This is a genomic window from Pseudomonas sp. P106(2024), from assembly GCF_057480815.1.
This window is the reverse complement of sequence record NZ_JBLIYU010000002.1, coordinates 221,708-276,894: the sequence shown is the minus strand read 5'-3', so window position 1 is coordinate 276,894 and position 55,187 is coordinate 221,708. Positions and strand designations below refer to the sequence as shown.

General features: G+C 64.4%; 60 protein-coding genes (2 of these 60 running past the window's edge). 35 read left to right on the top strand and 25 right to left on the bottom strand.

Going from position 1 to position 55,187, the window contains the following annotated elements; genetic code table 11:
• Positions 1-681 carry the 5' portion of an NAD(P)H-quinone oxidoreductase gene (locus AC25M7_RS04870; protein WP_486970840.1) on the bottom strand. 312 nt of this gene lie to the left of the window's left edge, so 681 of the gene's 993 nt are visible here — the first part of the coding sequence; the start codon lies at positions 679-681; the stop codon falls past the left edge of the window.
• 180 nt (positions 682-861) lie between these two features.
• Between AC25M7_RS04870 and AC25M7_RS04865 the strand changes: the two genes are divergently transcribed.
• The 17 genes from AC25M7_RS04865 to AC25M7_RS04785 all read left to right on the top strand — a co-directional run bounded on the left by AC25M7_RS04865 (position 862) and on the right by AC25M7_RS04785 (position 18,158).
• Complete coding sequence (locus AC25M7_RS04865; RefSeq protein WP_062364453.1) at positions 862-1,731, top strand: LysR family transcriptional regulator; 870 nt, start codon at positions 862-864, stop codon at positions 1,729-1,731.
• Positions 1,732-1,855: 124 nt separating this feature from the next.
• Positions 1,856-2,860 (top strand): AraC-like transcriptional regulator QhpR, encoded by a 1,005-nt coding sequence (qhpR, locus tag AC25M7_RS04860; RefSeq protein WP_028689273.1) that lies wholly within the window; start codon positions 1,856-1,858, stop codon positions 2,858-2,860.
• A 90-nt stretch (positions 2,861-2,950) separates the two neighbouring features.
• Complete coding sequence (locus tag AC25M7_RS04855; protein WP_230962654.1) at positions 2,951-4,315, top strand: NAD(P)/FAD-dependent oxidoreductase; 1,365 nt, start codon at positions 2,951-2,953, stop codon at positions 4,313-4,315.
• Between the two features lie 205 nt (positions 4,316-4,520).
• The gene (locus AC25M7_RS04850) at positions 4,521-5,858 is read left to right on the top strand and encodes a DUF1329 domain-containing protein (protein WP_028689275.1); all 1,338 of its coding nucleotides are present in this window, start codon (positions 4,521-4,523) and stop codon (positions 5,856-5,858) included.
• An 18-nt stretch (positions 5,859-5,876) separates the two neighbouring features.
• Complete coding sequence (locus tag AC25M7_RS04845) at positions 5,877-7,703, top strand: DUF1302 domain-containing protein (RefSeq protein ID WP_207852668.1); 1,827 nt, start codon at positions 5,877-5,879, stop codon at positions 7,701-7,703.
• Between the two features lie 44 nt (positions 7,704-7,747).
• Entirely contained in the window at positions 7,748-10,108 is a 2,361-nt protein-coding gene (locus tag AC25M7_RS04840; RefSeq protein WP_486970785.1) for an efflux RND transporter permease subunit, read from the top strand.
• A gap of 28 nt (positions 10,109-10,136) precedes the next feature.
• The gene (locus AC25M7_RS04835) at positions 10,137-11,099 is read left to right on the top strand and encodes a WD40/YVTN/BNR-like repeat-containing protein (protein ID WP_486970784.1); all 963 of its coding nucleotides are present in this window, start codon (positions 10,137-10,139) and stop codon (positions 11,097-11,099) included.
• 37 nt (positions 11,100-11,136) lie between these two features.
• The gene (locus tag AC25M7_RS04830; protein ID WP_232108738.1) at positions 11,137-12,357 is read left to right on the top strand and encodes an amine dehydrogenase large subunit; all 1,221 of its coding nucleotides are present in this window, start codon (positions 11,137-11,139) and stop codon (positions 12,355-12,357) included.
• On the top strand, positions 12,351-12,905 hold the full coding sequence (locus AC25M7_RS04825; protein ID WP_062364443.1) for a MauE/DoxX family redox-associated membrane protein: 555 nt from the start codon (positions 12,351-12,353) through the stop codon (positions 12,903-12,905). Before AC25M7_RS04830 ends, AC25M7_RS04825 begins: the two co-directional genes overlap by 7 nt.
• Complete coding sequence (mauD, locus tag AC25M7_RS04820; protein WP_486970783.1) at positions 12,902-13,498, top strand: methylamine dehydrogenase accessory protein MauD; 597 nt, start codon at positions 12,902-12,904, stop codon at positions 13,496-13,498. The genes AC25M7_RS04825 and mauD overlap by 4 nt, the downstream gene beginning before the upstream one ends.
• On the top strand, positions 13,495-14,019 hold the full coding sequence (locus tag AC25M7_RS04815) for a methylamine dehydrogenase light chain (protein WP_028689280.1): 525 nt from the start codon (positions 13,495-13,497) through the stop codon (positions 14,017-14,019). Before mauD ends, AC25M7_RS04815 begins: the two co-directional genes overlap by 4 nt.
• Positions 14,020-14,022: 3 nt before the next feature.
• Positions 14,023-14,469: a hypothetical protein gene (locus AC25M7_RS04810; protein ID WP_028689281.1), complete on the top strand. Its 447-nt coding sequence runs from the start codon at positions 14,023-14,025 to the stop codon at positions 14,467-14,469.
• On the top strand, positions 14,466-15,071 hold the full coding sequence (locus tag AC25M7_RS04805) for a c-type cytochrome (RefSeq protein WP_028689282.1): 606 nt from the start codon (positions 14,466-14,468) through the stop codon (positions 15,069-15,071). The genes AC25M7_RS04810 and AC25M7_RS04805 overlap by 4 nt, the downstream gene beginning before the upstream one ends.
• Positions 15,072-15,166: 95 nt before the next feature.
• A complete protein-coding gene (locus tag AC25M7_RS04800; RefSeq protein WP_051555628.1) occupies positions 15,167-15,691 on the top strand; it encodes a hypothetical protein in 525 nt (174 codons plus the stop codon).
• Positions 15,688-16,392, top strand: a complete 705-nt coding sequence (locus tag AC25M7_RS04795) for an NAD(P)H-dependent oxidoreductase (protein WP_028689283.1) — start codon at positions 15,688-15,690, stop codon at positions 16,390-16,392. Before AC25M7_RS04800 ends, AC25M7_RS04795 begins: the two co-directional genes overlap by 4 nt.
• A gap of 15 nt (positions 16,393-16,407) precedes the next feature.
• Positions 16,408-17,190 (top strand): enoyl-CoA hydratase/isomerase family protein, encoded by a 783-nt coding sequence (locus tag AC25M7_RS04790; protein ID WP_028689284.1) that lies wholly within the window; start codon positions 16,408-16,410, stop codon positions 17,188-17,190.
• A gap of 146 nt (positions 17,191-17,336) precedes the next feature.
• Positions 17,337-18,158, top strand: coding sequence for a MipA/OmpV family protein (locus tag AC25M7_RS04785; protein ID WP_028689285.1), 822 nt, complete (start codon positions 17,337-17,339; stop codon positions 18,156-18,158).
• A 1-nt stretch (position 18,159) separates the two neighbouring features.
• Here AC25M7_RS04785 and AC25M7_RS04780 read toward each other — a convergent pair whose 3' ends face one another.
• Entirely contained in the window at positions 18,160-18,624 is a 465-nt protein-coding gene (locus AC25M7_RS04780) for a VOC family protein (protein WP_028689286.1), read from the bottom strand.
• 41 nt (positions 18,625-18,665) lie between these two features.
• Positions 18,666-18,848: a DUF2986 domain-containing protein gene (locus AC25M7_RS04775; protein WP_028689287.1), complete on the bottom strand. Its 183-nt coding sequence runs from the start codon at positions 18,846-18,848 to the stop codon at positions 18,666-18,668.
• Positions 18,849-19,001: 153 nt separating this feature from the next.
• On the opposite strand from AC25M7_RS04775, the gene AC25M7_RS04770 reads away from it, so the two are divergent.
• The 8 genes from AC25M7_RS04770 to AC25M7_RS04735 all read left to right on the top strand — a co-directional run bounded on the left by AC25M7_RS04770 (position 19,002) and on the right by AC25M7_RS04735 (position 26,419).
• Complete coding sequence (locus AC25M7_RS04770) at positions 19,002-19,769, top strand: ribonuclease T2 family protein (protein WP_486970782.1); 768 nt, start codon at positions 19,002-19,004, stop codon at positions 19,767-19,769.
• A gap of 22 nt (positions 19,770-19,791) precedes the next feature.
• Positions 19,792-21,483: a phospholipase D-like domain-containing protein gene (locus tag AC25M7_RS04765; protein ID WP_062364435.1), complete on the top strand. Its 1,692-nt coding sequence runs from the start codon at positions 19,792-19,794 to the stop codon at positions 21,481-21,483.
• Positions 21,484-21,707: 224 nt separating this feature from the next.
• Positions 21,708-22,343 carry a lytic polysaccharide monooxygenase auxiliary activity family 9 protein gene (locus AC25M7_RS04760; protein WP_028689290.1) on the top strand — a complete coding sequence of 212 codons (636 nt, stop codon included), beginning with the start codon at positions 21,708-21,710 and terminating at the stop codon, positions 22,341-22,343.
• Between the two features lie 37 nt (positions 22,344-22,380).
• On the top strand, positions 22,381-23,430 hold the full coding sequence (locus tag AC25M7_RS04755; RefSeq protein ID WP_069017789.1) for a chitinase: 1,050 nt from the start codon (positions 22,381-22,383) through the stop codon (positions 23,428-23,430).
• 187 nt (positions 23,431-23,617) lie between these two features.
• Positions 23,618-24,490, top strand: coding sequence for an AlkA N-terminal domain-containing protein (locus AC25M7_RS04750; RefSeq protein ID WP_236179403.1), 873 nt, complete (start codon positions 23,618-23,620; stop codon positions 24,488-24,490).
• Between the two features lie 158 nt (positions 24,491-24,648).
• On the top strand, positions 24,649-25,329 hold the full coding sequence (locus AC25M7_RS04745) for a hypothetical protein (RefSeq protein ID WP_486970781.1): 681 nt from the start codon (positions 24,649-24,651) through the stop codon (positions 25,327-25,329).
• Positions 25,326-25,850: a hypothetical protein gene (locus AC25M7_RS04740; RefSeq protein ID WP_028689292.1), complete on the top strand. Its 525-nt coding sequence runs from the start codon at positions 25,326-25,328 to the stop codon at positions 25,848-25,850. Before AC25M7_RS04745 ends, AC25M7_RS04740 begins: the two co-directional genes overlap by 4 nt.
• Positions 25,847-26,419, top strand: coding sequence for a hypothetical protein (locus AC25M7_RS04735; RefSeq protein ID WP_486970780.1), 573 nt, complete (start codon positions 25,847-25,849; stop codon positions 26,417-26,419). Before AC25M7_RS04740 ends, AC25M7_RS04735 begins: the two co-directional genes overlap by 4 nt.
• Positions 26,420-26,471: 52 nt before the next feature.
• On the opposite strand, the gene AC25M7_RS04730 is transcribed toward AC25M7_RS04735, so the two are convergent.
• The 10 genes from AC25M7_RS04730 to AC25M7_RS04685 all read right to left on the bottom strand — a co-directional run bounded on the left by AC25M7_RS04730 (position 26,472) and on the right by AC25M7_RS04685 (position 33,346).
• The gene (locus AC25M7_RS04730) at positions 26,472-26,879 is read right to left on the bottom strand and encodes an ACT domain-containing protein (RefSeq protein ID WP_247284396.1); all 408 of its coding nucleotides are present in this window, start codon (positions 26,877-26,879) and stop codon (positions 26,472-26,474) included.
• 105 nt (positions 26,880-26,984) lie between these two features.
• Positions 26,985-27,218 (bottom strand): hypothetical protein, encoded by a 234-nt coding sequence (locus AC25M7_RS04725; RefSeq protein WP_088852138.1) that lies wholly within the window; start codon positions 27,216-27,218, stop codon positions 26,985-26,987.
• A gap of 71 nt (positions 27,219-27,289) precedes the next feature.
• Entirely contained in the window at positions 27,290-27,715 is a 426-nt protein-coding gene (locus AC25M7_RS04720) for a GNAT family N-acetyltransferase (protein ID WP_088852137.1), read from the bottom strand.
• A 121-nt stretch (positions 27,716-27,836) separates the two neighbouring features.
• Positions 27,837-28,325 carry a DUF2878 domain-containing protein gene (locus AC25M7_RS04715; protein ID WP_207852656.1) on the bottom strand — a complete coding sequence of 163 codons (489 nt, stop codon included), beginning with the start codon at positions 28,323-28,325 and terminating at the stop codon, positions 27,837-27,839.
• Between the two features lie 3 nt (positions 28,326-28,328).
• Complete coding sequence (locus tag AC25M7_RS04710) at positions 28,329-29,588, bottom strand: SAM-dependent methyltransferase (RefSeq protein WP_241410966.1); 1,260 nt, start codon at positions 29,586-29,588, stop codon at positions 28,329-28,331.
• Positions 29,569-30,372 (bottom strand): DUF1365 domain-containing protein, encoded by an 804-nt coding sequence (locus AC25M7_RS04705; protein WP_062364425.1) that lies wholly within the window; start codon positions 30,370-30,372, stop codon positions 29,569-29,571. The genes AC25M7_RS04710 and AC25M7_RS04705 overlap by 20 nt, the downstream gene beginning before the upstream one ends.
• A complete protein-coding gene (locus AC25M7_RS04700; protein ID WP_486970779.1) occupies positions 30,369-31,616 on the bottom strand; it encodes an NAD(P)/FAD-dependent oxidoreductase in 1,248 nt (415 codons plus the stop codon). Before AC25M7_RS04700 ends, AC25M7_RS04705 begins: the two co-directional genes overlap by 4 nt.
• A 6-nt stretch (positions 31,617-31,622) precedes the next feature.
• The gene (locus tag AC25M7_RS04695) at positions 31,623-32,375 is read right to left on the bottom strand and encodes an SDR family NAD(P)-dependent oxidoreductase (RefSeq protein WP_236179406.1); all 753 of its coding nucleotides are present in this window, start codon (positions 32,373-32,375) and stop codon (positions 31,623-31,625) included.
• Complete coding sequence (locus AC25M7_RS04690; RefSeq protein WP_062364418.1) at positions 32,372-32,794, bottom strand: nuclear transport factor 2 family protein; 423 nt, start codon at positions 32,792-32,794, stop codon at positions 32,372-32,374. Before AC25M7_RS04690 ends, AC25M7_RS04695 begins: the two co-directional genes overlap by 4 nt.
• 105 nt (positions 32,795-32,899) lie before the next feature.
• Entirely contained in the window at positions 32,900-33,346 is a 447-nt protein-coding gene (locus AC25M7_RS04685) for a PAS sensor domain-containing protein (RefSeq protein ID WP_028689300.1), read from the bottom strand.
• A gap of 153 nt (positions 33,347-33,499) precedes the next feature.
• Here AC25M7_RS04685 and AC25M7_RS04680 point away from each other — a divergent pair, with 153 nt between their 5' ends.
• Complete coding sequence (locus AC25M7_RS04680) at positions 33,500-34,387, top strand: MerR family transcriptional regulator (protein ID WP_062364415.1); 888 nt, start codon at positions 33,500-33,502, stop codon at positions 34,385-34,387.
• Between the two features lie 7 nt (positions 34,388-34,394).
• Here the strand turns inward: AC25M7_RS04680 and AC25M7_RS04675 are convergent, their stop codons facing one another.
• The 4 genes from AC25M7_RS04675 to AC25M7_RS04660 all read right to left on the bottom strand — a co-directional run bounded on the left by AC25M7_RS04675 (position 34,395) and on the right by AC25M7_RS04660 (position 37,322).
• On the bottom strand, positions 34,395-35,324 hold the full coding sequence (locus AC25M7_RS04675; RefSeq protein WP_028689302.1) for a malate dehydrogenase: 930 nt from the start codon (positions 35,322-35,324) through the stop codon (positions 34,395-34,397).
• Between the two features lie 141 nt (positions 35,325-35,465).
• Positions 35,466-36,161 (bottom strand): anti-sigma factor, encoded by a 696-nt coding sequence (locus AC25M7_RS04670; RefSeq protein WP_197866049.1) that lies wholly within the window; start codon positions 36,159-36,161, stop codon positions 35,466-35,468.
• Positions 36,158-36,688 (bottom strand): sigma-70 family RNA polymerase sigma factor, encoded by a 531-nt coding sequence (locus AC25M7_RS04665; RefSeq protein WP_028689304.1) that lies wholly within the window; start codon positions 36,686-36,688, stop codon positions 36,158-36,160. The genes AC25M7_RS04670 and AC25M7_RS04665 overlap by 4 nt, the downstream gene beginning before the upstream one ends.
• A 100-nt stretch (positions 36,689-36,788) precedes the next feature.
• Positions 36,789-37,322, bottom strand: coding sequence for a DUF3455 domain-containing protein (locus tag AC25M7_RS04660; protein ID WP_028689305.1), 534 nt, complete (start codon positions 37,320-37,322; stop codon positions 36,789-36,791).
• 290 nt (positions 37,323-37,612) lie between these two features.
• Between AC25M7_RS04660 and AC25M7_RS04655 the strand changes: the two genes are divergently transcribed.
• Complete coding sequence (locus AC25M7_RS04655; protein ID WP_028689306.1) at positions 37,613-39,514, top strand: potassium transporter Kup; 1,902 nt, start codon at positions 37,613-37,615, stop codon at positions 39,512-39,514.
• A 74-nt stretch (positions 39,515-39,588) separates the two neighbouring features.
• Here AC25M7_RS04655 and chrA read toward each other — a convergent pair whose 3' ends face one another.
• Positions 39,589-40,959 carry a chromate efflux transporter gene (chrA, locus tag AC25M7_RS04650; RefSeq protein ID WP_197866050.1) on the bottom strand — a complete coding sequence of 457 codons (1,371 nt, stop codon included), beginning with the start codon at positions 40,957-40,959 and terminating at the stop codon, positions 39,589-39,591.
• A 1-nt stretch (position 40,960) separates the two neighbouring features.
• Between chrA and AC25M7_RS04645 the strand changes: the two genes are divergently transcribed.
• From AC25M7_RS04645 to AC25M7_RS04630, 4 genes are all read left to right on the top strand, one after another.
• Positions 40,961-41,128 (top strand): hypothetical protein, encoded by a 168-nt coding sequence (locus AC25M7_RS04645; RefSeq protein WP_155952661.1) that lies wholly within the window; start codon positions 40,961-40,963, stop codon positions 41,126-41,128.
• A 157-nt stretch (positions 41,129-41,285) separates the two neighbouring features.
• Complete coding sequence (locus AC25M7_RS04640) at positions 41,286-42,269, top strand: DUF1852 domain-containing protein (protein ID WP_486970778.1); 984 nt, start codon at positions 41,286-41,288, stop codon at positions 42,267-42,269.
• 27 nt (positions 42,270-42,296) lie between these two features.
• Entirely contained in the window at positions 42,297-43,325 is a 1,029-nt protein-coding gene (locus tag AC25M7_RS04635; protein ID WP_486970777.1) for a methionine synthase, read from the top strand.
• Positions 43,326-43,411: 86 nt separating this feature from the next.
• Positions 43,412-43,921, top strand: coding sequence for a flavin reductase family protein (locus AC25M7_RS04630; RefSeq protein ID WP_062364400.1), 510 nt, complete (start codon positions 43,412-43,414; stop codon positions 43,919-43,921).
• 116 nt (positions 43,922-44,037) lie between these two features.
• On the opposite strand, the gene AC25M7_RS04625 is transcribed toward AC25M7_RS04630, so the two are convergent.
• The 3 genes from AC25M7_RS04625 to AC25M7_RS04615 all read right to left on the bottom strand — a co-directional run bounded on the left by AC25M7_RS04625 (position 44,038) and on the right by AC25M7_RS04615 (position 44,958).
• Positions 44,038-44,169: a hypothetical protein gene (locus AC25M7_RS04625; protein WP_486970839.1), complete on the bottom strand. Its 132-nt coding sequence runs from the start codon at positions 44,167-44,169 to the stop codon at positions 44,038-44,040.
• A gap of 61 nt (positions 44,170-44,230) precedes the next feature.
• Entirely contained in the window at positions 44,231-44,701 is a 471-nt protein-coding gene (locus AC25M7_RS04620) for a CbtA family protein (RefSeq protein ID WP_345894094.1), read from the bottom strand.
• Positions 44,702-44,775: 74 nt separating this feature from the next.
• Positions 44,776-44,958, bottom strand: a complete 183-nt coding sequence (locus AC25M7_RS04615) for a hypothetical protein (RefSeq protein ID WP_241411109.1) — start codon at positions 44,956-44,958, stop codon at positions 44,776-44,778.
• A 328-nt stretch (positions 44,959-45,286) separates the two neighbouring features.
• On the opposite strand from AC25M7_RS04615, the gene atzF reads away from it, so the two are divergent.
• From atzF to AC25M7_RS04595, 4 genes are all read left to right on the top strand, one after another.
• Positions 45,287-47,101 (top strand): allophanate hydrolase, encoded by a 1,815-nt coding sequence (gene atzF, locus AC25M7_RS04610; protein WP_207852640.1) that lies wholly within the window; start codon positions 45,287-45,289, stop codon positions 47,099-47,101.
• 10 nt (positions 47,102-47,111) lie between these two features.
• Positions 47,112-50,735 (top strand): urea carboxylase, encoded by a 3,624-nt coding sequence (uca, locus tag AC25M7_RS04605; RefSeq protein ID WP_486970776.1) that lies wholly within the window; start codon positions 47,112-47,114, stop codon positions 50,733-50,735.
• Positions 50,736-50,744: 9 nt separating this feature from the next.
• On the top strand, positions 50,745-51,494 hold the full coding sequence (locus tag AC25M7_RS04600) for a GntR family transcriptional regulator (RefSeq protein WP_207852636.1): 750 nt from the start codon (positions 50,745-50,747) through the stop codon (positions 51,492-51,494).
• A 219-nt stretch (positions 51,495-51,713) separates the two neighbouring features.
• Complete coding sequence (locus AC25M7_RS04595) at positions 51,714-52,316, top strand: class I SAM-dependent methyltransferase (RefSeq protein ID WP_207852634.1); 603 nt, start codon at positions 51,714-51,716, stop codon at positions 52,314-52,316.
• Between the two features lie 27 nt (positions 52,317-52,343).
• Here the strand turns inward: AC25M7_RS04595 and AC25M7_RS04590 are convergent, their stop codons facing one another.
• The 4 genes from AC25M7_RS04590 to cydB form a co-directional block, all read right to left on the bottom strand.
• Positions 52,344-54,395, bottom strand: coding sequence for a TonB-dependent receptor (locus tag AC25M7_RS04590; RefSeq protein WP_486970775.1), 2,052 nt, complete (start codon positions 54,393-54,395; stop codon positions 52,344-52,346).
• A 75-nt stretch (positions 54,396-54,470) separates the two neighbouring features.
• On the bottom strand, positions 54,471-54,878 hold the full coding sequence (locus tag AC25M7_RS04585) for a DUF2946 family protein (RefSeq protein WP_241410979.1): 408 nt from the start codon (positions 54,876-54,878) through the stop codon (positions 54,471-54,473).
• 101 nt (positions 54,879-54,979) lie between these two features.
• Positions 54,980-55,120, bottom strand: coding sequence for a DUF2474 domain-containing protein (locus AC25M7_RS04580; protein WP_486970774.1), 141 nt, complete (start codon positions 55,118-55,120; stop codon positions 54,980-54,982).
• Between the two features lie 12 nt (positions 55,121-55,132).
• Positions 55,133-55,187, bottom strand: the 3' end of a protein-coding gene (cydB, locus tag AC25M7_RS04575; protein WP_486970773.1) for a cytochrome d ubiquinol oxidase subunit II. 953 nt of this gene lie beyond the right edge of the window; 55 of the gene's 1,008 nt are visible here — the last part of the coding sequence; its start codon lies beyond the right edge, outside the window — the gene reads right to left on this strand; the stop codon is at positions 55,133-55,135.

Genomic DNA, 55,187 nt, shown 5'->3' with positions numbered 1-55,187 from the left:
CTTGAAATTGCGGGCCACATAGTCGCCGGCGATGATGTCGACGATCACGTCGACGCCCTTGCCGTCGGTGTGCAGCATGACCTGTTCGACAAAATCCTCGCGGGTGTAGTCGATGGCCACGTCGGCGCCCAGCTCGAGGCTGGCGGCCTGTTGCCCTGCGCCGTTGACCGTGGTGAAGATCTTCGCCGCGCCCAGGGCGCGGGCCAACTGTGTGGCGGTGGTGCCGATGCCGGACGCGCCGCCGTGGATCAGCACGCTTTCACCGGCTTTGAAGCCGCCGCGCTGGAACAGGTTGACCCAGACGGTCATGAAGGTTTCCGGCAAGGCCGCGCCCTCGACCATCGACAGGTTGTCCGGCAGGTGCGCGGTGGTGCGCTCGTCGGCCACGGCGTACTCGGCATAGCCGCCGCCCTGGACCAGGGCGATCACCGCGTCGCCCACGGCAAAATGGCAGACCTGTTCGCCGAGGGCCACGACCCTGCCGGCGATCTCCAGCCCCGGAATGTCCGGCGCGCCGGCGGGCGGATCGTAAAGACCCTTGCGCTGCAGCAGGTCGGGGCCGTTGACGCCGGCGGCATGGACCTGGATCAGCACCTCGCGGGGGCCTGGTCGAGGCGTGGCGTGGGTGGCGGCCTGGAGGACCTCGGGGCCTCCAGGCCGGGTGATGTCGATGGCGGTCATGTGAGTGGGGATGTGACGCATGAAGACCTCTGTCATTCTGAGGAAAGGCCGCTTTGGCCCGGTGCGTAACAGGGTATGAAACCCGCGTCGTGCGGTCGCGCGGCGATTTTGCGACGCACCTTTGCAGATTTTCTTCAGGCGCCGCGATGCCTGCGGGCCGACAAGTAATGGAGTGAGCCAATGAACTGGGATGACGCCCGCATGCTGCTGGCCTTGAGCCGCGAACTGACCCTGCGCCGCGCCGCCCGGGTACTGCGCGTCGACCAGGCCACCGTGGGTCGGCGGGTGGCGGCGCTGGAGGCGGACCTTGGCGCGACCCTGTTCCTGCGCACCCCCGCCGGCTACCAGCTCACCGCCACCGGCGAAGTGGCCGTGGAAATGGCGCAGAAGATGGAGCAGGCCGCCCTGGAACTGGCCCGCCGCACCCGGGGCAGCGACAACGAACAGGCCGGCGAGGTGCGCATTGCCACCACCGACTCCCTGGCCCTGGAATTCGTCATCCCGGCATTGCGCCGCTTGCACGAGGAACACCCCGAGGTGCGCATCGTGCTCAGTGGCAGCTCGGAGATCGTCAACCTGTCGCAACGCGAAACCGATATCGCCATCCGCAACCAGCGCCCGGACAACCCCGACCTGGTGCTGCGCAAGCTGGCCAGCTGGCAGATGGGCCTGTTCGCCTCGGCGGACTACCTGGCGCGTCGCGGTGTGCCGCAGGAGGGCAGTTTCGCCGGCCACGACCTGGTGGTGTACGAGCCGTACTGGCGTGACCGCGGCGCACCGACCCTGGTGGACGTGCCCATGGGCGAGGGCCGGGTGGTGATGGCGGCCAATGCCAGCATGATGCTGCGCCGGGGCATCGCCGAGGGCTTGGGCCTGGGCGAGATTCCCGTGGCGCTCGGGCAGCGTGACGGCCTGCGACGGGTCTGGCCGCAGCGTACGCGCAGCCAGCCTTACGAGGTGTGGATGGTCACTCACCAGGACCTGCGCCACACGGCCAGGGTGAGGGCGGTGATCGATCACCTGGTGCGGGCGTTTGCCCCACCTCAGTAACAATCGGTTACAGTCGCTGTGAGCGACCACACGCCCCCTGTAGGCGCGGACTCATCGGCGATGCGCCGCCCGGTGGCGCCTTTTCCTGATCCTGGCACTCTAAAAACGACCTGCGAAGAACAACATGAAATCAGTGCGCACCGTCCTCTCGGAAAACTTCTTCCGCCGTTTCAGGACCACCTTCGCCCCGCACCTGGAAGCCCTAGGCATCGACCTGCCGCTGCTGGAACGCGCCGATATCGAAATCCCTGGCGACCAGTATGTCGCCCTGTGGGAAGCGGCCGGCACCTGCAATCCGGCCGTCGGCCTGACCCTGGGCAGCCAGACCGAGGCCGACGATATCGGTGCCCTGGGCCACGCCTTGCATTGCGCGCCCAGCGTGGAAAAGGCGCTGATGACCCTGCACACCTATATCGTGGTGTTCGCCCAGGAGTCGTCCATCGACTACAGCTGCGAGGGCCGCCAGCTGCGCATCACCTACCAGGTCACCGACAGCACCGTGGTCAACCGCCGCCAGGACGCCGAGTTCGCCATCGCCACGATCCTGCGCCAGTTGCAACTGATCACCGCCAGCCCGGTACGGCCGCTGCGGGTGGACTTCGAGCACTCGCGCCCGGCGGACGTGTCGATGCACAAGCAGTTGTTCATGTGCCCGTTGTTCTTCAGCCAGCCGACCAACCGCATCACGCTGCCCGCCGAGGTCCTGCAACTGCCGGTGGCGCGAGGCAATGAGCGCCTGTTCATGGCCCTGGAGCCGTACCTGCAGCAGGCGCGTGAGCAGCGCAGCATCAGCGACGAATTGCTGCCCCAGGTCACCCGCATGATCGCGCTGGGCATGGCCAGTGGCGTGCCGTCACTGGATGAGGTCAGCGAGTGCATGGGGCTGAGCCGGCGTACCCTGCAACGTCGGCTCAAGGACCAGGGCATCGAGTTCTCTGTGCTGGTGGAGGAGGTGCGCCGTGACCTGGCGCTGGGCTACCTGAATCATTCCGACTACTCGATGACGCAGATTTCTCTGCTGCTCGGCTATGCCGAATCCGGCTCTTTCACCCGGGCGTTCCGGCGCTGGACCGGGCAATCGCCGCAGCAGTTCCGCCAGGCCGGGCGCGGGCCTGGCACGGGGTGCTGAAAATCTGGCGTCCGTGGTCAATCACGTTGCCGCGCCACCCGATAGGCTCGGAGGGACCGCATGTCTGTGTGCGAAACCCGAGAGTCCAGCATGAACGACAACAACAACGACGCTGTGCATGAACATCGCTCCTTCTGGCAACACGACTACGGCGCCTACGCGCCCAATACGCGCCTGACCGAAGACCTCAAGGTCGATGTGGCGGTGATTGGTGGAGGTTTTACCGGGCTCAACACTGCCTGGCAGTTCAAGCGCGACAACCCCGGTGCCCGGGTGGTGGTGCTGGAGGCGGCCTTGATCGGCTTCGGCGCCAGCGGGCGCAATGCCGGTTTCAGCACCAAGCTGTTCGGGCTGGAGCCGGAACTGGTGGTGCTGCGCTGGGGACGGCAGAAGATGATCGACGCCCACCACTACCTTGAAAAGGCCGTGGCCTATACCCGTGAGGTGATCGACAGCCACGGCATCGATTCTGATTACCGCCATGCCGGGCTGGTGCGGGTCAGCTATTCGCCGCAGCAGGTAGCGCGCCTGGGCAAGACCCTGGAGCTGTACGACTCGCTGGGGCTGGCGGCGGACATGCGCTGGCAGGACAGCGACGCGCTGCGTCAGCAGTACGCTTCGCCTCGGTTGTTGGGCGGCATTCGCGAAGCCGAGACCGGCTACCTCGACCCTTGCAAGCACGTGCGCGGGCTCAAGGGCCTGGCAGCTTGCGCAGGGGTGCGTATCCATGAGGCGACACCGGTGCTCGATATCGACAACCGCGGCGTCGGTATCGTGTTACGCACGCCCGTGGCCAAGGTGACCGCCGACAAGCTGGTGATCGCCACCAATGCCTACTCACGGCAGGTACCCGGTTCTCGTGTGCTGGAGCGCCGCCAGTTCCCGCTGTGGACTTACCAGGTGGTCACCGAGCCGTTGGGCGACGCGCTATGGCAGCGTCTGGGCTGGCAGGGCAGGGAGGCCTTCGGCGACAACCGGCAGATGCTGCACTATTTTCGCCCGACCGCGGACGGGCGCATCGTCATGGGCGGTGGTGATGTGCGGGCCTACACCGGCAGCGCCATGCACGAACAGCCCTCGCCGGCCACCTGGGCCCATTGCGAGACACACCTCAAGTGGATCTACCCGCAGTTACGCGACGTACGCATCGCCTATCGCTGGGGCGGGCCGGTGTCGGTCAACGCCGACATGGTCCCTGAGATCAGCTTTGTCGGCGATGAACGCATGATTTATGCCGGGGGGTGCTTCGGCCACGGCGTGGCGCTGAGCCACCTGAACGGGCGCACCATTGCCGACCTGCTGCAGGGGCGACGCAGCGAGCTGAGCGACTTCTGGATCGTCAACCGAAAGGCCATCCCGATGCCGGGCAACACCCTGTCGTGCTGGGCCGGGCGCACGGCGCGTCAGGCGCTGCGAGCCTGGGACTGGTGGGAGGAGCGCGGGCTCAAGGCCTGACACGCAGAGGGTACTTGCCTGCTGGCACCGGATGACAAACACCCTGGCGCATGCGGCCAAGCCGCTGGCCACCGCCATTGAATACTGTCTGTCACGCAGAGCCGGAAACGCATGTTGGGCCGTCTTTTGGCGGCCCCTTTTTCCGCGCCCTTGCCCGTTACGAACTGCCTTTCGATAACCACAACAATCCCGCAAGGAAAAGTTCATGAAACCACGCCCCCTGTCCCTGTTGGGCGGCGCGCTGTTGGCGCTGCTCGGAACCACCACTTCGCTCACGGCCCTTGCCGACCTTACCCCTACGGGGGCCGAAAGGGCCGGCAATGCCGATGGCAGCATTCCCGCATGGACCGGCGGCCTGACCGAGGCGCCGGCCGGCTGGTCGCCGGGCCATGGCGACCCCTATGCCGGCGACAAGCGCCTGTACTCGATCGATGCCAGCAATGTGGCCCAGTACCAGGGGCAGTTGCCGGAAGGCCAGGTGGCGTTGATCAAGGCCTACCCGGGCTATCGCCTGGACGTGTACCCCACCCATCGCAGCTGCGCCATCCCCGCCGAGGTGGCCAAGCGTACCCAGGACTTTGCCGGCCAAGCCCGCATCGGCGCTGATGGCTGGCGCCTGGAGCAGGCCGCCGGGGCCGCGGTGCCGTTCCCGCAACCGAAAAGCGGCATCGAGGTGCTGTGGAACTACAAGCTGCGCTACATGGCCAAGGGCCGCAAAGCGCAGATCTCGTTCCTGCGCCGCGAGGCGGCCGGCGGGCTCACCGAGGTGCGGCAGTGGGCCAGCGAGTACTACCCCTACAACGACCCGGCGGTCAAAACGCCCGAGGACACCGGCGATATCGAAGCCAAGCTGCTCTACGACATCCAGTCGCCGTCCTCGCGCGCCGGCGAGATGTACCTGGTGCACGCGCGCCTGGACCAGCCGCAGAACGCCTGGATCTACTTCCCCGGGCAACGCCGCGTGCGCCAGGCGCCGACCTTCGCCTACGACAATCCGATCGCCGGCTCCGACAACCTGTACTTCGTCGACCAGATCAACATGTTCACCGGCGCCCTGGACCGCTACGACTTCAAGCTGCTGGGCAAGCGCGAAGTGGTGGTGCCGTACAACTCCTACCGTCTGGTGGACAAGGCCAATACCTACGACAAGCTGATCGGCGAGCAGTACCTGGACCGTGACGCGCAGCGCTACGAAAAGCATCGGGTGTGGGTGGTGGAGGCCACGGTCAAGGCCGACAAGCGCCATTCGTTCGCCAAGCGCGTGTTCTATTTCGACGAGGACAGCTGGAGCCTGCTGCACGTGGACATGTACGACGCCAGGGGCAACCTGTGGCGGGTGCAGGAGGGCAGCCTGTGGGCCGCACCCGAGATCCAGGCCTGCACCAGCTTCGAGTACGTCAGCTACGACCTGATCGCCCGGCGTTATATCGCCGACGGCTTCACCCAGCAGGGCGCGGCCCTGGACCTCACCGCCGGCCTGCAGGGCCGGGTCAGTGACAAGTTGTTCAACGCGGGCGAACTGCGCCGTCGCGGCGAGCGCTGAGCCTCGGGAGACCACAGCATGAACAGACTCCCTTCGCGGGCATGGGCGAAGGCCGCACCGTGCCCGGCGCTGGCCTTGGCTGCCCTCGGGCTGCTCGGCGCGCAACCTTGCCAGGCCGTGACATTCGGTAGCGAGCACGGGATCTCGGGCAGCGTCGACTCGACCCTGTCCTACGGTTTCGCCAGCCGCCTGCAATCGCCCGACTGCCATTTGCTGGGCAATGACAATGGCGGTTGCAACACCGCCACCCATAACGAGCTGGGCCGTTATTACAACCTGGAGCGCGGCAATGGCTACGCCAACGCCGACATCAACTACAGCAACGCCGACGACGGCAACCTCAACTACCACAAACACGACGTGTTCTCCCAGGTGCTCAAGGGTACCCATGAACTGAGCCTGCGTTTCGGCGAGGGCTGGAGTGCCCTGGGGCGGGTGGCCTGGGCGGGGGACTTCAAAATGGACGACACCCGTCGCACCGACCTGGAGGGGCCGGCCAGGCGCGACGCGACCCAGCGCTTCGACCTGCTCGACCTGTGGCTGGCGAAAAGCTTCGACCTCGGCGATATGCCGGCCAAGGTCAAGGTCGGCAACCAGGTGATCAGCTGGGGCGCGGAGCTGTTCGTCAGCGGCGGCATCAACCAGATCAACGCCCTGAGCCTGCCCAAGTACCACACCCCGGGCACGCAGTTGAAGGAAGTGTTCATCCCCGCGCCGATGGCCTCGTTCAGCCTGGGACTGACTGACGCCCTGAACCTGGAGGGCTACTACCAGTTCAAGTGGAACGGCTATGACGTCGACCCGGTGGGCACCTATTTCTCCAGCGCCGACATCGCGGGCGAAGGGCGTCGGGCGATCTACTACCCGACGGGTTTCGTCGAAGGCCTGCAACCCGGCACCTGCGCCGGAAGCCCGACCGGCCGCTGCGGCGACCCGCTGACCAGCGGCCTGAGCCACGAGCAACTGGTGGCCAGCGGCCTGGCAGTACCCTATGGCGGCGAACGCAAGCCCGGTAACGGCGGCCAGTACGGCTTGGCCCTGCGCTGGATGGCGGAGTCGATCAACACCGAGTTCGGCCTGTTCTACCAGCGCTACCACGACAAACTGCCGTTCATCGGCTACACGGCGCGCAGCAACCCGGACGCCTTGGTGGTAGACGATTACTTCATCAACTACGGCGAGGACAAGGACCTGTTCGGCGTGTCGATGAGCACCCTGGTGGGGCCGGTGGCCGTGGCCGGCGAGCTGTCGTTCCGGCCCCACGACAGTGTGGCGATCGACCCGACGGTAGCCTTCGGGCAGGGCCTGACCGGCAGCTACAATCGCTACAGCGTGTTCGACACCGGGGTGAGCAAGGGCTTCGTCGAGCAACGCAAGTGGCAGGCTGACGTCAACGCCACCTATACCTTCTCGGGCAACGACCCGCTGGGCTTCATCCCCAACGCCCTGGGCGCCTCGGACGGCTTCCTGCTGGCGGAGGTGGCGGTCACGCGCTATCCGGGGTTGGACACCTCGGGCCGGGTGCCTTACGTGCTTCCCGACTATTCGCTGCCGGACCGTACCTCGTGGGGCTACGTCACCGAGTTCGGGCTCAACTACCCGAACCTGTTCGGCAGCGGCGTCACCGTCACCCCGCAACTGGACTTCAGCCATGACGTCAAGGGCACCACGCCCAACGCCATGCCCTTCGTCGAGGGGCGCAGGTCGCTGACCGCCTCCTTGCTGTTCAACCACCGCGACCGCTGGAAAGGCGGCCTGCAGTGGGTGCGCTACTGGGGCGGGGGCGACAACAACCTGATGGCCGACCGCGACTTCGTCAGCGGCAACATCTCCTACTCCTTCTGATCCGGCCGCCACGCGCTTGCGAGCGCGTGGTGGGGAGGCTATTCATGCTGGCTAATCTGGTCTCGGCGCTCGAGCGCCTGGTCTTTCGCCACCGCCTGGCGACCCTCGGCCTGCTGGCCGTGGTCACCCTGGTGATGGGCCTGTTTGCCGCGCGTCTGGAGATGACGGCGGGCTTCGACAAACAGCTGCCGCAGCAGCACCCCTATATCAAGACGTTCAACCAGTACCGCGACGTGCTGTTCGGCGCCAACCGCGTCATCGTGGTGCTGCGGGCGCGCCATGGCGATATCTGGAACACGGCGGCGCTGACACGCTTGCACGACCTGACCCAGACGCTGTTCTTCCTGCCGGGCATCGACCGGCGCAGCGTCACTTCGCTGTGGACGCCGAACACCCGCGCGGTGCAGATCACCGAGGAGGGCATGAAGGCCGAGGACGTGGTCGGCGGTGATGTCACCGTCGGCAACCTCGATGCCCGGGCCATTGCCGCCATTCGTGAGCGCACCCTGGCCGGCGGCTTCGTCGGCACCCTGGTGGCCAATGACCAGCGTGGGGCCATGGTGGTGGCGGAGCTGGCCGACCCGGACCCGGTGACGGGCAAACGTCTCGATTACCTGGCCTTCAGTCGTCAGTTGGAGGAGCAGGTACGGGCGCGATACGCCGACGCCGCCTTCGACGTGCAGATCATCGGCTTCGCCAAGCAGATGGGCGATATCGGCGCCGGCGCCCGCAGCGTGGTCGAGTTCTTCGCCCTGGCTTTTGTGCTCACGGCATTGGCGGTCTACTGGTACATCCGCTCCTGGCGCCTGACGGCGCTGGCGCTGGTGTGTTCGCTGGTGTCGGTGGTGTGGCAGTTCGGCACCCTGACGCTGTTGGGCTTCGGCCTCGATCCGCTGGCGATCCTGGTGCCGTTCCTGGTGTTTGCCATCGGCGTGTCCCACGGCGTACAGCAGGTCAATTTCATCGCCAAGGAGGTCTGTGCCGGTGCCGATGGCATGACCGCCGCCAGGCGCAGTTTCGTCGGCCTGATGATTCCCGGCACCCTGGCCCTGATCACCGCCTTCGTCGGCTTTGCGACGTTGGTGCTGGTGCCGATCCCGATGATTCGCGAACTGGCCATTACCGCGTCGGTAGGGGTGGCCTACAAGATCGTCACCAACCTGGTGATGCTGCCGGTACTGGCCAGCTACTGCCGTTTCGACGGACGCTACGTGGCCAAGGTCGAGCGCCTGCGTGCGCGCCGCGAAGGATTGATGACCGGCCTTGGGCGCATCGCCGAGCCGCGCAACGCGCTGCGGGTGACCATGCTGGGCGTTGGCCTGATGGCACTGGCGGTGTGGCAGAGCCAGGGCCGGCACATTGGCCATGTGCTGCCGGGGGCGCCCGAACTGCACGCCGACTCGCGCTACAACCAGGATGTGGAGCAGGTGGTCAGCCATTTCGCCCTGGGCCTGGACCTGTTCACCGTGGCCGTGCAGACCCCGGCGGGCGGTTGCTACCGGCATGACGTGATGGCCTATGTCGACCGCCTGACCTGGTACCTGGGCACCTTGCCCGGCGTGCTGTCGGCGCAAGCGCTGCCGGCCATGGCCAAGCTGGCGGCCTCGGGGGTCAATGAAGGCAACCCGAAATGGGCGGCACTGCCGGTCGACGAGCTGTCCCTGGGCGAAACCGTGCGCCAGGTGCCCGAAGCGCTGCGCCTGTTCGATGCCGACTGCACCGTGCTGCCGGTCAACCTGTACCTGGCCGACCACAAGGCCAGCACCCTCAAGCAGATAACCGCGGCCGTCGAGCAGTACCGCGAGCGCCATGTGCTGCCTGGGGTGAGCGTGCGCCTGGCCAGCGGCAACGCCGGGGTGCAGGCCGCCACCAACGCGGTGGTGGAGGGCTCGGAGCTGCCGATGATGCTCTACGTGTACCTGACCATCGTGCTGCTGGTGGGGCTGGTATACCGCGACTGGCGGGCGATGCTTGCCTGCTGCCTGCCGCTGACCCTGGCGACCTTCCTCGGCTACTGGTTCATGAAGGCCCTCGACATCGGCCTGATCGTGGCCACCTTGCCGGTGATGGTGCTGGCCGTGGGCGTCGGGGTGGATTACGCCTTCTACATCTACAACCGCCTGCAACTGCACCTGGCAGCAGGAAGCGACATCGTCGCCGCCTTCCAGCAGGCCTTGCGCGAAGTGGGCGTGGCCACGGTGTTCACCGCGCTGACGCTGTCGGTGGGGGTGGCCACCTGGTCGTTCTCGGCGTTGAAATTCCAGGCCGACATGGGTCTGCTGCTGACCTTCATGTTCATGGCCAACATGCTCATGGCGGTGACCTTGCTGCCGGCGCTGGCCGTGGTCCTGGAAAGACTGGTTCCGCGACGGGGGCCGGTCCGCGCGCCCCTGATCGCCCATTGAGAAGGGCTGAAGGATGAGGACTGTTCAGGTGTTGCCCTGGTTGCTGGGGGTGATATGGGCAGGGCAGGTCGCTGCGGCGCCGGCCATTGCCCTGAGCGATGTACGCCACGCGCCCCTGGTGGCGGTGGCGCGGGCCGGGGAAGGGCTGGTCGCGGTGGGCGACCACGGCGTGGTGGCGTTGTCCGCCGATGGCCAGCAATGGCGCCAGGCGCGCAGCGTGCCGGTGGATGGTTTGCTGACCGCCGTGAGCTTCGTCGATGAGCGACAAGGCTGGGCGGTGGGGCATGGTGGGGTGCTGCTGCACAGCCTCGACGGCGGTCAGCACTGGACCCTGCAACAGCGCCTGGAGGGCAAACCCGTGCTGCTGTCGGTGCTGTTCACCGATGCCCACCACGGCATGCTTGTCGGTGCCTACGGTTATGCGGCGCGCACGGTCGATGGCGGCGTCAGCTGGCTGCCGATGCAAATCGGCGAGGAGGGCGACGACTTCCACCTCAATCAGGTGTTCCAGGCCGCTGACGGCAGTCTGTTCATCGTCGGCGAGGCCGGCCACGGCTACCGCTCCTCTGACCAGGGCGCGTCCTGGCAGGCGCTGGACACCGGTGTCAGTGGCTCGCTGTGGACCGGCACCGGCCTGCACGATGGTCGCGTGCTGCTGGCGGGGATGAGTGGGCGGGTGCTGCTGGGCGACAGCCAGGGGCGCCACTGGCGCCTGCTCGACAGTGGCAGCCGCGAGGCGATCAGCGCCGTGACGCAACTGGATGACGGGCGGGTGGCGCTGGTGGGTAATTCGGGCCTGGTGGCGATCTCCGACTCGCAGGTGGCGCATTTTACCAGCGCACAACGTGAAGACCGCTCGAACCTGGCCGCCCTGGCTGCGCAATCCGGTCACCTGCTGTTGTTCGGCGCCACTGGCGTGATCGATGGCGTGGCACCGGATGCCAAGGCAGCTGTCACCGCGCGCCAAGCCTCTGAAAATGCCCCTCGATAGACTCAAGCCCAGGCCAATCGCCTGTTGCGGAGCCCCTATGTTCAAGCGTTCCTTGCGTCATCTGCTGTGTGGTCTGTCGTTGTTCGCCGGCACCGCCTCGGCACTGGCCGAATTCGTGCCGGAGCAGGCCCGTGTCGAAGTGCTGGGCGATCATCGCGAGCAGCACTGGTTCTGGATCTGGGGCAGCAATGCGCCCAACATGGTCGATGGCCGCGCCTACCTGTTCGACGACCAGGGCCGCAACCTCGGCCAGCTGAGCACCGGCATCTGGTCCAACGGCCTGCAGCTGGCGCACAGCCGCGACGAGCTGTATGCCACCGAGATCTACTTCAGCCGTGGCGTGCGCGGCCAGCGCAGCGATGTGGTCACGGTGTACGACGCCAGGACCCTCAGCCCCAAGCGTGAGATCGCGATCCCGGCCAAGCGCATGACCGCGCTGATCTCCACGGGCCTCAGCGTGCTTTCCGATGACGAGCGCTTCCTGCTGGTGCTCAATTTCACCCCGGCGCAGTCGATCTCGGTGGTCGATCTGGAAAACCGCCGCTTCGTCACCGAGGTGCCGATCCCCGGCTGCGCCTCTATCTACCCGGCCGGCCCTCGCGATTTCTACGCCATCTGCGGCAATGGCGGGTTCTTCCACCTGCGCTTGGATGATCAGGGGCAGGTGGCGCTGCAAGAGCGCACCGCGCCAGCGTTCGATCCATTGCAGGACCTGCTGCTGACCACGGGCGTGCGCGATGGCGGCACGTGGTACTTCGTCTCCCAGCACAACCGCGCCTATGCCCTGGACATGAGCGCCGAGGGTGTGCGCCCGCGCAAGCAGTGGTCGTTGCTCAGTGACCAGGAGCGCGCCGATGGCTGGGGCATTGCCGGCAACCATGGTGTGGCCTTGCATCGGCAGAGCGGGCGGCTGTTCGTATTGATGCACAAGGACAAACCGGAGAACTACCAGAAGCCCGGCACCGAGGTGTGGGTGTTCGATGTGGCCACGCAGCAGCGTGTGGCGCGCCTGTCGCTCAAGGAGCAGAGCACCGCCATCGGCGTCAGCCAGGGCGCGCAACCACGGCTGTACAGCCTGGACTGGGTGGTGCCGATGCCGAGCCTGTTCACCCTGTGGGTCTACCTGACAGAAGGCGAGGCCGGACTGACCCCGTTGCTGCGTCAGGGTGTGAACCTGTACGACGCTGACAGCGGCGAGCACCTGCGCAGTGTCGGTGACATTCCCCTGGGTTTCCTCAATGTGGTGATGCCATGGTGAGCGTCGAACTGCTGCATGACCCCTTGGTGCATGTCGCCAGCGTCGGCGGGCTGGCCCTGCTGCTCGGCGCCGCCGCGCTACACAAGCTGCACGATCCCCGGGCGTTTGCCGAGGTGCTGCAACGCTATGCGCGCGTGTTGGGCCGCTGGTGCGCGGCGCCGGTGTGGGCGCACCTGTTGCCGGTGCTGGACGTGTTGGCCGCCGCCGGCTTGTTGCTGAGCCTGTGGTGGCCGTTGGCGACGCTGCCCGCTGTGGTGATGCTGGTGCTGTATGCCGGCGTGCTGGCGGCGGCCGTGGGAGAGGGTGCATCCCTGGAAGACTGCGGCTGCCACTTCGGCGGCCGTCGCCAGCCGCCGTCCCGGGCGCTGGTCTGGCGCAACCTGCTGCTGGCGCTGGTCGCCGGCAACCTCTTGGTACCGATGAACGAACGCGCGCTGAGCTGGCTCGACGGCTGCACCCTGGTGTTCGCCTTCGTCTGTGTCGCCGCCCTGTACCTGCTGGCCAACCAGCTGATCTCCAACCGTGCACTTGTGAGGCAACGGCCATGACCTATGCACTGATCATTTCCAGCCTGTTGTCCTGGGCGATCATCCTGATGCTGATCCTTGCCGTGTGGGCGCTGGCGCGCCAGGTCGGGCTGCTGCATGAGCGCATTCAGCCGGTGGGGGCGCTGTCCCTGGGCAAGGCGATAAAGGCCGGTGACACGGCGCCCGTGTTCACCCTGCCGAGCCTGAACGGGGGCTCGGTCAACCTGGGCGGCGCAAGCGGGCAGGGCACTTTGCTGTTCTTCCTGTCCGAGACGTGCCCGGTGTGCAAGACGCTGCTGCCGGTGCTCGATGCGTTGCGCCGCCAGGAACGCCTGAGGGTCGTGCTGGCCAGCGATGGCGAAGCGGATGAGCACCTGGCCTTCATCGCCGCCCACAGCTTGCAGGCGTTCCCCTACCTGCTGTCGCGGGAAGTGGGCCTGGCCTACCAGATCAGCAAGCTGCCCTACGCTGTGCTGATCGATGAGCACGGCCGCGTCGCCAGCCATGGCCTGATCAACACCCGCGAGCACCTGGAAAGCCTGCTGGAAGCGCGGCGCCTGGGGCATGCCACCGTCCAGGCGTACAACGCCGCGCAACAGGGGATGCAGCCATGACGATCCGTTGGTTCGACGAGGCCACCCAACTGCTGACCCGCCGTGTCGCCCGCGGCACTTCGCGCCGCGGCTTTCTTGGCGGCCTGGGCACCTTGCTGGTCGGCACCGGGGCGACCACCCTGCTGCCGGTGTTTCGCGGCGGCGCCTTTGCCCAGTCCAGCGCTGGTCTGCAGGAGTCGGGTGATCCGAACAGTTGCGAGTATTGGCGTCACTGCGCCATCGACGGTTTCCTTTGCGGCTGCTGCGGCGGCACGTCCAGCAGTTGCCCTCCGGGCACCGTGCGCTCGGACATCACCTGGATCGGCACCTGCCGCAACCCCACCGACGGCAAGGACTACGTCATCTCGTACAACGACTGCTGCGGCAAGAGCAACTGCGGCCGTTGCGTGTGCCAGCGTGACCAGGGCGACACGCCGCTGTACCGCCCGCAGAGCTCCAACGACCTCAACTGGTGCTCCGGCAGCCAGGCGGACATGCCGTACCACTGCTCGCTGTCGGTGGTGATCGGGGTCAAGGAGTAGGGCATGGCCGTGCGCCGGATAGGGCTGCTGACGCTGGCGGTGCTGTTGCTCGCCGGCAATGCCCGGGCCACCGAGCCCCGTCAGTTCGACTACATGCTCAACTGCCAGGGCTGCCACCTGCCCGACGGCAGCGGCAACCCGGCGCGCAACGTGCCGGCGTTTCCCGGGCAACTAGGCAAGTTCCTCGGGGTGCCGGGGGGGCGCGAGTACCTGGTGCAGGTGCCGGGTTCGGCTTTGTCGGGGTTGTCGGACGAAGCCCTGGCCGGCGTCCTCAACTGGATGCTGGCGCGTTTCGACGCCCGTCATCTGCCCGCTGATTTCAACCCCTACACCGGTGCCGAGGTGCGGCAGTGGCGCGGGGCGGTGCCCGCCGACGTCGAGACCACGCGCAATCGCCTGCTGCAACGCATCGCTGAACAAGAACGACGATCAGGGAACCCCGACCGATGAAACAAAGCCTTTACGCTGGCCTGCTGGCCATGACCGCGGCCTTCGCCGCCCACGCCGAAGCGCCACCGACCCAGGCCACCACCTGTGTGGCCTGTCACGGTGCCCAGGGCCAGGGCAACCCCGCCCTGGGCGCGCCGCGGCTGGCCGGGCAGCAGGCCGAATACCTGCTCACCCAGCTGCGCGACTTCAAGGCAGGCCGCCGTGGCTATGCCGCCGCAGACACCCATGGCGCACAGATGCGCGCCATCGCCACGACCATAGGCGATGGCGACCAGGAACCGCTGGCGCGCTACTTCGCAGGGCTTGGCGGTACTTCCAGCACTGTGCCAGCTGCGTCCGCTAGTCAGGGGCAAGCGCTTTACCAGGGTACCTGCGGCGCTTGTCACGGCCCTCAGGCAGAGGGCTTCGCGCACTTGAAAACGCCCAATCTGCGCGTGCTTGACCGGGTCTATCTGGAGCGTCAGCTGACGGCGTTCAGCGATGGGACCCGAGGGGGCGAGCAGCATGGCAGCGAGCTGGCGATCTGGATGCGCGGCATTGCCTTGCAACTGCATGACGATGATCAGCGGCGGGTATTGCTCGACTACATCGCCAGCCCTTGAATCGGGGCTGCTGCGCAGCTCATTCACGGCATAAGGCCGCTACTACAGGAATCGTGAAGGCCCACTGTCCCTCTCCAACGGAAATACCTCCTACCATGCCATCACCCAAGTTTCTCAAGGGCTTTCGCCACGAACTGGCCAACCGCGCCTTCGCCCTGGCGGCGGTCCGGCGCATGGCTTCGCGCTTGCAAGGCCAGCCGTCCCATCCATTCTGGAAGACCTATGCCGACCTCGAACGCTTCAATCAACCGCGTTACCAGGCCGCCGCCGACCGCTGGGGGCTGGATACCACGCCCGGCGTACTGACACGGCTCAAGGCCTGGCTGCTGTCCTCGGTCCCGCGGCCCCTGCAAGGCCTGATGCTGCGCATCGTCCACCACGAGACCGTGAAGTACATGGCCTGGCTGCAGGGCCTGCGCCAGATTGGCCCCGCTGATGCGCAGCGTTTCCTAGACTACATGATCGAGCAGGAGCAACTGCAGCTGGACATGATGCGCATGGCGCTCAATGGGCGCTACCGCGATGTGGTACGCCAGGCCGACACCTTCTTCCTCAAATACAACGGTGTGCGGCTGCTGGCCGAACACCCCTTGCCACCTGCCACCGCGGAGCTGCCATGAACGTCCTGATCGTCCATGCCCACAACGAACCCCAGTCCTTCAACAGTGCCATGGCCCGCCTGGCCGTGGAGGTTCTCGAGGGCCAGGGCCACAGCGTTCAGCTGTCGGATCTCTATGCCATGGACTTCAACCCGGTCGCCAGCGCCGATGACTTCCGTCAGCGCGCCAATGCCGACTACCTGGTCTATGCCCTGGAGCAGCGCCATGCGGTCAACAACGGCACCCTGGCCGCGGACATCGCCGCGGAGCTGGACAAGATCCGCTGGGCCGACCTGATCATCCTCAACTTCCCCATCTACTGGTTCAGCATGCCGGCCATCCTCAAGGGCTGGATCGACCGGGTGTTCGTCTCAGGCTACTGCTATGGCGGCACGCGCATCTACGACCGTGGCGGGCTCAAGGGCAAGCGGGCGATGCTCAGCTTCTCACTGGGTGGGCAGAGCCACATGTTCGGGCCGGATGCGGTGCATGGCGAACTTGACGCGATGCTGCGTCCGATCCAGCGCGGGGTGCTGGGCTATGTCGGGTTGTCGGTGTTGCCGCCGTTCGTGGCGTTCCATGTGCCCTACATCAGCAAGCAGGCGCGCCAGCAGTACCTGGCGCAGTACCGCGAGCATCTGCTGACGCTCGATGAGCGGGCGCCGCTGGTGTTCCCGTCGCTGGATGATTTCGATGCCACCTTGCACCCAAGGGTCCTGTGAAGGGGAGCGATGCTCATGCCTGTTCATGTCGAGCGTTGCGAAGGCATCGCGTTTCTCACCCTGGATCAGCCGCAGCGACGCAACAGCTTCGACCTGTCCATGGCCGTCGCCCTGCGCGATGCCGTGCGCGGCCTGGCGCTGGCGCCGCCGAAGGTGGTGCTGCTGCGCAGCCGGGGCGAGCACTTCTCGGTCGGCGGTGACGTCCATCACTTCCAGCAGTTACTGCAACGTTCGCCCGACGCCCGTAGCGCAGGTGTCGCGCAGTTGGTCGGCGCGGTGAACGAGGCGGTGCTCGGGCTCACAGACCTGCCATGCCCGGTGCTGGGTCTGCTCAATGGCGCCGTGGCCGGCTTCGGCCTGTCCCTGGCGCTGGGCTGCGACCTGCTGGTGGCCGCCGAGGACGCCCGGCTGGTCTACGCCTACGGTGCCATCGGCATCACCCCGGACGGCGGCGGCAGTTGGCACCTGCCGCGCCACCTCGGGCTGCACCGCGCCCTGGCCCTGGCGTTGCTGAACACGCCCTTGTCGGCCCAGCAGGCCCAGGCGCTCGGGTTGGTGGTCGAGGTGGTGCCCGCCGACGCCTTGCCGGCCACCGGCCTGGCGCTGGCCAGGCGCCTTGCCGGCGCCGCCGCCGCTGCGCAGACGGGGGCCAAGCGGTTGCTGCGTGCAGGCCTGGAGGGCGATCTGGCCAGTGCGCTGGACCGGGAGCGAGGTGTGTTCGTGAGTCTTTGCGCCAGCGATGACTTTGCCGAGGGGGTGGAGGCCTTTTGTGAGCGCCGTCCGGCGTCCTTCGGCTAAAAAATTCAGCCATCTTCACGGGATCTTGATAGTCGCTCGAAGGAACGTTGACAGACCCTCGCTAGAGTGCGCGCCAGTTGAAATGCGCCGGGCAATCCCGGTGCGTTTCCCGTGGTGTCGAAAACCTTATCCAGCGAGTCATGATCATGTTCGAAACAACGTCCATCAGGAAGATACTGGGCACTTCGCTTGCCCTCAACGCGGCGCTTGCCTGCAGCCAGGCTAGTGCCCAGGAAAAGACTGCGCCGGACATCATCTGGGGCGACGAGGCCCAGGTCAGCGCAGGCTTCGCCCTGCATGCCGCGCCGCGCTACATGGGCGCGAAGGGCAGCCAGGGCCACCTGCTGCCATCGGTGACCGTCCAGCGCGGCATCTTCTTCGCCGACAGCCTCAAGGGCGTGGGCGTGCAGCACCAGTTCGACAACGGCTTCAGTGCCAGCCTCTCGGTTGGCTACGACTTCGGCCGTGCCGACGGTGACAGCAAGTACCGCAATGGCTCGGACGATTTGAAAGGCATGGGCGAGGTAGGCGGTGCGACGGTGGTCGACATCAATCTGGCCCAGCAGGTCCTGCCCTGGCTGGCGATCACCGCCGATGCCGAGCTGCGTACCGGTGGCTACAAGCGCGGCAACCGCTATCAGTTCGGCCTGCTGAGCACGCTGCACCACAACGACGCCGACACGGTGACCCTGGGCGTCAACGCCCATGCGGGGCAGGCTCGGTACAACCAGGCCTACTTCGGCGTCACCGGCCAGCAAAGCGACAACACCGATTTCGATCGATTCAAGGCCGACCAGGGCATCTATGCCTACTCAGGCGAGTTGTCGTGGATGCACCGGTTCGACCCGCACTGGTCGACCATCGCCAGCGTGAATGTGACGCACTATACCGACCAGGTCCGCCACAGCCCGATCATCCGCCAGGACACGCCGGTCACCTCGACCGTCGGCGTTCAGTACGCGTTCTGATTCAGGCCAGCGGCAGGAACGCCTCTTCGATGAACGCTTCGAGCGCCTGCGCCTCGATGATCTCGATCGAGAAATGCCCGAAACGCTTCGGCAGCCAGATGATGCGGGCACCGGCAGGCGACTGCAGGTGTTCGCGCGCCAGCGGCTTGCCGTTCTCGTCCTCGGGCTGGATGCCGTTGGCCGTCAGTTGGTCATAGGCCTGTTCGATGTCCGGCGTGGAGTAGCAATGGCGGTAGATCATCCCTTCGCCGTGAGTATCGAGCAGGTCCTTGAGGTTGCCCGCCAGCGGCTGCACCAGCATGAAACGCTCCTGACCGATCCGGGCGATGGCGTAGTGCACATGCAGGCCGCCGCGCTCCCAGACGAGCGTGCGCGAGATCTCGGCGCCCAGCACCTGGGCGTAGTAGGTACAAGCGGCCTGCAGATCGGCGACCAGCACATCCACGTGGCTGAATGTCAGGTCCATCGCATCGCTCGCTTTCTCGGCAGGTGTTGTCATCATCAGGCTCAGTGCTGGGTGGGGGAGGCGCTGTCTGCGTTGGCCTGCTCGGCGCCCAGGCTGGCTTCGGCTGCCAGTTTCAGCCGGTCGGCCTTGGAAATGTAGGTGTTGCGGTTTTTCGGCGCCAGCTTGGCGCTGGCCTTCTTGGCGTGGGCTTTCAACAGCTGGTTGATCTTTTTACGACGGTTCATGTTTTTTCGCTTCATTGGCGCCTTGTGGTACGGCAGGACGAACGATACAACAAAGCACCACTGACGAATCGTCATATTCGCGCTACACCATCACCTGACGGGGTTGAACGAGCGACAGGCACGGAGCCTGTCGCACCCGACAAGGAGGTCATCATGCAAGGAACACCACGGCATTGCGCCTGGATGAGAACGCTGTTCTGGGGCTGGCTGGCCGTTGCCTCGCCGATTTTCGCCGAGGAAATCTGCGCGTTGCCCGACGTCGTCGAGCCCGCCCCGGTGCGCCCGGTGGACTATGTCAACAAGGACCTGCCCACCGACTACCTGGCGCTGGTGCTGTCCTGGTCGCCGGAACACTGCGAGACCCAGCGCAACAAGCCCAAGGCGCAACGGGACAAGCATGCCTTCCAGTGCTTCTCCGGCAACCGTTTCGAATGGGTGGTGCATGGACTGTGGCCGCAGAACCGCTATGCCAAGTCCAACCAGGACCATCCTCGCAACTGCCAGAGCGTCGGCTCGCTGCCGGCGCCACTGGTCAGGCAGCACCTGTGCATGATGCCGGGGCCGGACCTGATGCAGAACGAATGGCAGGCCCATGGTACCTGTGGCTGGTCGTCCGCCGAGCGCTACTTCGCCGATATCCAACGGGTGTACGACACGCTGCGCCGTCCCGATACCCAGGCCATGCTCGGCCGCAACCCTGGTCCCAATCAACTGCTGGACGCCAAGGTCAGCGATATCAAGCAGGCTTTCCTGGCCCGCAACCCCGCGCTGCCGTCGCAGAGCCTGCGAGTCTCGGTAGGCTCGGGCAACCGGCTGAAGGAACTCTGGGTGTGCCTGGACAAGCAGCTTGCCCCGATCTCCTGCCCGAGCGGCGGGACCCCTGACAGTCAATCGATCAAGGTCAGGACGCCGTTCCAGTAACCGGCCTGCAAGGAGTGCACCCATGCGAGCATCCGCCACTGGCGACTATCTGCGGGTACGGGCTATCGCCGGCACCCATGTCGTGTTCCTGGCCTGGGACTTCGTGACGCCGCCGAGCCTCGAGGCTCTGGTCGGCGAACAGAACCTGCTGGGCTTTGCCGTGCACCGTCGGTACTTCGACGCGGCCGGCAAGGTGCGGACCCAGTACTACCTGCGCGGCCTCAAGCGTTTCGCCGACAAGGACAAGGGGCTGCCACCGGGCACGCTGGTGCCCACCAGCGAGCATCCGATCCAGAGTTTCCTGTGGGCCGACTACACCGTCGCCGCCGATGGGGATTACGAGTACAGGGTGCTGCCGGTGTTTGGCGAACCCAAGAACCTGCGCATCGACGAAGCCCGGAGCGTCGCGGTGCGCGTGCGCTGTGAACCCACGCTGGCGCCGGCCGGCGAGGGCTTGGGACACGATATCCACTTCAACCGCGGCGTGATCGGCTCCCAGGCTTATGCCAGGGAGTTCGACAACGTTGCTCCCGACCCCGATGCGCCGGCATCAAAACCGATGAAATGGCTTTCGCGGGGCTTGTACGAAGCCCTGCTCGACTTCATCGGGCGTGGCGGCGCTAAGGGCATGGGCTTGCGCGCGGCGTTCTACGAGTTCCAGTACCTGCCAGTTGCCCAGGCCCTGCGCGAGGCCGCCCGCGAAGGCGACGTGCAGGTCGTCTTCGATGCGTACAGCAAGTACAAGGCGAACAACCTGGCCACCATCGAGCAGGCTGGCCTGCAGGCCTGGGTTCATCCGCGCACGGTCAGCGAAGGCATCCGCCACAACAAGTTCATCGTGCTGCTCAAGGACGGCCAGCCGGTCAGCGTCTGGACCGGTTCGACCAATATTTCAGCTGGCGGGATCTTCGGCCACTCGAACGTTGGCCATGTCGTCCACGACCCCATCATCGCCCGGCAATACCTGGACTACTGGACGCGGCTGCAACAGAACATGACCCCGGCCAGGCTGCTCGGGCCCAACGCCCAGGCCAGCCCATTGCCCACCTTGCCACTGCAGCCGGGCACCTACCCGCTGTTCAGCCCCCGCGAGCGCAAGGAAACGCCCCAGGCGCAAAAGACCTTGCAGTGGTACGCGGACCTGGCCGGCAATGCCCGGCAACTGGTGTGCTTCACCGCCGCGTTCGAAATCGCCCCGGAATTCCAGAAGGTGCTCCAGGCCCAGAACGACGTGCTGCGCTACGTGATCAAGGACGATCCGCTCAGGAAGACCGAAGACATTGGCACCGACGGTGACGTGATCTTCGCCGCCGGCAGCTACCTGGGCGAGGACAACCCGCTGGCCAACGCGCTCAAGGAGCGTGACAACCCGCTCAACAGCAACGACTTCGTCCATACCAAGTACCTGTTGGTCGACCCCCTGGGCGAGCAGCCCACCGTGGTGACCGGGTCGGCGAACTTCAGCGCCGCCTCCCAGGAAAAGAACGACGAGAACATGCTGGTGATCCACGGCGATACCCGGGTGGCGGATATCTACTTCGGTGAGTTCATGCGCCTGTTCGACCACCACTACGCGCGCTACCTGGCGGCGAAGTACCAGGCCCGGCCGGGGAGCACCGGCAACTACCTCAAACCCCAGGTCGGGCAATGGTTGCCTGCACACCTGGATCCGTCTAACTACCGGTCGAAGCGGCGCCGCTATCTGGTCGGCTGACAGTCCCCTCAGGCCATGCGCCGCCTGGGCATGTAGGTGATTTGCTCCATGATGGGTAGGAGAAACATAGCGATACTGTATGAATGTCCAGTATTTATTGGGGCTCCTCCCAACGGCCGGCTTCTGTGCGCAAAATCGCGCCGTGGACAATAAATCCAGCTCCGTTAGTTTGAAGGCCTCTCCTTCGGAAAGGGAGAGTTCTCAAATCAAATGGAGCTATGAACATGAACCAACCACAAAACCAGAACCCACTCCGCCATGGCCGCGTCACTTCCCCGGCTTCCCGCGGCGCCGTCGCCATCGACCTCGGTGTGCTGAGCGGCTGGCAGGTCGACGAAATGGAAGGCGGCAAGAACTTCCCGGCCCTGGCGGCCGGTCCGTTCCCCGCACCGTTCCAATCGGACAACCCAAGCGTCGCCCCGCCCGCCGACGGCTATATCCTCAGCGGCGGCAAGACCGACGCCCGTGACTGCGTCAACTTCACCGACGAGGAGATGAGCAAGAAGCTCAACCGCGCCTTCACCTGGCCGCTGGTGAACGTCGACCCCGGGCAGCTGTTCAAGGTGACCTGGCGCTACACCGCGCCGCACACCACCCGTGGCTACCGCTGGCTGATTACCAAGGACGGTTGGGATCCGAAACAGCGCATCACCCGTGCGCAGCTGGAGGACAAACCGTTCGCCGAGGACTTCTACCCGCAGGTGCCGTACTACAGCCATGCCGGGGAGCTGAAGGCCAAGGTCGACCACGAAGTGAAGCTGCCGGCCAACAAGAAGGGCCGTCATGTGATCGTCCTGATGTGGATCGTCGCCAACACCGGCAACGCCTTCTACCAGGCCTTCGACGTCGACTTCAAGTAAGTCCGCGGATCTTCCACACGTTCTAAAGGATTGGAACATGTCAAAGATTGACTTTACCCAACTGAAGGCCGCGCGGGACGATGCCGCCTCGCGCATGCCCAGCCTCGAGGGCAAGAAGATCCTCATGGGCTACTGGCACAACTGGCCGGCAGGCCCGGCGGACGGCTACCAGCGCGGGCAGTTCGCCAACATGAGCCTGGAGGAGGTGCCGCGCGACTACAACGTGGTGGCCGTGGCGTTCATGAAGGGCAGCGGCATCCCGACCTTCAAGCCTTACAACCTGTCCGATGCCGAGTTCCGCCGCCAGGTCGGCGTGCTCAACAGCCAGGGCAGGGCGGTGCTGATGTCGTTGGGCGGTGCCGATGCGCACATCGCGCTGAACCCGGGCCACGAACAGCCGCTGGCCAATGAAATCATCCGCCTGGTGGAAACCTACGGTTTCGACGGGCTGGACATCGATCTTGAACAGAGCGCGATCGACTTCGCCGCCAACAAGACCGTCCTGCCCGCCGCGCTGAAGCTGGTGAAGGATCACTATGCCGCCGAGGGCAAGCATTTCATCATCAGCATGGCACCGGAGTTCCCGTACCTGACCAGCGCCGGGCGCTACGTCGACTACCTCAAGGCACTGGAGGGGTACTACGACTTCATCGCCCCGCAGTTCTACAACCAGGGTGGCGACGGGCTGTGGGTACAGGAGGCCAACAACGGCAAGGGCGCCTGGATCGCCCAGAACAACGATGCGCTCAAAGAGGACTTCCTCTTCTACCTGACCGAAAGCCTGGTCAGCGGCACCCGCGGCTTCACCCGGATCCCGGCCGACAAGTTCGTCATCGGCCTGCCGGCCAACGTCGATGCCGCCGCCACCGGCTACGTGGTCAACCCGACGGCGCTGACCAACGCGTTCAAGCGTCTGTACGCCAAGGGCGTGTCGATCAAAGGCCTGATGACCTGGTCGGTCAACTGGGACAACGGGGTCAACAAGGACCACGTGCCCTACAACCAGGAATTCAGCCGACGCTACGGGCCGCTGATCAACGGCACCAAGGCACCTGCTCGCACCCGCAAGGCACCGACGGGCGCCTGATCGAACTCGCATCGGGCAGACGTGCCTGATGCCCGGCAGTCGAGGCCTGCCGAGGTGAACGATCGATAAGAATCCGATGCCGCAAGGCATCGGATTTTTTGTTGTCTGCAGGATAGGGGCAACCCTGTGAGCCCTATGTCCGAAAATAGCGCGCCTCGAACGCGTCCAGGACACTAGAATGTCGCTCATGACCAACCTCTGTCTGGGCTGGTGCCCACCCTATGACATCGAAGCGATGCTGGGCTTCCTGCGCCTGCGCGCCATCCCGGGCCTGGAGTGGGTCGAGGGCCGGCAGTACGCGCGCACCCTGCGCCTTGTGCAGGACTCGCAGGCGTGCAGCGGCTGGCTGAGCGTGAGCCTTGATGACGAGCGCGCCCAGGCGCAGGTGACGATCAGTGACAGCCTTGCCAGCGTGCTGCCCATGCTGATCAACCGCGTGCGAACCGCGTTCGATCTGGATGCCGACCCGGTGGCGATCCACCGCGTGTTGCAGGCCAGTTTTCCGACCAGCGAAGGCATGCGTGTGCCCGGTACGCTGGATGGCTTCGAACTGGCGGTGCGCGCCGTGCTCGGCCAGCAAATCACCGTGGTCGCCGCACGCACGCTGGGCGCGCGCCTGGTCACCGCCTTTGGCGAGCCCATCCAGACTCCAGTCGCAGCGCTGGACCGACTGTTCCCCACACCGGCCACCCTGGCGGCGGCCAGTGGTGACGCCCTTGGCCGACTGGGCATCACGCGCCAGCGCCAGGCGGCGCTCAAGGCCCTGGCCGAGGCCGTGGGGGAGGGGCGCCTGGTGCTGAGCCCCGGCGTCGATGTCGCGGCCACCTGCGCCCAGTTGCGTGCCTTGCCCGGCATCGGCGACTGGACGGCCCAGTACATCGCCTTGCGCGCGTTGCGCTGGCCCGATGCGTTTCCGGCGGGAGACGTGGCACTGCAGAAAGCTCTGGGTGTGAACAGTGCCAGCGCCGCTACGCAGGCCGCGCAGGGCTGGCGCCCCTGGCGGGGTTATGCGGTGCTGCGCGCCTGGCAAGGGCTGGCGGGCGAGGCGCGTGCAAACTGACAGGCAGCACCCTTGGATCGCGGTGTGGCAAATAGCTATAACTGCCACTCGCCTGATGACCCGCTGCGCTATATCATCGCGCCCCCACAGCCGGCAGCAGTCACCCCTCGACCTACCGTCGGCAACCGATGGAACGCGATCCCCTTCAAGGACTTTTCATGCCTGGATTTCTCCGTGCATTCGCACGTCTGTTACCCCTTGCCCTGTTGACGGGCTGCGCCGCCAAGTCTCCGGTCCTCGTCACTGCGCCCCTGCTACCGGCCGCAGGCGATCCGGTCGCGTACCTGGTCGGCAGTATCGGTCCGCTAGGTCGCGACAGTGCCTACACCAACCAGCGGATCCTGTTGCGCAAGCGCGGCTCGCAATACGGCGCGGCGGCCTGGTGGGGCCATGCCGAGGTGGAACATACCCCGAAGGACATCGAAGAGGTACGCGGCAACGACAAGAACGCGCTCCCTGGCGAGGCCAGCGTCTTCGTCATGCCGCTCAAGCCCGGCGACTACGAATTCTACGATTTCCAGTTCTTCTGGACGGGCTTCAACGGCGCCTACAGCACCCTCCAGGCGCGGGAGCAATTCCTGGTGCCCATGCACCTGGAGGCGGGCAAGGCGTATTACATCGGCGAGTTCCGCTCGCGCTGCCTTGAAACTTCGGCCTGCATGTTCTTCCATGGCGACCAGCAGCCAAGGGATGAAGTGATTGCGCGGCGTCAGAATCCTGGTTTGCCGACCTTGCAGGCGTTGAATCTGAACATGGCGCCGGCGTTTCCTTTCGTGACGACGCTGCCCGTGGCCGGCTCGGCGGATGATAAGCCAGGCAACCAGGAGTCCAAGCAATGAAAAAGTCCCTGCTTCTCACCGCAGGTCTGTTGCTGGGCGGCTGCGCCGGCACCCAGACCCTCCCCGACCCGCAGATCAGGGACGGCCTGGATTACCTGCCGCCGATCACGGTGATGGTCGATTCGCTCGAGCACAGTTACGAATTGCGCAACTACCTGCGAGAAAGCGGAGTATTCAGCAGCGTCGAAAGCGGCAGCGCCGCAGAAGGGCAGACTCAGGTGATGGTCAAGCTGGATGCCCAGCGCAAGGTCGCGCCCATGCCGTTGCTGTTCCTCAGTGCCGCCACCTTGTTCCTGCTGCCGTTGCAGAGCGACATGGACACCAAGGCCGACTTCACCGTGATGCGTGATGGCAAGGTGCTAAATCGCTACCACTATGAAAACTACATGGCCAAGTACGCTTGGCTGCTCGATCTCGGTATTCCCGAGCGCCAGGAAAACATCCGCCGCGTCGCCCGCGCCTTCGCCCGTGACATGCAGGCCGCGAGCCTGGCGGGCAATGCGCCGCAGGCGCAGCGATGAATCGCCTGTGCACGTTGGGGCTGGCCGCTGCGGGACTGCTGGCGCTGGGCGGCTGCAACCCATCGATGAAGCCGCTGGGCTACCACGCTGAAAAACCCTATGTGCCGATGAGCCTGGTGGTGATGCCGGACGGTTACACGCGCTTCGACATCCAGGAGCGCAACGAGCTGACCGCGGCGGTCAGGTCGTCCGGTGCGTTTTCCTTCGTCGACCATGGGGTGCCCCGCAAAGGCTATGGCCTGGTCATCACTCAGCCACCGGGCAAAGGGGCAGGGGTGCTGGTGGCGCTCAACGCGTTGACGTTGCTGACCTTCCCGATGCCCTACAGCTATGTGCACAACCTCACCGGCCAAGTCTACAAGGATGGTCAACTGCTGCGCACCTTCAGCTACAAGCGCGAGGGCCTGAACGTGGCCGCCTGGTACGTGCCGCCGCCGATCACCGAGAACCAGCGGCAGATGCTCACCGAGCTGATGTCGGACCTGGAGGCCAGCGCGCTGATTCCCCATGTAGGTGACGAGGGGCAGGAGGCGGTGAGCGCTGGGTTGGGGCTGTCCGGCGCAGAGTGAATCTGCCCTGGTTGGAACGGGGCACCGCGTTGGTTCTGGCAGCGCCAATCGCTCAGGCTTGGTTGGCGCTGCTTGAAAGTGCCCTCAATACGGCCATGGCGCTCTGGGCCTCATCCACACCGACAAAGATGTGGTCATGGTAATAGGCCGCCACCACGTTGCAACTGATGCCGGCCTTGCCCAGCGCGGTGGCGAACGCGGCGGTCAGGCCCACGGCTTCGAGGGAGGAGTGGACGGTCAGGGTGATCCAGGCGCACACGTAGGTGTAGGGCAGTTGCATCGCGTCCGCGACCTTTCGCTCCAGGATGACCGTCCAGCCTTCGCGCTCCCTGAAGCTGCTGACAATGTTCAGGTCTTGTAGTTGTGAGGCGTCGGTGACCGTGGCAAAGACATACTCACCGTCATTGAGTACGGGTTTCATGGACTGGAGGAGTTTTTCAATCGAGGTTTCGCCATGCATCGTGTGGGCTCCTGGGGTGGTGAGCCGGCAGTCTAGAGGGTTAACCAGGGACGATTGAAATTAGCATTGCACGCAGGGCATTAGGACAATCGATGAGCCGGGTGCTTATCGACCCAGGCGTAATTTTTCCAGTGCCTCCAGGGCGGCCCGCAGTTCAGCGGATGACTGCGGCTTGTGCAGGTCGATGCCGGTTTCGCGCTCCAGCTGCTGGATAAGATCATCGCGCTTCATGTCGAACTTCTGCGCCACCAGCAGGGCGCATGAACGCGCGTGCGAGGCACGATGCGAGAAGGGCTGGTTTTCATCCAGTAGTTTTCTTCTGTGGGAGTTGAAGGACATTGTCTTGCCTGACTATCAATGGCCCATGCCGTCGTCAATAGAATGGGGGAAAACATAGGGCGCAGACTTCTTCAATCGATGTGTTTGCGAAGGAAAAAACGCTTGTGGCCTGGAGGGAAATCGTCGAGATGCCCGAACTCGGTGAACCCATGTCGCTTGTAGAACTCAGGGGCCTGGAAATCGAACGTGTCGAGCCAGAGGCCGACACAGCCCCTCTCACGCGCGACATCCTCCGCCATGCGGATCAGGCGTGAGCCAGTGCCTTGACCTCTGGTCTGTTCAGGTATGGCGAGCAATTCGATAAAGAACCAGCGATAAAAAATCTCCCCATGAAGCCCGCCGATGATCTCGTCGGTAACCTCGTCACGCACCAGCAGAGCGATGCTCTCCGGCTTAGGATCGCCTGCACGGGAAGTGTTGTGAGCCCGCAAGGGCTTGAGGATGGCTGCGCGTTCTTCTTCTCCCGGCCCGACCATCATGTCTATTCGAATCGCCATTGCTAGTCCTTTAGGTCACGACGTTGGGGAATAAACCTTGGTATCCATCCTGTTGCGGATGGAGTACCGGCTGACACTCTACCGCAATGGACGGGTAAATGGTTCATGGTCCTGTGGCCGCTCAGCGCCACGTTGCCAGGCGTACCAGCGAGGGCAACAGCAGCGCCCAGATCGGCGCCAGCAGCAGGGCGGTGGTGACGGTGCCCAACGGCAGGTCGACCTGCGCCAGCCGGGCGCCGGCCAGGTAGGCCAGTGGTCCGCCCAACGCGCCGAACAGCGCCCCGCGCCAGAACGGCCAGCCGGCCCAGGCCAGGCTGTGGCGCAGGCCGCTGGCCAGCACCAGCCACAGCATCGCCAGCCACATGGGTAGAGGACGGCTGTCGAAAGCGAACACGCCAAGCGCGCCGAGCAGGCTATCCAGCAGGCAACCGGCCAGCGTTACGCGCAGTAGCGCCCGGGATTCGCCAGCGCGATCCCGGCACAGGAATACATGCGCCACCATGACCGGCGGCACCACCAGCAACAACCAGGGCCATCGCGCCCCGAGCACGCACAGCCACCAGCCGGCCTGAAGCCACAGGGCATTGGCGATCAGCCAGCCACGGCGCATGGGTCAGTGCCCAGGCAACGGGGCGCGCCGAGCCAGGGGGCCGGCCCACAGCAACTGGGCGACGCCGATGGCGCGTTCCTCGAATCCGCCCTGGCAGTAGCACAAGTAGTACTCCCACAGTCGCTGGAACATGTCGTCGTAGCCGAGCGCCGCCAGCTCACCACGTGCCTGGCGCAGGTTGTCGCGCCAATGACGCAGGGTGCGTGCATAGTCCAGGCCGAAGTCCTCCAGGTGCACGAGGTTCAGCCCTGTCTGGCGGCTGGCGGTGTCGAGCAGCACGCTCAGCGACGGCAGGGCGCCGCCGGGGAAGATGTAGCGCTGGATGAAGTCCACCGAGCGCCGGGCCTGGGCATAGCGCTGGTCGCGGATGGTGATGGCCTGCAGGAGCATCAGCCCGTCAGGTTTGAGCAGCGCGGCGCACTGGCGAAAGTACACGGGCAGGAAACGGTGGCCAACGGCTTCGATCATCTCGATCGAGACCAGTTTGTCGAAAGTTCCCTGCAGGTCGCGATAGTCCTGGCGCAACACCGTTACACGGTGTTCCAGCCCCAATGCCTGGACGCGCTGGAGGGTGAACGCATACTGGGCTTCGGAGAGCGTCGTGGTGGTGACCCGGCAACCGTGTCGGGTCGCGGCGTGGATCGCCAGGCTGCCCCAGCCGCTGCCGATCTCCAGCAGGTGATCCTGCGCACCCAGTTCGAGCTTGCGGCAGATCTGCTCCAGCTTGTTCAACTGGGCGTGCTCCAGGGGTTGCTCGGGGTGTTCGAAGCGGGCCGCCGAGTACATCATGGTCGGGTCGAGCAGGTGTTCGAACAGGACGTTGCCCAGGTCGTAGTGGGCCAGGATATTGCGTTTGGCGCCGCGCCGGGTGTTGCGGTTCAGGCGATGCAGCAGGCGCAGCAGGGGGCGACCCAGGCGTGCCAGGCCACCTTCCAGGGCGTCCAGCACCTCCAGGTTGGCCACGAACAGGCGGGTCACGGCCGCCAGGTCCGGGCTGTGCCAGTAGCCGTGGATGTAGGCTTCGCCGGCACCGATCGAACCGTTGCCGGCCACCAGGTTCCAGGCCGCGCCTTCAAGGATCTCCACTTCGGCCAGCAACGGGCTGCCGGCGTCGCCGAAGCTCCATTGCTGTCCCCGCTCGCGCAGTCGCAGGTGGCCGTGGCGCAGCTTGCCCAGTTGCGCCAGCACCGCGCTGCGGGCCAGCCCACCCAACAGGGGGGTGAGGCCTGCGGATTTGCTGACGCTAAGGGTGGGGTTCGACATGATCGGGCTCCTCGCAGCGGTGGCCAAGCGCCAGGGCGCCCTGGCTGGCGGTGTGGTCGTGAATGGGGATGCGCTTGAGCAACAGGCGCAGGGCTTGCCAATAGATGGCCGAGACGGTGCGCAGGCTCATCCAGGGGAAGGACAGCAGGTATCGGTGCAGCGCGGCGCGGCCCAGCGGCTGGCGCCGCACGGCGAGGTCGGCTTCGAAGACTTTCTGACCGTCTCGCCAGTTCTCCATGTGTACGTGAATCCGTTGCGCATCCAGATGGAAACGCAGGTGGTAGTCCATGGCCATTGGCAGGAAGGGCGAGACGTGGAAGGCCTTGGCCATGACGAATGGCTGGTCTAGACCGTCCCGCACCGGCAGTACATAGTGGAAGCGCTCGCGCCATGGCGTATTGCGCACTTCCAGCAGGATCGCCGCCAGTTGTTCGTTACGGTCATGGCAGAAGTACAGGCTCACCGGGTTGAACGACAGTCCCCAACTGCGCAGTTGGGTCAGCAGACGCACCGGGCCCTCGGGAATCTGGCCGGTGGCTTGGCCGACCACCCGGCGGGCGGCCTGGGCCAGCGGCTCGCCGGTGCCGGTCAGCGCCGGCAGGTAGTCGGTCTCGCGCCAGCTCAACGGGGCCAATCGCCCGTGGCCTATCCAGCGCGACAGGCCCAGCAGCCAGGCCTGCTCGTCAAGGTCCAGGTAGAACATACCGATCCGGTAGCGGAAGGCATGCGGGCGGGGCCCCAGGCGCCGATGGCTGACCCAGCCCGGGCACAGGCTGCTGTTCACAGTTGCTCTCCGAAGTGTTCGGCGACCTTGAGCGCACTCACCACGCCGTCCTCGTGAAAGCCGTTGCCCCAGTAGGCGCCGCAGTAGTAGCTGTGGCGCTGGCCCTGCAGTTCGGCCTGGCGGGCCTGTGCGGCGGTGGCGGCGAGGCTGTACTGGGGGTGGGCGTACTGGTTACGGGCGATGATCTGCGTCGGGTCTACCTGAGCGGTCTGGTTGAGGCTGACACAGAAGGTCACCGGGGCCTGGATGCCCTGCAGTATGTTCATGTTGTAGGTCAGCGCTGCCGGAGCCTGTTCGGGGCCGCCCAGGCGGTAGTTCCAGCTGGCCCAGGCCTTGCGCCGGCGCGGCAGCAGGCGGGTGTCGGTGTGCAGCAGCACGTCGTTGCTGGCGTAGGTGATGGCCCCGAGCACCGCGCGCTCCTGGGCGCTGGGCGCCTCCAGCAAGGCCAGGGCCTGGTCGCTGTGGCAGGCGAACACCACGTTGTCGAAGCGCTCGCTACCGGCCTTGCTGAACAGGGTGACACCGCCTTCGTCGCGGCTCACCCGGTCGACCTTGCACGCCAGGCGGATGCGCTCGGCGAACGGCCGGCACAGCGGTGCGACATAGCTGTGCGAACCACCTTCGACGACCCGCCACTGCGGACGTCGGTTCACCGACAGCAGTCCATGGTTGCGGCAAAAGCGCACGAAGAACTGCAAGGGAAAACCGAGCATGTCCGCCCGTGACATCGACCAGATCGCCGAGCCCATCGGCACGATGTAGTGCTCGACGAAGCGCCGGCCATAGCCCTGTGCCTGGAGATAGCCGCCCAAGGTGGTGGAAGGGTCTATTCGCCCGCGGTCCAGGTCGGCCAGGGCCTGGCGGTTGAAACGCAGGATGTCGCGCAGCATGCCCCAGAACCCCGGCGACACCAGGTTGCGCCGTTGCGCGAACAGGGTGTCGAGGTCGTGGCCGTTGTATTCGAGGCCACTGCTCGGGTCATGCACCGAGAAGCTCATCTGGGTCGGTCGCGAGGCAACGCCGAGCTGGTCGAGCAGGCGGATGAAGTTCGGGTAGGTCCAGTCGTTGAACACGATGAAACCGGTATCCACCGCATGGCGCTCGCCGTGCCAGGGCACTTCGACGGTATGGGTGTGGCCACCGATCCAGTCGTCGGCCTCGAACACCGTGACTTCGTGGCGGCGCGACAGCAGGTGGGCGCAGGTCAGGCCGGCGATGCCGCTGCCTATGATCGCGATACGCATGTTGGGCTATTCCTGTGGCCGTCTTGCCAGGCGTCGACCCAGCGCCAGGCGCCAACGCGGCGGCAGCGCGCCGAGCAGGCGCAGGGCCAAGGTGAACGCAGCGGGGAAGTTGATTTCCAGTGGCCGCCCGGGCAGGCGCCGGGCGATATGGCGGGCGGCGCGTTGCGCCGTCCAGCGCTGGGGCATGGGGAAGTCGTTACGCCGGGTCAGAGGCGTGTCGACGAAGCCGGGGCTGATCAGGGTGACATCGATGCCTTCGTTGGCCAGGTCGAGACGCAGCGATTCGACCAGGTAACGCACGGCGGCCTTGGACGCGCCATAGGCACCGGCGCGGGGCAGGGCTAGCCAGGCCACCGAGCTGCCCATCACCACCACATGCGGGCGTTCGCCACGGCGCAGCAAGGGCAGGGCGGCGGCCAGGCAATGGCACAGGCCCAGCAGGTTGATGCGCATCACACGTTCGACCAGGTCAGGGTCGAATCGACCTGGCTCCAGATATTCGCAGGTCCCGGCGTTGAGGATGACCCCGTCCAGCGCGCCCCAGGTCTGCTGCAGTTCGTCGGCGATCAATGCCAGCCGTTCACGGTCTTCGATGTCGCCAAGAGCCACCAGTGCCTGCTCGGGAAAGCGTGCGACCAGGGGCGCCAGGCGTTCGGCGCAGCGGCCGCCCAAGGCCACCCGGTGCCCTTGTTCCAGCAATTGCACAGCCAATGCGGCGCCGATGCCACTGCTGGCGCCGGTCAGCCAGTAGCGGCTCATGCCAGCCGGCCCTTGAGCCAGCGAATGGCGCCGCCCATGACCGGGACATGTTCATACAGCAGCGCGCCAGCGTCGAAGTAATCCTGGTGAACCTGTACCCGCTGCTGCCATTGCAGGTGGCTGCAGCCTTGCAGACTGATGGCACGGCCACTGGCGAGGCGCGGATGTCTAAAGTGCAGGGTCCAGCGCAGGTAGCCCTGTCCGGGCCGGACCTCGTCGGCGCCGGTGAAGGCATAGCGGATATCGTGGACGTTGGCGTAGAGCTGGGCGAAGTACGCCTGCAGTGCCGGCAGGCCATCGATCTGGTGCAGCGGGTCGCGAAAGCGGATGTCTTCGCTGTACAGGTTTTCCAGCGAATCAAGATTGCCTGCCTGCAAGCGGGCAAAGTGATGGGCGAACTGCAGCAGGTAGTCTGACATACGCGGCTCCGGGCAATCCTGTACAACGATGGCAAGTTGTACAGGTATGACTGAAGCCTAGGACTAAAATTGTACAAATACAACTATCTTGTACAGCTTTTTCAATCAGCGTCCCGTCGCCTCCAGCGCCTGGCGCAGGCGCGCAACCTCCGCCTCCAGTTCACGTACTTTCTCCTCGGCGGCCACCTGGGCGGTGACATCGCGCTGGATACCGATGTAGTAGGTCAACTGGTCGGCTTCATTGCGTACCGGGGTGATCGACAGCTCGTTCCAGAACGGGCTGCCATCCTTGCGGTAGTTGCGCAGCACCTGGCGGCATGGGCGACCGGCGCGGATCGCCTGCGCGATGGCGGCGACGCTCGGCTGGTCATGGTCGGCGCCCTGGAGAAACCGGCAGTCCTGGTAGAGGATATCGTCCGTGGTATAGCCGGTGAGCCGTTCAAACGCCGGGTTGACATAGATAAGAATGCTGTCGTTGCCCTCCTGCTCGGCGACGACGATGCCATCGTTGGACTGTTCGACCATCAGTTGCAGGAGTTTCGCGTTGATCATGGAGCTCACCTGTCGGAACGTGGATGCAAATGCGCAGCGTAGCTACCGTGCGAGAGCCTCGGGCGCGTTTGCCGACCATGATGACCCAAGCAGGCTCGCCGCAACAGGTGCCCATGGGTTTAGAATGTGCTCACATCCATTTGAACCCTGGCCATGACCGACACCCCTTCCTTCGACTTGCTGCCCATGCGCGACGTGGTCAGCCTGACCGGCATCAACCCCGTGACATTGCGGGCCTGGGAGCGCCGCCATGGCCTGATCAGCCCACAGCGCACCGAAGGCGGCCACCGGCTCTACACGGCCCGGGATGTCCAGCGCATTCGCGACATCCTGCGCTGGACCGGCAACGGCGTGCCCATCAGCAAGGTCGGCGGGCTGCTCGCCGGCCAGCCAGAGGCGCACCCCGCGCAGGACGATGCCCTCCACGACTGGCGGCTGGCCGTTGTTCGGGCCACCAAGGCATTCGACGCGCAGGCGCTGGAAGGCATTCATGGGCAGCTGTTCACGCTGCTACCCAAGGCCACGGTGATGCATGAGGTGTTCATGCCGGTGTGGCGTGAGCTGGCCGAGGGCGAGTCTTTCGGCGAGCGCAGCCAGTGGCTGTTCCTGGACACCTTCCTGCGCGCCCGGCTGCTACTGCGCCTGCATATGAACCAGGCCGAAGCGCCACGGGTGCTGCTGGCCGGCGCCGAGGGCCTGGCCGACCTGCAGTTGCTGTGTGCCGGCCTGCTGCTGAGCGATCGACGGCAACGCATTGAAGTGCTGGGGTGTGGCCAGCCGCTTGAGGAGCTGGCGTTGGTGTGCGGAGCAATCCAGCCCGCGGTGCTGGTGGTCGCGGTGCAGGGGCCGGTAAGCGCGGCCTTGGCGAAACGGCTGCGTTCGTTGCAGATGGAGATCCCTTGCCCGCTGGCCTTGGTGGGGGAGGGGTTGGGAGCTTCGCAGGGGGTGTTGCAGGGGATTCCGATGTGTCTGCTGGATGAGCGCGATCCGCAGGCGCCCGGCGTGCTCGATGCTCTGCTCAGGGGCGCCCTGGACCTGTAACGGCTACCTACAGCGCTTTCATCTGTGCAATATCCCGCGCCACTTGATCCGCAGAGCGGTCGAACATCGCCTGCTCCTGCGCATCCAGCGGCAGTTCGATCACCTGCGTGATACCTGCGTCCGAGAGCACGCAGGGAACCCCCATGGCAATATCCGTGCGCCCGTACTCGCCCTCGAGAATCGCGACCGCCGGCAGGATGCGGCTGCGCCCGTTGGCAATCGCATCCACCATTTGCGCAATCGCCACGCCCGGCGCATCGCAGGCGCTGCCGACCTTCTTCAGGGCAAGGATCTCGCCGCCACCTTTGCGGGTACGCTCAACGATCTGCTCGATCTGCTCACTGGACAGCAAGTGCGCCAGCGGCACCGCACCGACCGTGCAATAGCGCATCAACGGTACCATGCTGTCGCCGTGCCCGCCCAGGACCAGCGCCGTGATATCCCGTGCCGAAAACCCGGTCTGCTCGGCAATGAAACACTTCATGCGCGCGGTATCCAGCACCCCAGCCTGGCCGAACACCTTGTTGCGGCTCAGGCCACTGAGGCTCCAGGCCCGATAGGTAAGCACGTCGACCGGGTTCGACACCACCAGCACCGTCGCGCTCGGCGCATGCTGTTTCACATCGCGCATGATGCCATCGAGTATCGGCAGGTTGGTGGCCAGGACATCCTGGCGCGACTGGCCAGGCTTGCGCGGCACGCCCGCAGTGATCACCACCAGGTCGCAACCCTGCAGCAACCGGGCATCCGACCCGCCGTGCACCTTGGTATCAGAGCCTGACTCCACCGCCGCCTGCCAGACATCCAGCGCCTTGCCCTGCGCCAGCTCGCCCTGGACGTCGATCAGCGCCAGTTCACGGCAGAGGGCTTCCCGGGCGATGACCTGGGCCGCTGCCTCACCGACGATACCGGCACCCACGATTGATAGTTTGTTCATCTCGCACCTCCTCGCGGCTTGCGTCATCAGTGACACGCTCGCCTGTACAGGGAAGTATTGACCGCCCTTGGTAAAGGGCTACACATTAGTCACTGCCAGCCAGCTGGACGCCAATTCCCATCACCTTGAAAGGCCTGCCCCTCAGAGCACTTTGACCGCCCGTCCGATGAACTGCACAGGCCCGGTCGGAAGTCCGCTGGCAGAGCCACCCACATTCTCCAGGGTCAGCTCGAACAACTGGTTGGGCTCAACCGCAGGCAGGCGCTCCAGCGGCACGGTGACCTGCTCCCCGGGCTTGATCAGCCCGAGCGAGATGGGTGCTGGCCATTGTTCACCCTTGGTCCAGAACTGCAGGACCTTATCTCCGGGGACCTCGGACTTGCCCAAGGGAATCAACTGGACCTTGTCAGTTCCACGGGCCTGGACTACCCAGCCAGGTGCCTGGGTGGCGGGTGCCACCAGCACGACCATATAGGTGGTGGCAGGCGACTGAACCGTCAGCAGTGCAACACCCAGCAACAAGCTGGCTGCAAGGCTGGCAGCGGCCAGCCCTTGCCACAGCCCCAGGCGTCGCCACCATGTGGGCTGGGCAGGGCAGTCGCCCAGGCTACGGTTGATCCGTTGCCACAGTCTGGGACTGGGCGGCAGGGGCGCGGCCAGCGCGTTCAACCCCAGCAGCCGCTGCTCCCAGGCGTCCACGGCGTCACGCAGTGCACGGTCGCTATCCAGGCGCCTGAGCACGCTATCCTGCTGCTCGGCCGACAACGTGCCCAGCACATACTCGCCGGCCAGTTGCTCGAGATCATCGGTGCTTTTGCTACCCGGCTCGTTGTTCATCCCATGCACTCCCGCAGCGCCTTGAGGCTGCGTTTTATCCACGACTTGACCGTGCCCAGCGGGGTGTCGAGCAAGCGGGCGATCTCGGCATGGCTGCAGCCGTCGACGTAGGCATGCAGGATGCAGCGGCGCGGCGCGGTGTCGAGCTGGTCGAGGCAGCGGTCAATCCTCGGCGAATCGGCTTGCATGATCATGTCTTCGTGATAAGGCGCGATATCGGCATCGTCGAGCACGACCTCACGGCGGGTATCGCGCACGAAGTTCAAGGCCAGGTGCCGGGTCAGGCTGTACACCCAGCCACGCGCCGAGCCACGTGCCGGATCGAAGCTGTCCGCGCGGGTCCAGATGCGGATGAAGGCGTCATGGACGATGTCCTCGGCGGTGGCGTGGTCGCGGGCGATGCGCCGGGCCACGCCGAGCAGCCGGGCACCCTCCTGGTCGTAAAGCGCCTGCAGGGCGCCGCGATCGCCCCTGGCACAGGCCTGGAGACAGCGCTCGTAGTCGAATGGCGTCGTGGGCAGGTTCAAGGTCGGGCCGATCCTCATGCTATCGGGAGCCCCGGCCGGTCGGCCGGGGACTGTCGATGAGCGTAGCTCAAGGTTGCTGGCGCGCCTTGCGCACAGGCCCTCAGTTGGCGGCCCAGAAGATGTAGTCGGCCTGGTACTTGACGATCTGCTTCTCGCCCTTGTTCTGCGCCGTGCAGGCGGTCTGCGGGGCGACACCGCCACGGGTGGCCAGGCGCTGGACGAAGCTGACGCCGCTCATGGCGCCCTTGCCCTCGGCGGGATTGGCCTTGACCAGCTGGTACGGCAGGTCACCCTTGGCCGCCGGGGCGATGGCCAGCTGCGTGCCGGTGATCTTCGAGCCGTCCTTGGCCTGCCAGGTGGCGGGCGGGCCGAAGTAGTCGCCCACGGCCTTGCCGGTCCGGTCCTTGAGCACGGCCTTCGGGCCGACGAAGGTCCATTCGGTTTGGCCAGGGGCATCGGGCTTGTCGCGGCATTCGTAGGTGATCTCGCCGACACCGACGGTTTCCAGCGCTACCTTGTGGCCGTCCGGCACCTTGACGGCATCGGGGACCCCAGTCTGGGCGTGGGCGGTCGACAGCAGCATGGCCAGGGCGAGGCCGCAGGCGGGCAGGAACGAAACGTGTGCGATGTTCATCGAGCGATCTCCTGGTAGGGACATGGCAGGGCATTCAGGTGTTGCCCTGAGGTGAGTACCCACCAGCACGCGATTTGGATGCACCCAGACGAAAAAAAGAGCCTTGGCCGACAGCGCGCAAGGTGGCCAGCGCTCTTCCTCCGAGGTCGAGCGTTCATCGGGCAATGGCGTTTTTTTACGCTTTCTTTATGCCGGCCTTTGCAGGTTGAGAAGATACTGGCGCGGCTTTTTCTGTCCCCCGCCTGCCTGCCCGCATTCAGTGTTTACGCAATACTGACGAGACGTTACCTGTGAGCCAATCCGCAATCGTTGAAAACCCGTCCCACGCCAACAAGAGCACAGGCGTCGGCCTGCTGGTCGCCGCCGTCGGGGTCGTCTATGGCGACATCGGCACCAGTCCCCTGTACACACTCAAGGAGGTGTTCTCCGGCCATTTCGGCGTGCAGGCCAACCTAGAGGGAGTGCTGGGCATCCTGTCGCTGGTGTTCTGGTCGCTGATCTGGGTGGTGTCGGTGAAATACGTCCTGTTCATCCTGCGCGCCAGCAACCAGGGCGAGGGCGGGATCATGGCGCTGACCGCGCTGGCCAGGCGGGCGGCACGTCCTTATCCGCGGCTGAGCAAGGTGCTGGTGCTGCTGGGGCTGTTCGGCGCAGCGCTGTTCTACGGCGACAGCATGATCACCCCGGCGATCTCCGTGCTGTCGGCGGTGGAAGGCCTGCAACTGGGCATCGATGGCATCGAGCACTGGGTAGTGCCCCTGGCGGTGGTGGTCCTGGTCGGGCTGTTCATCATCCAGAAGCACGGCACGGCGCGCATCGGCATACTGTTCGGGCCGGTGATGGTGCTGTGGTTCGTGGTGCTGGGGGCGCTCGGCATCCATGGCATCGTGCAGCGGCCCGAGGTGCTGCAGGCGCTGAACCCGTCCTGGGCGGCGCACTTCTTCGTGGCTCATCCGGGCATCGGCGTGGCGATCCTGGGCGCCGTGGTGCTGGCCTTGACCGGTGCCGAGGCGCTCTACGCCGACATGGGACACTTCGGCCGCAAGCCGATTTCCCGCGCCTGGTTCATCCTGGTGTTGCCGGGTCTGGTGCTGAACTATTTCGGCCAGGGCGCGCTGATCCTCGACAACCCGGCGGCGGTGCGCAACCCGTTCTACCTGCTGGCCCCGGAGTGGGCGCTGCTGCCGATGGTCGCGCTGGCCACCCTGGCCACCATCATTGCCTCACAGGCGGTGATCTCCGGCGCTTTCTCGCTGACCCGCCAGGCCATCCAGCTGGGCTATGTGCCGCGCATGTTCATCCAGCACACCTCCAGCGAAGAGCAGGGCCAGATCTATATTGGCATGGTCAACTGGGCGCTGATGGTCGGCGTGGTGTTGCTGGTGGTCGGTTTCGAGTCGTCCAGCGCCCTGGCGGCAGCCTACGGCGTCGCGGTGACCGGCACCATGCTGATCACCACGCTGCTGGCCTCGGCGGTGGTGCTGTTGCTATGGAAGGCCCCGCGCTGGCTGGCCATCCCCTTGCTGCTGGGCTTCCTGCTGGTGGACGGCCTGTACTTCGCCGCCAACGCGCCGAAGATCCTGCAGGGCGGCGCCTTCCCGGTGATCGCCGGCCTGGCGCTGTTCGTGCTGATGACCACCTGGAAGCGCGGGCGCAGCATCATCGTCGAACGCCTGGATGAAACCGCCTTGCCGCTGCCCTTGTTCATCGCCAGTGTGCAGGCGCAGCCGCCTCATCGCGTGCAGGGCACGGCGGTGTTCCTCACCGCCCGCTCCGATGCGGTGCCTCACGCGCTGTTGCACAACCTGCTGCACAACCAGGTGCTGCACGAGCAGGTGGTGCTGCTGACGGTGGTGTCGGAGGATTCGCCGCGGGTGACGCAGGACAAGCGCTTCGAGGTCGAGGCGTTCGGCCAGGGCTTCTTCAGGGTCAACCTGCACTTCGGCTTCATGGAGGAGCCTGACGTGCCCCTGGCGCTCAGCCATAGCAGCACGGCCGAGCTGGACTTCAGCCCCATGCGCACCACCTACTTCCTGAGCCGGGAAACCGTGGTGCCGACCAAGCGGATCGGCATGGCCAAGTGGCGCGAGCACTTGTTCGCCTTCTTGTTGAAGAACGCCAACAGCAACTTGCGGTATTTCAAGCTGCCGCTGAACAGGGTGATCGAGCTGGGGACCCAGGTCGAGATGTAAAGGGGGGCTCAAGGGGGCGGTGGTCCGCGATGACTGCGAGGGGGCGAACGCTTCCTCCCGAGCGATAGCATGAATCAAGCCCGCAGCAGATGAACAGCCAGCCCGGCCACGGCGCAGGCAAACAGCACCTGAATCACCCCCCGCTTGAAGCGGAACAAGGCGACTGCCGCAGCAAACGCGATCACCGCTGAGGGCCAGTCGAATGCCCCACTGAAACCCTTTGGCCAAAGCACGTGGTAGCCAAAGAACAGGGCCAGGTTCAGGATCACGCCCACGACCGCTGCGGTGATGCCGGTCAGTGGTGCGGTGAACTTCATCTCGTTGTGCGTCGACTCCACCAACGGGCCACCGGCGAGGATGAAGAGGAATGATGGCAGGAACGTGAACCAGGTGACCAGGCTCGCCGCGACCGCACCGGCGAGAAACGGGTGCTCGGTACCGAACATGGGATGCACGTAGCCCCCAACGAAACCGACAAAGGCGACCACCATGATCAGTGGTCCCGGCGTCGTTTCTCCCAAGGCGAGGCCATCGATCATCTGGGTCGGCGTCAGCCAGCCGTAGTGTCCGACAGCGCCCTGGTAGACATAGGGCAGCACCGCGTAGGCACCACCAAAGGTCAGCAGTGCGGCCTTGGTGAAGAACCAGCCCATCTGTGGCAGGGTTGCGCCCCAGCCAAACGACAGCGTCAGCAGCCCCATGGGCAGGACCCAGAGTGCGGCACCGACCACAAGCAGGCGCAACAGGTGGCCCCAACGGAATCGGGCGTGCGTGGGAGCCGGGGTGTCGTCATCGATCAGTGCCGGGCCATGGTTATGCTTTGCGGTTCCGTGACCGCCACCGATCACGAACTGGGCTGGGGCAAGGCGGCCTCCCACATAACCGATGATCGCGGCCATCAGCACGATCAGCGGGAACGGCACGTTGAGGGCGAAGATGGCAACGAACGAGGCTCCGGCCATGGCCCATAACCAGCCATGCTTCAACGCGCGCGAACCGATCCGGTGGGCTGCGTGGACGACGATTGCCGTGACCGCCGGCTTGATGCCATAGAAGATCCCTGCCACTACCGGGACCTCACCGAAGGCGATATAGACCCAGGACAGACCGATCAGGATGAACAGTGAAGGCAATACGAACAACGCGCCGGCAATCACCCCGCCCCAGGAGCGGTGCATGAGCCAGCCGATGTAGGTGGCCAGCTGCTGAGCCTCAGGGCCGGGCAACAACATGCAGTAATTCAGCGCATGCAAGAACCGCTTCTCGCTGATCCAGCGCCGGCGCTCGACCAGCTCCTGATGCATGATCGAGATCTGCCCGGCGGGCCCGCCGAAACTGATGAATCCCAACTTGAGCCAGAACAGGAAGGCTTCATACAAACTGACCGGCTGCCGGGTGTCTTGCGAAGGTGGCTGTGTGCTCACAGCGGAGGGAGTATCAACCATTTTGAGCTTCCTCACTTGCGAACGCCGCCAGCAGGCCATCGAAAATGTCCTCGGCTACCGTTTTCAGTTGATCGTCATCGCCGACATTTTCTCTCAAGCCCGCGAGCATACGCGTTTTCAGAGGCCGCATTCCAGCGCGGGCAGCGTCGATCGTGAGCAGGTGTCTTAGAACGATTATGAGGAAAACTAAAGATCAGCTTAAAATAAATGAGCTTTCCTCAAGGTGTTCATCTGCTGACAATCCCCCCATTGAATTTTTCCTTCGAAGCCGGGCAAGCCGGAAGACTTTTCAGGATCTACTTCGGGAATGAGGGTACCGGGTCACAATGAATAAAGAATTTACCTTCGCGATTAGTAGTATTCGTTTCGACGAAGACTATCGACCTGCGGACAACACGCGCATCACCACCAACTTTGCCAACCTGGCCAGGGGCGAGAGCCGTCAGCAAAACCTGCGTAACACGCTGGCGATGATCGACAATCGCTTCAATGCCCTAGCGCATTGGGACAACCCCAAGGGTGACCGTTATTCGGTAGAGCTCGATATCGTTTCCGTCGAGATGAAGATCGCGGATGAACAGACGGGCGATGCCTTGCCGTTGATTGAAATCCTGAAAACCAGCATTGTCGATCACAAGACCCACGAGCGCATCGAAGGCATTGTCGGGAACAATTTCTCCTCGTACGTGCGGGACTATGACTTCAGCGTGCTGTTGCTGGACCACAACAAGGGGCAGTCCGGCTTCAGCACGCCGCAGGCATTTGGCGAACTGCACGGGAAACTGTTCAAGTGCTTCGTGAACTCGAGCACTTTCAGGGAGCATTTCAACAAACTGCCGGTCATCTGCCTGAGCGTTTCGAGCAGCAAGACCTACCATCGCACTGAAAATCAGCACCCGGTCCTGGGTTATGAATACCAGCAGGATGAGTACTCATTGACCGATGAGTACTTCGCCAAGATGGGCCTGAAGGTGCGCTACTTCATGCCGCCGAACAGCGTCGCGCCGTTGGCGTTCTATTTTGCCGGCGACTTGCTGGGTTATTACACCAACCTGGAACTGATCAGCACCATCAGCACGATGGACACCTTCCAGAAGATCTACCGCCCCGAGATCTACAACGCGAACTCGGCGGCAGGCAAGTCCTATCAGCCCAGCCTGAAGCACCAGGACTACTCGTTGACTCGAATTGTCTACGACCGCGAAGAGCGCAGCCGTCTGGCCATAGAGCAAGGCAAGTTTGCCGAAGAACAATTTATCAAGCCGTACCACGCTGTGCTGCAGCAATGGTCCGCTCATTACGCTGTTTGATCGATCGAATACACAAGGCCTTGGGTCATGAAAAAACTACTCCCCACTTCGACTGCCGGCAGCCTGCCCAAACCGTCCTGGCTGGCACAGCCGGAAACCCTCTGGTCGCCCTGGAAGCTGCAAGACGAGGCGCTGATCGAGGGCAAGCAGGATGCGTTGCGTCTGTCGCTGCAAGAACAGCAACATGCCGGTATCGACATCGTCAGCGACGGTGAGCAAACTCGCCAGCACTTCGTCACCACCTTCATCGAACACCTCGACGGCGTTGATTTCGAGAAGCGCGAAACCGTGCGTATTCGTGATCGCTACGATGCCAGCGTGCCGACCGTAGTGGGTGCCGTTGCGCGCCGTAAGCCGGTGTTCGTCGAAGACGCCAAGTTCCTGCGTCAGCAAACCTCGCAGCCGATCAAATGGGCGCTGCCAGGCCCCATGACGATGATCGATACGCTGTATGACGCGCACTATAAAAGCCGCGAAAAGCTGGCCTGGGAATTCGCCAAGATCCTCAACGAGGAAGCCCGCGAGCTTGAGGCTGCCGGCGTTGACATCATCCAGTTCGACGAACCGGCCTTCAACGTGTTCTTCGACGAGGTGAACGAATGGGGCGTTGCCACCCTGGAGCGGGCCATCGAAGGCCTCAAATGCGAAACGGCCGTGCACATCTGCTATGGCTATGGCATCAAGGCCAATACCGACTGGAAGAAGACCCTGGGTTCGGAGTGGCGCCAGTATGAGGAGGCCTTCCCCAAACTGCAGAAATCCAAGATCGACATCGTCTCGCTGGAGTGCCACAACTCCCACGTTCCGATGGAGCTGATCGATCTGATCCGCGGCAAGAAGGTGATGGTTGGAGCCATCGACGTGGCCAACCACGCCATCGAAACCCCGGAGGAAGTGGCCAATACCCTGCGTAAAGCGCTTCAGTTCGTGGATGCCGACAAGCTCTACCCGTGCACCAACTGCGGCATGGCGCCGTTGCCGCGTGCCGTGGCACGCGGCAAGTTGAATGCGTTGAGCGCAGGTGCAGAGATCGTGCGACGAGAGCTCGCGAAGTAAGGCTGAGCGCGAGGTGGAAGGGCGGGGCGCGCAGCTTCGGCCCTTTCCTATTGCTGACGGGTCGCACCCCATATCCAGGATCTACTATGTCGCTCTTCAGTACTGCCATCGAGCCACTGCGCTTTCGCGAAGCGCTCGGGCACTACGCCTCCGGCATCACGGTGATCACCTCGCACTGTGATGGCGAGCCGCTCGGCTTTACCTGCCAGTCGTTCTACAGCGTGTCGATGAACCCGCCGCTGGTGTCATTCAGCGTCATGTCCAATTCGGCCAGCTACCCCGGGATTCGCAAGGCCGGCCGCTTCGCGGTCAATATCCTGTCGGGTGAGCAGGTCGGGATTTCCAACCAGTTCGCACGGCGCGGCACGGATAAGTGGCAGGGTGTCGACTGGCAGGCCTCGCCGCTGGGCAACCCAATCATCGCAGGCAGCTTGCATTGGCTCGATTGCGAGATTCACGCCGAACACGCCGCCGGTGACCATCTGATCGTGATTGGCGAGGTGAAAGCGCTGAACTTGCAGGAAGCGGCGGCTGCCCAGCCATTGCTGTACTTCAAGGGGCAGTATTGCAACCTCGCCGAGTTCAGCCCGGCCTGAATCCTGACCTTGTTCTGCCGCGGCAGCGGGGTACTGCACGGTATCGTGGCCAGCCCTGAATGAAAAAGACGCTCGGTGTATGCACCGAGCGACTTTTTATCTTTCGAGGCAGCGTTTCAGGACTGCAGTCGGGCGGTGTGCCGTTTACGAGGCACTAGCACCGGCCCTTGGGCCAGCCAGCCAAACACCACGCCAAGCACCGTCCACAGCACCAGGTGGATGCCAAGTGAAGCGATACGGAAATTCAACAGCAACGAGGCCGAGAACTCCCGATGGTCGGGAACAGCTTGGCGGCCACCGCCATGATCACTACATACAGCGCAATGGCCAGCACGGCCGAGGTCTAGCCACCGTGGCGGGCCAGCAGTTTGCGAACAGATTGACCGCCACCACCATCGCGGCAATCGACACCACCAGCATCAGGAAGAACAGCTTGGTGCGCTGGCCGATGGTTTCCGGGTCACCGACCGCGGGTGGGTTGGTTGGGTACTTCAGGGCCGGTATCAGGATCACGCTGATGAATGCCAGCAACGCAAGTATCGCCGCCAGGCCATGGGGACCGATTTTCAGGTCGCCCATGCGCCCCATGGCGAAGGCGAAAACCAGCGCGAGGATGCCGCTGATGGAGACACTGTAGATCACGATGCCGGTGAACAGCCCGACAGTGCTCTGTACTGCGCGGCTCACCTCTTCCTCGTCTTCATCGTTGGCGCTGGCGTCACCACGGTCATGGCTATGGCTGGGGACCATGCTTTCTTCGAAGGCGATGGCCTGATCCACCGACGGCTCACCGAACACCTTGGCGAAACCAAATCCCTTTCGTGTGGCAGTCCAGTAGTGGACGCAATCAGCGCTTACAGGTGTTTCTTGGCCTCCTTGTCGACATGCTTGTCTTCCTTGTGACGCTCTTTGTCGAGGTGCTTGGCGCCCTTGTCGACCGCCTTGGCGTCGTGCTCCGCCCCTTTGTCCACTGCTCGGACATCGTGGCGGACGCCATCGGCGATATCACCTTCGCCATGTACCAGTGACACGCTCATCAGCGTGGTGAGCGCGATGGTGGCAGCAGTGATTCCCTTGATCATCTCGAGCTCCTTGGTGTGAATCGAGTGACTTTCCCTGTGCATGAGACCCTAGCTGAAAAATCCCGAAATGCCTGGCCATCGGTCGACGGGGTAGGGGCGTTGCGGCATGCCCAGGCGCACATTCATGCATCACTCGGCCCATCGATGCACCAAGTCGCGGCAAACCATACCGGCCACAGAAGCGTGTCAGGACTGTGCACTCGGCGAATCCAAAGGGCTGTGGAGATATGGCCCGATCGTTGCTCAGGAGGAATTCAAACTTGGATACAAGATGGAGTTCCCCATGCCAACGCTTGCAATGCCCACCCTCGGTTGGACCGTCCGCGACTGGCAGCATGCCTACCGCCACGATGCCCTGAACCTGGACATGCTTTTCGAGCTGCTGCAGCAGTTCCAGGGCACAGACTCGGCATGGATCACCCTCGCGTCCGCCGAACAGCTTTCGCGCCGCCTTGCCACACTGGCTGAACAGTTGGCGGCGGTTCAGGGCGATCTCGGCAAATTGCCTCTCTACGGTGTTCCCTTCGCGGTCAAGGACAACATCGATGTGGCCGGTTGGCAAACCAGCGCCGCCTGCCCGGCATTTGCCTACCTGGCCGAGCAGGACGCCACAGTCGTCAGCCGTTTGCAGGCGGCCGGCGCGGTACTGATCGGCAAGACCAACCTTGACCAGTTCGCCACTGGGCTGGTGGGGACCCGCTCGCCGTTCGGCGCGGTTCCCAATGCATTCAACGCCGACTACGTCAGCGGTGGTTCCAGCTCTGGGTCCGCGTCCGTGGTGGCGCGAGGGCTGGTGGCATTTTCGCTGGGCACCGACACCGCTGGCTCCGGGCGTGTCCCGGCAGGCTTCAACAACATCGTTGGCCTCAAGCCGACCAAGGGCTGGCTCTCCACCCTCGGCGTGGTGCCTGCCTGCCGGACCCTGGATTGCGTGTCGGTGTTCGCCCTGACGGTCGACGATGCCGAATGCGTCGCTGAAATCGCCGGGGGCTACGATGCAGCCGATGCCTACTCGCGTAGCAACCCGGCGACGGCGCCAGTGGCGATCGGCGGCACGCCACGCCTGGCGATCCCCGACACACTAGAGTTCTTTGGCGACCGGCAGAACCAGGCGGTCTTCGAGCAGACGCTTCACCAGCTGCGCGAATGGGGCGTGGAACTGGTGCCTGTCGATTTCACACCGTTTCGCGATTTGGCGGAGCAGCTTTACCAGGGCCCCTGGGTGGCAGAGCGGACCGTGGCGCTGACATCCATGCTGGAAGCCTCGCCGCAGGCCATCGACCCGGTCGTACGCAGCATCGTCGAGAATGGCCTGAAGTACGATGCCCGTGATGTCTACCGCGCCGAGTATCTGCGGGCCGAACTGAGCAGGGCGATCAACCAGGCATTGGCAGGTTTCGACGCACTGCTGGTACCGACGTCACCCACGCTGCGCACGCTCGAGGAAATGAAGGCCGAGCCGATCCTCTTCAACAGCCAGTTCGGGACCTACACCAACTTCACCAACCTCGCCGACCTGAGCGCGTTGGCCCTGCCTGCCAGCATGCGTCAGGACGGCCTGCCGGTAGGTATCACGCTGCTGGCGCCGGCTTGGCACGATCATGCACTGGCTTCGCTCGGCAAGCGCTTGCAGGCGGCATTCGCCCAGCCACTGGGCAGCACCGGACGGCCACTTCCCGCCCTGGCGAAACCCAAGCAATCCCCTGGCAGCGTCCGCGTTGCCGTGGTCGGCGCACACCTGACCGGGATGCCCCTGAACTTCCAGCTGCGCAACCGCAACGCTGTCCTGGTGGAGCAGACCCTGACCGCCCCCGACTATCGCCTCTACGCGCTACCGGGTTCGGTGCCGCCCAAGCCCGGGTTGGCCAGGGCCAGCGAAGGCGCCTCGATCATCGTCGAGCTGTGGGACATACCGCTTGCGCGCTTCGGCGAGTTCGTCGCGGAGATTCCGCCGCCGTTAGGCATCGGCAATCTCCAGCTGGCCGACGGCCGCTGGGTCAAGGGATTCATCTGCGAGCCCCTGGCGCTGGAAAGCGCCGAAGACATCACCGCCTTTGGCGGGTGGCGCGCCTTCATCGCCAGCCGCACACCTGCTTGAGGAAAACACCATGTTCGATACCGTACTGATTGCCAACCGCGGTGAGATCGCCGTTCGCGCCATCCGCACCCTCAAACGTCTCGGGGTGAAAAGCGTCGCTGTCTATGCCGACCCAGACCGCAACGCCCAGCACGTGCGCGATGCTGACATCGCCATCGCCCTGGGCGGCGACAAGCCCGCCGACAGCTACCTGCGCGTCGACAAGATCCTGGCCGCTGCTCGCCAAACCGGTGCCCAGGCCATTTACCCTGGTTATGGCTTTCTCTCCGAAAGCGCAGCGTTCGCCGACGCCTGCGAAGCCGCTGGCATCGCCTTCATCGGCCCGACCGGCGAGCAGATCCGCGAGTTCGGCCTCAAGCACCGGGCGCGTGAGCTGGCAGCCGATGCCCAGGTGCCGATGGCGCCGGGCACCGGGTTGCTGCAAAGCCTTGAGGAGGCCCTGGCCGCCGCCGACCACATCGGCTACCCGGTGATGCTGAAGACCACCGCTGGCGGTGGAGGCATCGGCCTCACACGCTGCGCGGACGCCGCCGCCTTGAGCAGTGCCTATGAAAGCGTCAAGCGCATGGGCGAGCAGTTCTTCAGTGACGCCGGTGTGTTCCTGGAGCGTTTCGTCGACCGTGCCCGGCATGTCGAAGTGCAGATCTTCGGCGATGGCCATGGCCGCGTGGTGGCGCTTGGCGAACGCGATTGCTCGCTGCAACGGCGCAACCAGAAAGTCCTGGAGGAAACCCCGGCGCCCAACCTACCGCAGGCCACCCGCGAACGCCTGCACGCCGCTGCCGTTCAACTGGGCGAGTCGGTCCGCTATCGCAGTGCCGGCACGGTCGAGTTCATCTACGACGCGGCGCGCGATGACTTCTATTTTCTCGAGGTCAACACCCGCTTGCAGGTCGAGCACCCGGTCACCGAGATGGTCACCGGCCTTGACCTGATCGAGTGCATGTTGCGGGTTGCCGCAGGCGACAGCATCGATTGGTCGGCGTTGGATCGGGCGCCCGAGGGCGCGGCCATCGAGGTGCGTATCTACGCCGAAGACCCGCTGAGGAACTTCCAGCCAAGTCCGGGGTTGCTCACCGACGTGCATTTCCCCGAGGGCGTGCGGATCGACAGTTGGGTCAGCAGCGGCAGCGAAGTCTCGCCGTTTTACGATCCGATGATCGCCAAGCTGATCGTGCATGCCCCAGACCGGGCCGAGGCTATCGCGAAGATGCAGGACGCCCTGGCATCCACGCGGCTGCACGGTATTTCCACCAACCTCGACTACCTGCGCCAGGTAGTCGCCGACGCGCGCCTGCGCAATGGCGAGGTGTGGACGCGGTTGCTCGATACCTTCGAGTACCGGCCCCAGGTCATCGAGGTGCTGGAGCCGGGGACCTACTCGAGCGTGCAGGACTACCCCGGCCGCCTGGGCTACTGGGACATCGGCGTGCCGCCTTCCGGCCCGATGGATGACTTCGCCTTCCGCCTGGCCAACCGGATCGTCGGTAACCATGCGAGTGCGGCGGGACTTGAGTTCACCCTGCAGGGGCCGACCCTGCGTTTCCACAGCGACTGCTTGATCGCCCTGGCCGGCGCCGATTGCCCGGCGCATCTGGACGGCGAGCACATGCCGTACTGGGCCCCGATCAGCGTCAAGGCCGGGCAGGTGCTGAAGCTCGGGCGCGCGCAGTCGGGCTGTCGCAGCTACCTGGCGGTACGCAATGGCCTGGATGTGCCGGTGTACCTTGGCAGCCGTTCCACCTTCGCCCTCGGCCAGTTCGGCGGCCACGCCGGACGCACGTTACGCCCCACCGACATGCTCGCCATCTCGCAGCCGCAATTGCCGGCCTGCACCACTCCGGCGCCGGTGAGCCCGCCACGGGCCCTGGACGACAGCCTGATCCCGCACTATGGCCAGACCTGGGATATCGGTGTGCTCTATGGCCCGCACGGTGCCCCGGACTTTTTCACCCAGGACGCGATCGATACGTTCTTCGCCGCGCAGTGGGAGGTCCACTACAACTCCAACCGGCTGGGCATCCGGCTGTCGGGCCCGAAACCGAGCTGGGCCCGCGCCGACGGCGGGGAGGCCGGCCTGCACCCCTCCAACGTGCATGACTGTGAATACGCCATCGGCGCGATCAACTTCACTGGCGATTTCCCGGTGATCCTCGCCAAGGACGGCCCGAGCCTGGGCGGTTTCGTCTGCCCGGTGACCATTGCCAAGGCGGAGCTTTGGAAGGTCGGCCAGGTAAAACCTGGAGACAAGCTGCGCTTCCACCCTATCAGCTTCCAGCAGGCGCAGAGCCTGGAGCAGGCACAGCTGGGCTGCATCGAGTCGTTGGCCGCCATCTCGGCCGTCACGCTGGCGGCGCCCAGCCTGCTGCCGGGCAACACGGTTTCCGCCACCGTGCTGGCGGAGCTGCCCGCCATGGACAACCGACCGCACGTGACCTACCGCCAGGCCGGCGACGCCTACGTGCTGATGGAGTACGGCGACAACGTGCTGGACCTGGCCCTGCGCCTGCGCGTGCACCTGCTGATGGAGGCGCTCAAGGCCAGTCCATTGCCCGGCTTGGAAGAGCTGGCGCCGGGTGTGCGTTCGTTGCAGGTGCGCTACAACAGCCGGGTGCTGCATCAACGCTCGCTGATCGAGCATCTGCTGGCCCTGGAAGCCGCCTTGCCCGATGTCGACCAGGTAAAAGTGCCTACCCGCATCATCCACCTGCCGATGGCGTTCGAGGACAGCGCCACCCTGAACGCCGTGCAGCGCTACAGCGAGACGGTGCGCAGCGAGGCGCCGTGGTTGCCCAACAACGTCGACTTCATCCAGCGGGCCAACGGCCTGGCCAGCCGCGAGCAGGTGCGTGACATCCTGTTCGACGCCAGCTACCTGATCCTGGGGCTGGGCGATGTGTATCTGGATGCACCTTGTGCGGTGCCGCTGGATCCGAGGCATCGCCTGCTCAGCTCGAAATATAATCCGGCACGGACCTTCACGGCCGAAGGGACAGTGGGTATCGGCGGTATGTACATGTGCATCTATGGCATGGATTCCCCCGGCGGCTACCAATTGGTGGGGCGGACGTTGCCGATCTGGAACCGCTTCGGCAAGAATGCCCAGTTCAAGAACGGCCAGCCCTGGCTGTTGCACTTCTTCGACCAGATCCGCTTCTATCCGGTCAGCGAAGTAGAGCTGGAAGCGTTTCGTGAAGCGTTCCGTGAAGGGCGCGCGCAAATCCGCATCGAGGAGGATGTATTCGACTTTGCCGAGTACCAGCGCTTCCTTCAGAACAATGCTGCCGATATCAGCGTCTTCCAGGCTCATCAGAAAAGCGCCTTCGATGCCGAGGTCGCACGCTGGCAGGATGACGACGGGCAGGTGGGCACGCCGGTTGTGCAGCAGGACCTCGCCGAGGAAGACCTGGACTCGCATGTGGTCAGCGCCGAAATGTGCGGCAGTGTCTGGAAGGTACTGGTCCAGCCCGGCCAGGCCGTGGAGGCGGGCACGCCGCTGATCGTGGTGGAAGCGATGAAGATGGAACTGGCCGTGACGGCGCCGGTGAGCGGCACGGTGCGCGCGGTTCGCTGCCAGCCCGGCAAGGCCGTGGCACCCGGTGATACCTTGATGTTGCTGGACCCCGTGGCCTGAGGAGGCGCAATGCAACTGTCCACCCATGAGACCAAGGCCGCCAGGGGGCGGCCTGAAAACCTCGCCGAGCGGCTGTATCAGCAGCTCAAGCACGACATCTTCGAGTTTCGACTGCTGCCGGGCGACCGCTTCAGCGAAGGTGAAGTGGCCACACGCATGTCGGTCAGCCGCACCCCCGTTCGCCAGGCGCTCTATCGGCTGGAGCGCGAGGGGTACCTGGAAGTGCATTTTCGCAGCGGCTGGCAGGTGGTGCCATTCGACTTCGAACGCTTCGAGGAGCTTTACGACTTGCGTATCGTGCTCGAACTGGCGGCGGTCAAGCGGCTGTGCGAAATGGCTATGGAGCCTGTGCAACTGCTGGGCGAATTGACGCGTATCTGGTTGGTCGACGAGAGCGAATGGCAGCAGGACGGTCGCCTTGTCTCGGAGTGGGACGAGGCGTTCCACTGTGAGCTGGTGGCAGCTACGGGGAATCGGGAAATGGCCCGTATCCATCGCGAGGTGACCGAGAAAATCCGCATCATCCGGCGCCTGGACTTCACCCAGCGTCCCAGGGTCGAGGCCACCTATGCGGAGCATGCCGCCATTTTGAACGCCATCCTGCATCGGCGCTGCGAAGTCGCTTGCCAGCTGTTGCGCGCCCATATCGAAGTCAGCAAGGCTGAGGTGCGCAAGATAACACTGCATATGCTGCACAGCGCGCGGCAGCCGTCGCAGGTAAATTGGGAAACGGCATCAGCGACCAGCAAGCGGCGGTGAACCTTGATGCAAGCGACCCAGCAGAGATGCCGGCCTCGACCCACTTTCGTTCACTATGCAAAGCAATTATCCTCGAGACCTTCAAGGTGTTCGGGTGACTGGAAATCCTAATTTCAATCGAAGGAATGAACATGCTACGACGGCATGTGTTGAAGTCTGTAGCAGGCGTCATGGCGGTAACCATGGCTTCGAGCACCAATGGATGAGGGTGTCAGTGGCATGGAAAGCTGGAGCACGTTCTACAAGAAGACCGAAGATCGTGGACCGTCATGGTTATTAAGCCGCGCAATGAAAATGGCTGCTGCGCTGTCAGGTAAAAGGCAGGCAATAGATTTGGGCTGTGGGGCGGGTAACGAGACGCGCCAGTTGGTAGAGGCTGGGTGGCACGTGCTTGCGGTGGATCGTGAACCAGAGGCACTGACCAGAACGACTGCGCGTTGTGAAGGCGCCAGCCATGGGGACGTCATGCCACTGCTGGCGGCATTCGAACAGTTGCATGCGTTGCCGCAGTCAAGCCTCGTTTACGCCGGGCTCTCGCTTCCATTCTGCAATCCGTTGCACTTCGAAGATTTCTGGCAGTTGGTGCTGCGCTCGTTGAGTCCTGGCGGCGTGTTTGCCGGTCATTTTTTTGGTGTTCGCCACGGCTGGTCATCGGTCGACCATATGACGTTCCACGCTGAACGCGATATTCGTGAGCTTTGCGAGAGCATGAACATCGCGCTGCTCAGTGAATCGGAGCAACCCCGAGTGGGGCGCGCTGGCCAGATTAATTGGCATCGTTTCGATGTCCTTTTCAGCAAACCATTGCCGGTCAGCGGTTAGCCCGCCGACCGGTTGGTTTGCCTGAGGTTAAAAGTCTAGCGTCAATCCTGCATACACCGCTCGTCCGTCACCCGGCGAATGCAGCGAGGCGTCGGCGCCATCGGGGTCGTACCAGACGTACTCGTAATAGCGGTTGGTCAGATTTTTCAGTTGCAGATCTACGCTCATGGTTTCGCTGAGCTTGTAGGTCGCGCCCAGGTTCATCAGTACGTAGCCGCCGTACGTGCCCTGGGTATTCTCACGCTCCAGGTAGTAGTTGGTCTGGCCGTTCGCCCAGGCGCTCAGTTGCAGGGCAGGGGTGGCCTGGTAGCTGATGCCGGTGTTCCACAGGTGGTGCGGCACGTGGTCGATTTCCTTGCCTTTGCTGTCGGGCAGTGCGCTGCTGGGCTCAAGGATCTTCGAGTATTGCCAGGAGTACGACATCCACATCTCGGTGCGTTCGTTCGGGTGCAGGTTGACCTGCAGGTCGTAGCCCCAGCGCCGGGTTTCACCGACGTTGTCCGACTCGCCGCTGGGGTCGTTGAGGCGACGGCTGACTTCACCGGTGGCGTCCTGGCGCCAGTAGGCCACGCGGCCATCGATCCAGCTGGCAGGCGTGAACTTGACGCCGGTTTCCCAGCCCTCGTTGATCGACGGGTCAAGGTCTTCGTTGCGCGGCGGCACCTTGTAGGCCGCCGCACCGGTACCGACCTGGAAGGTGCGCCCCCAGTTGGCGTAGACACTGGCGAAGCGCCAAGGCGAGTAGACCACGCTGAGCTTGGGCTGCTTGATCAGCCCATAGTCGTTGATGTCGTAGTCCTGCCCGGTCATCTTGTTGGTGAAGTCGCCACTGATCTTGTCCACCCGGTAGGCCGGCACGATCTTCAGCGATTCGAACGGCTCGATCTCTGCCTGCACGTAGGCCCCGACGGTGTTGAAGTCGAAGTCCTGGTCGCGGGTCTGGGCTTGACGCACCCGCTTCACGGTGCGATAGCGCTCGCTGCGGTTCTGCTGCTTCTGCACATCGCTGCCACCTTCCAGCGCAAAGGCGTGCAGCCAGTCCACCTGTGGCCGCCAGGTCAGCGAGGTGATGGCACCGTATTGGTCCTCGTAAGTGTCGCGTTCCTGCTGAGAACTCGTGCGCCAGTACTGCGTCCAGCGACGGTCGTCATAGGTATTGAGGTAGGTCTTGGCCGACCAGGACAGGGTGTCGGCCAAGTCGGTGTCGAAGTGCACGCTGACCTGGTTCATGCGCCGCGTGCCCTTGTCCGTGGCGTTGTAGGCGTTGCTCATGCGAGGGTGATGGCGGGCATCGTCTTCGGTCAGGTAACCGGCTTCCTGGGCTTCGGATTCATAGTGGCGGGCGATCAGACCGAGGCGGTAGCTGCCATCGTCAGGGGTATAGAACCACTTGCCGCCGAAACTGTAGCGTTCGGTGTCGGCATGGTCGCGATAGCCGTCGACCTGCTGGCGGCCGAAGAAGTAGTTCTGTGTCCAGTTGCTGGTCTCGATGCCCTTGGCCAGTTGCACCTCGCGGGTGTTGAAGCTGCCGTAGCGCATGCGCGCCTTGTTGTAGTTGCCGCCGGTGCGGGTGTTGATGTTGACGTTACCGGCGATGTTGTTCAGGCCGTAGCGGGGGTCGCTGGTACCGCGCACCACTTCGATGGTGTCGATGTCCATGGGGAACACCGAATCGATGAAGGGCATGTTGCCGTCGTTGGTATTGCTGGGGATGCCATCGATCAGCAACTTGACCGCGTTCACTTCGCCTTCGCCATTGAAGCCGCGAAACGACAGTTTGCCCGAGGTGGTGCCCTGGTTGAATTCGGTCAGCATTACCCCTGGCGCGCGACTGAACAGCTCCCAGCTGTAGGTCACGGGCATTGTTTCGAGAATATCGCCGCCCAGAATGTCCACCGAACTGAGCACGCTGCTGGTGGCCAACGGGCCGCTTTCGGTACTGGTCACGTTGACCGCGCCAAGGGTGAGGGTGGAGTTTTCAGCGGGCAGTGTTTCGGCAACGGCCAATGACAACGGGCTGAGGCTATAGAAAGCGAGCACGGGCAGGACGGCACGTGCAGTACAACGGAATGCGGGCATGAAGTGTTTCCTGGAAACGGTCGGGCAAGGCTGCACACCGCAGTCACGGGGCAGCTGTGGGCAAGCAACGACGGTTCAGGCCAGGGGGGAGGCGCGGGGGTTCAGCTTTGGCCACTGTTCGCGTGGCAGTGGCAGCCTGTGGCTGCCACCGAGCAGCAGTGCGTCGGGCCAGAAGCGGGGGAACAGGTGGCGATAATAGTCGCTGGCCAGCAAGGCATGCCCGGCGTGTCCGCAACAGCAGTCGCCCGCCTGGTTTTTCGTTTCCGGCTGATCATCGAGTTGCGGCAACTCGGCCTTGAGTTGGGCCAGCAGTGACTTGGGCAGGCTCTGCGCACCGTGCAGGCTGCAGAAGCTACCGAGGATCAGTGACTGGCTATCGATGCGGGGTGTTTGCAAGGCACGGTCGAGCGGCATCGCCAGCAGGTTGAACAGCACGGCGAAGCAGGCCAGCAGATAGAAGTGTGCGCGAGCACGTGCAGCCATGAAACCACCAAACGAATGAGGCGTGCATTAAGCCGCATCCGTTGCGGGCTGTAAAAGTTCACGGGTGCGCCCTTTTGTCGCAGGCGCACCCGCCAGGGGGGTTAATGAGTGCGCATGCCGGCAGCCAGCATGAACAATCGGATCAGCCAGGCGAACAGGCCCAACGCCGCGACACTGCCAGCCCAGAACAACGCCAGCCAGGCCAGTCTGCGCCACAGAGGCTGCTTCACGCTCGAGGTCATCACCTTATGCTCCTAGTGGTAGCCGTCTTCATGGGTTACCTTGCCGCGGAACACGTAGTAGCTCCAG

Coding starts and splice junctions, on each gene's coding strand:
- AC25M7_RS04600 (WP_207852636.1), top strand. CDS start 50,745: ATGCAACTGTCCACCCATGAGACCAAGGCCGCCAGGGGGCGGCCTGAA.
- AC25M7_RS04690 (WP_062364418.1), bottom strand. CDS start 32,794: ATGTCAGACTACCTGCTGCAGTTCGCCCATCACTTTGCCCGCTTGCAG.
- AC25M7_RS04760 (WP_028689290.1), top strand. CDS start 21,708: ATGAACCAACCACAAAACCAGAACCCACTCCGCCATGGCCGCGTCACT.
- AC25M7_RS04865 (WP_062364453.1), top strand. CDS start 862: ATGAACTGGGATGACGCCCGCATGCTGCTGGCCTTGAGCCGCGAACTG.
- AC25M7_RS04805 (WP_028689282.1), top strand. CDS start 14,466: ATGAAACAAAGCCTTTACGCTGGCCTGCTGGCCATGACCGCGGCCTTC.
- AC25M7_RS04780 (WP_028689286.1), bottom strand. CDS start 18,624: ATGGACCTGACATTCAGCCACGTGGATGTGCTGGTCGCCGATCTGCAG.
- qhpR (WP_028689273.1), top strand. CDS start 1,856: ATGAAATCAGTGCGCACCGTCCTCTCGGAAAACTTCTTCCGCCGTTTC.
- AC25M7_RS04700 (WP_486970779.1), bottom strand. CDS start 31,616: ATGCGTATCGCGATCATAGGCAGCGGCATCGCCGGCCTGACCTGCGCC.
- AC25M7_RS04840 (WP_486970785.1), top strand. CDS start 7,748: ATGCTGGCTAATCTGGTCTCGGCGCTCGAGCGCCTGGTCTTTCGCCAC.
- AC25M7_RS04745 (WP_486970781.1), top strand. CDS start 24,649: ATGCCTGGATTTCTCCGTGCATTCGCACGTCTGTTACCCCTTGCCCTG.
- AC25M7_RS04590 (WP_486970775.1), bottom strand. CDS start 54,395: ATGCCCGCATTCCGTTGTACTGCACGTGCCGTCCTGCCCGTGCTCGCT.
- AC25M7_RS04765 (WP_062364435.1), top strand. CDS start 19,792: ATGCGAGCATCCGCCACTGGCGACTATCTGCGGGTACGGGCTATCGCC.
- AC25M7_RS04740 (WP_028689292.1), top strand. CDS start 25,326: ATGAAAAAGTCCCTGCTTCTCACCGCAGGTCTGTTGCTGGGCGGCTGC.
- AC25M7_RS04845 (WP_207852668.1), top strand. CDS start 5,877: ATGAACAGACTCCCTTCGCGGGCATGGGCGAAGGCCGCACCGTGCCCG.
- AC25M7_RS04755 (WP_069017789.1), top strand. CDS start 22,381: ATGTCAAAGATTGACTTTACCCAACTGAAGGCCGCGCGGGACGATGCC.
- AC25M7_RS04615 (WP_241411109.1), bottom strand. CDS start 44,958: ATGAGCGTGTCACTGGTACATGGCGAAGGTGATATCGCCGATGGCGTC.
- AC25M7_RS04825 (WP_062364443.1), top strand. CDS start 12,351: ATGGTGAGCGTCGAACTGCTGCATGACCCCTTGGTGCATGTCGCCAGC.
- AC25M7_RS04595 (WP_207852634.1), top strand. CDS start 51,714: ATGGAAAGCTGGAGCACGTTCTACAAGAAGACCGAAGATCGTGGACCG.
- AC25M7_RS04685 (WP_028689300.1), bottom strand. CDS start 33,346: ATGATCAACGCGAAACTCCTGCAACTGATGGTCGAACAGTCCAACGAT.
- AC25M7_RS04815 (WP_028689280.1), top strand. CDS start 13,495: ATGACGATCCGTTGGTTCGACGAGGCCACCCAACTGCTGACCCGCCGT.
- AC25M7_RS04800 (WP_051555628.1), top strand. CDS start 15,167: ATGCCATCACCCAAGTTTCTCAAGGGCTTTCGCCACGAACTGGCCAAC.
- AC25M7_RS04850 (WP_028689275.1), top strand. CDS start 4,521: ATGAAACCACGCCCCCTGTCCCTGTTGGGCGGCGCGCTGTTGGCGCTG.
- AC25M7_RS04635 (WP_486970777.1), top strand. CDS start 42,297: ATGAAAAAACTACTCCCCACTTCGACTGCCGGCAGCCTGCCCAAACCG.
- AC25M7_RS04725 (WP_088852138.1), bottom strand. CDS start 27,218: ATGTCCTTCAACTCCCACAGAAGAAAACTACTGGATGAAAACCAGCCC.
- AC25M7_RS04695 (WP_236179406.1), bottom strand. CDS start 32,375: ATGAGCCGCTACTGGCTGACCGGCGCCAGCAGTGGCATCGGCGCCGCA.
- AC25M7_RS04750 (WP_236179403.1), top strand. CDS start 23,618: ATGACCAACCTCTGTCTGGGCTGGTGCCCACCCTATGACATCGAAGCG.
- chrA (WP_197866050.1), bottom strand. CDS start 40,959: ATGGTTGATACTCCCTCCGCTGTGAGCACACAGCCACCTTCGCAAGAC.
- AC25M7_RS04680 (WP_062364415.1), top strand. CDS start 33,500: ATGACCGACACCCCTTCCTTCGACTTGCTGCCCATGCGCGACGTGGTC.
- AC25M7_RS04790 (WP_028689284.1), top strand. CDS start 16,408: ATGCCTGTTCATGTCGAGCGTTGCGAAGGCATCGCGTTTCTCACCCTG.
- AC25M7_RS04810 (WP_028689281.1), top strand. CDS start 14,023: ATGGCCGTGCGCCGGATAGGGCTGCTGACGCTGGCGGTGCTGTTGCTC.
- AC25M7_RS04720 (WP_088852137.1), bottom strand. CDS start 27,715: ATGGCGATTCGAATAGACATGATGGTCGGGCCGGGAGAAGAAGAACGC.
- AC25M7_RS04640 (WP_486970778.1), top strand. CDS start 41,286: ATGAATAAAGAATTTACCTTCGCGATTAGTAGTATTCGTTTCGACGAA.
- mauD (WP_486970783.1), top strand. CDS start 12,902: ATGACCTATGCACTGATCATTTCCAGCCTGTTGTCCTGGGCGATCATC.
- AC25M7_RS04735 (WP_486970780.1), top strand. CDS start 25,847: ATGAATCGCCTGTGCACGTTGGGGCTGGCCGCTGCGGGACTGCTGGCG.
- AC25M7_RS04855 (WP_230962654.1), top strand. CDS start 2,951: ATGAACGACAACAACAACGACGCTGTGCATGAACATCGCTCCTTCTGG.
- AC25M7_RS04670 (WP_197866049.1), bottom strand. CDS start 36,161: ATGAACAACGAGCCGGGTAGCAAAAGCACCGATGATCTCGAGCAACTG.
- AC25M7_RS04660 (WP_028689305.1), bottom strand. CDS start 37,322: ATGAACATCGCACACGTTTCGTTCCTGCCCGCCTGCGGCCTCGCCCTG.
- AC25M7_RS04770 (WP_486970782.1), top strand. CDS start 19,002: ATGCAAGGAACACCACGGCATTGCGCCTGGATGAGAACGCTGTTCTGG.
- AC25M7_RS04630 (WP_062364400.1), top strand. CDS start 43,412: ATGTCGCTCTTCAGTACTGCCATCGAGCCACTGCGCTTTCGCGAAGCG.
- AC25M7_RS04730 (WP_247284396.1), bottom strand. CDS start 26,879: ATGCATGGCGAAACCTCGATTGAAAAACTCCTCCAGTCCATGAAACCC.
- AC25M7_RS04675 (WP_028689302.1), bottom strand. CDS start 35,324: ATGAACAAACTATCAATCGTGGGTGCCGGTATCGTCGGTGAGGCAGCG.
- atzF (WP_207852640.1), top strand. CDS start 45,287: ATGCCAACGCTTGCAATGCCCACCCTCGGTTGGACCGTCCGCGACTGG.
- AC25M7_RS04585 (WP_241410979.1), bottom strand. CDS start 54,878: ATGGCTGCACGTGCTCGCGCACACTTCTATCTGCTGGCCTGCTTCGCC.
- uca (WP_486970776.1), top strand. CDS start 47,112: ATGTTCGATACCGTACTGATTGCCAACCGCGGTGAGATCGCCGTTCGC.
- AC25M7_RS04775 (WP_028689287.1), bottom strand. CDS start 18,848: ATGAACCGTCGTAAAAAGATCAACCAGCTGTTGAAAGCCCACGCCAAG.
- AC25M7_RS04795 (WP_028689283.1), top strand. CDS start 15,688: ATGAACGTCCTGATCGTCCATGCCCACAACGAACCCCAGTCCTTCAAC.
- AC25M7_RS04710 (WP_241410966.1), bottom strand. CDS start 29,588: ATGTCGAACCCCACCCTTAGCGTCAGCAAATCCGCAGGCCTCACCCCC.
- AC25M7_RS04830 (WP_232108738.1), top strand. CDS start 11,137: ATGTTCAAGCGTTCCTTGCGTCATCTGCTGTGTGGTCTGTCGTTGTTC.
- AC25M7_RS04785 (WP_028689285.1), top strand. CDS start 17,337: ATGTTCGAAACAACGTCCATCAGGAAGATACTGGGCACTTCGCTTGCC.
- AC25M7_RS04715 (WP_207852656.1), bottom strand. CDS start 28,325: ATGCGCCGTGGCTGGCTGATCGCCAATGCCCTGTGGCTTCAGGCCGGC.
- AC25M7_RS04580 (WP_486970774.1), bottom strand. CDS start 55,120: ATGACCTCGAGCGTGAAGCAGCCTCTGTGGCGCAGACTGGCCTGGCTG.